Raw genomic sequence first — 57,671 nt, 5'->3', positions numbered from 1 at the left:
ATCGGTAGGCAAAACATTGACTCGAACTTTTGTATTATCTTGATTGAATCTCTCCAAAATCTAACCTCCTGGTCTAATATGACAATTTATTCACTTTTAGTAATAGTGAATTTAACTAAACTACTCTTAATATAATTTAAAGAATACAAAATTGGTTGATGCTTTTCGTCATAATGTACTACTTTAAGTAACATAAGCCCTTCGTGAGGTGAAGCATTAAGCACTTCTGAGATATGAGGTTCGTAACTAATTGCTTCTAAATCCATTTCTGCATGCATGATTACATGATTTGTAGATGCTTTAATAGCTTCTAACATTGAACCACTACTCTGTTGATAATCTGTGCAAGTTAGATAAGTTTTTGCTATTTTGTCTAAACAATATACGACCGGCTTATGATTAGCAGTCCTTAGTCTCTCAATAATTGTTATAGGTTCTTTTGTTTCTATACCTAAATGTTCAGCATCTAAAATAGTTGCAGGTTGCTCGTCAAGATTCAGATATTCTGTTCCTGCTTCATAACCTGCTTCTTTAATCATAGTCCCTATACTAATAATTTTATTTAACGGGTAATAGAAAGGGGGCTTGATTTTTACGCTAGTCCCCTCTTCAAAATTATCCGTTACTACTTGTTCAGTAATCAACTCATCTATACCATCGTAAACATCATCTGTTTTAACATTTAATGCTCTCGCAATTGACAAATTACTAGGTAATTTACTTCCATTAGTAAGTTCACCATCTTTAATTAAATTTAAAATGTATTGTTTTACTCTATAGATTGCACTCATTTCCGACATTTTTACACCTCGTCATTTTCTAAATCAACTAAAATTTGTCTAGGTTTACTTCCTTTTTGTGGACCAATAACTTGGTTACGTTCCAAATCATCCATGAGCCTTGAAGCTCGATTATAACCGATTCTAAATTGTCGTTGTAATAAAGAAGTACTAGCTTTTTGCTTTTCTATTACAAATAAATAAGCTTCATCATATAAAGCGTCCTCACTCTTCATTTCTGATTTATCTACAGGTGCATCTGGTTCCATTTCTTTAACATAATTTGCTTTCTGTTGCTCTACAACATAATTAACAACGTCTTGCACTTCTTGATCGCTTAAAAAAGCACCTTGAATTCGGGTTGTGGTAGATTCTCCGTTACCAACATATAGCATATCACCTTTACCAAGTAACTTTTCAGCTCCACCAGCACCAATTATTGTTCTAGAGTCAGTTTGAGAACTTACAGCGAACGCAATTCTTGATGGAATGTTATTTTTAATAATACCAGTAATAACATCAACTGAAGGTCTTTGAGTAGCTACAATTAAGTGTATACCCGCAGCTCTAGCCATTTGAGTAATACGTTGGATAGCATTTTCTACTTCTTTACCTGCAACCATCATTAAATCAGCCAATTCATCCACTATTACGACGATATATGGTAACTCAGATTGTTTTTCATCAAGTTCCTCATTCTGTTTGCGTATATATTGGTTATATCCTTCAATATTTCGTGTCGATGAATGTTGAAACAAATCATAACGACGTTCCATTTCTGAAACAATTTTTTCTAAAGCTTGAGACGCTTTATGTGGATTTGTTACAACCGGTATAAGTAAATGAGGAATACCATTGTAAACATTTAACTCTACCATTTTAGGATCGATTAACATAAGTTTAACTTCGTGCGGTTTTGTATTGAGCAATATACTCGTTATAATACCGTTAATACAAACTGATTTACCGCTTCCTGTTGAACCAGCAACGAGTAAGTGAGGCATTTCATTTAATTGAATTGATATTGGATCACCAGAAATATCTCTACCAATGCCGACTTCTAATTTATACTTAGATGGGAACTTATCTTCTAAAACTTCTTTTAGAGTGACAAGTGAGATTTTATCATTAGGAACCTCAATTCCTACCGCAGAGCGACCTGGAATAGGTGCTTCTATTCGTACATCTTTCGCAGCCAAAGCTAATGCAATGTCATTATGGAGATTGACTATTTTACTTACTTTAACACCTTGTGCTGGTTGAATTTCATATTGTGTCACTGCAGGACCGATTTTAATTTGTGTTACTTTAGCATTAACACCAAAGTTTTTTAGTGTGGATTCTAAAACCTGACCTTTACGTTGGACTTCAGCTTTTGAAGTAGTTTTTTGTTTGGTAGGCTGTTTTAATAAAGATAAAGGTGGCACCGTATACTCAATATTGGCTTCTTCACCAGCTTCAGATATTGAGCCTTCAGCCTTACTTTGTTGTTGATTGTTTTCAGCAGTTGTAGATGGCTGATTATTATTTATTGATTGATTTTTGGTACTTGGTAATGATTGTTGAAATTGTTCATTATCCAAAACACGTTTTTGACGTTGGTTAGTAGTATTTTGTCTTTTATCTTCTTGCTCATTATGACCATATATTGGAATATCGTTTGACTGGGAAATCTCTGGAAAATCACTAACATCTTTAATGACATTATTATTTTGACGTGATTTTTTTTGTTTTTTCCGTTCAATTTTTTCCTCTTTTAATTGAGCTTTTTCTTCTTTTTTAATCTTATTTTGTTCTCTTTTTTGCTTTATTGACTCAGATGCATGATTACTTGATGACTTGAGGTTGTCGAATAAACTTTTTGTAACATCTCTATGTCTTAAATTAAGTAATAAAATGAAACTCGAAGCTAGTAACAGGATAGTTATTATTATTACACCTACAATAGATATGAGAGGTATAAATAGTTTAAGTAAATAAAAACCTATTAAGCCGCCCCCAAAATTTGGAAAATGTGTTTGTTCATAAGCTTTATAAACAAAGGACAGTACAGGCTCTCTTTGTGAAGTAATATTATGTGAAAAATGAAAATACAATTGCGTTATAAATAACAAAGCTAATTGTAAAACTATTGCACCGATACTACGTCGAGTTCTAGGTATTTGCTTAGAGTATGTTATAAAGATTGTTGCAATAAGTACTAAAATATAAGTTAAGTATCGACTCATTCCAAAAAGATAATTAAAAAAGCTATCAATCATTCTACCAATGATTCCTAATTGAAAAGCGCCTAGTATAATAAGAATTACTACAATTATTGAGAATATATATCTTAAAGGCGTTTCATTTTGCTTTTTTTTATTCGTTTTTTTATTACCCTTTCTCTTCGTCGATGTTCTTTTTTTTGCTTGTGGCAATACCTACACCTTCTTTTTTAATCTCTCATCATTACTATATTTAGAGTATTCATCCCATTTGAATATATAATTTATATGTATTTTTAATAAGATGAAAGAGGCAAGAACAACTTAGATTATTTAGATTCACTCTCATATTTACCAAACTCTAAGATATTAGAAACTGATAAATATTTAAAAGAAAAACTAATTGTTGAACAAAGTCATTAAACATGATTTTGCTTTGCTAAATTGTCCCAACCTCTTTAAATATTATTCTATTAAGATTAGATTTCCGATATGACTGGAATAATCATTGGACGGCGTTTTGTACTCTCAAATAGTAACTTACTGATTTGATCTCTCATATTTTGCTTGATTTCTGACCATTCTATTCGTTTTTCTTGAAGACCTTCCTCTACAATTTTACGTACTTTTTCTTCAGCCTCTTTCAAAAGTTCTTCACTTTCTCTAACATAGACGAAGCCTCTTGATTGAATTTCAGGTCCTGCAGCAATACGTCGATTTTTAGGGTCTAATGTCACAACCGCAATAAAAATACCGTCTTCGGCTAATAGATGTCGATCTCTTAATACGATATTACCTACGTCACCAACGCCAATCCCATCAATAAGTATATTACCTGATTGAACTTTTTCATTTAAAATCATATCTTTACCGTTATAACTAATCACGTCGCCTTTTTCAACTAAGAAAATTTTCTCAGGTGCTACACCTGTTTCTGCTGCTAATTTGGCATGTGCAATCTGCATTTTAAATTCACCTTGAACAGGTACAAAATATTCAGGTTTCATGATATTTAACATCATTTTCAATTCTTCCATACAACCATGACTTGACGCATGAATTTTCTTGTTGTTTGGAATTATATGTGCTCCAGCACGCACTAACTCATTTAATGTATCTGCAATAATAACTTCCATATTAGCTGAAGCAGTAATTGCTAGGAATATTGAATCCCCTTCTTCTATGTTCATAATTTTATGCTTCTTGCGAGCCATTTGACTTAATGCTTCTACTGGTTCACCTTGCATACCTGTAGCAATAATAATCACTTCATTTTTAGGGTAATTTTCCACTTCATTAATAGGTATTAATAAATCTTTTGGTATATCAAAGTATCCCATTTTACGTGCTATGTTAAACGAACTTTCAAGTGAACGACCTAAAAATGACACTTTACGATTAAGTTGACTTGCAATGTTAAGCACTTGTTGAATACGAACGAAGTTTGAAGCATAGCATGATACAATAAGTCTACCTTTAACCTTGGCAAAAGCATCATACATGTGATGTTCAATAATATTTTCAGGCGTGTTATATCCTGGCTTTTCAGCTTCTGTTGAATCACTGATTAATGCGAACACACCCTCATCACCAATTTCTGCCATGCGTTTCAAATCTGGAGCATAATGTCCATGCAAACTTTGATCAAACTTAAACTCTCCAGTATAAACTATAGAACCATAAGAAGTATGAATACATACGCCTAAGCTATCGGGAATGCTATGTGTTGTATTAAAGAAACTAACGTTAACATTTTTAAATCTCATAATTGAATCATGGTTTACAGTATAGTAACGTACTTTCTTTTTAATATTTCGGGCCTTCATTGCTTCTTTAACAAGTGCAATTGTCAATTTAGAACCATAAACTGGTGCATCTATTTGTTCTAACACATAGCTTACTGCGCCTATAGCATGTTCATGACCGTGTGTAAGAAATATTCCTTTTAATCTTTCTTTGTTTTCAATGACATATTGAATGTCAGGAATAACAATATCTACCCCAAGCATTTCATCTTCTGGGAACATTAATCCTGCATCCAACATAAACATTTCATCGTCTACTTCAACGATGTACATATTTTTAGCGATTTCGCCTACTCCACCGAGTGGAATAATACGAATATCTTTATTTTTTTTCTTTATTAAACTCAAAATGTTACCTCCTATAAATAGTGACCCGTCCATATACAAACTCACTATTTATTATAAGTTAAAACGACCTTGATGTACACTATTATTGCACTGTTATACCATTTGATTATTGAGAGTATATTTTTTAAAATTAATGTTTTTATCATATTTAATAAAACAATTGTCGCATTTACATACTAAATATTACTTTTACTTATTAAATGATTTTAATTGAATGTAAGTTTTTAAGTCACCCTATAACATCACTAACAAAATACATTTATCCCACTGAATAGTCATATTAATAATAAAAAAACTGCTCGCAAAGCATTTAGCTTTGTTGGCAGTTTTTTACAGAACACATACATTAGGTTCATATATTGATACATTTTAATTTTTAGATTGTTCTAATACTTTATGTGACGCATTAACGCGACCTTGTTTATCGATTTCAGTAATTTTCACTTCAATTGTATCTCCAATTTTAAGAACATCTTCTACTTTATTAATTCTTTCTTGTGAAATTTGAGAAATGTGTAATAATGCGTCTTTGCCAGGGAACAATTCAACGAAAGCACCATACTTTTCAATACGTTTTACTTTAGCATGATATACTTGTCCAACTTCTGCTTCGCGTGTAATATCTTCGATAATTTCTTTTGCACGATTAATCATCGCTTGATCTACAGCCCCTATAAAGATTGTACCATCTTGCTCAATATCTAATTTAACTCCAGTTTCGTCGATGATTTCATTGATTTTCTTACCACCTGGTCCAATCACGTCTCGAATTTTATCTGGGTTAATACTCATAGTTACCACTTTTGGTGCATAAGCACTTAATTCTTCGCGTGGTTGTTCAATCGTGTGAAGCATATGATCCATAATAGCTAATCGTCCTTGACGCGCTTGTTCTAGTGCTTCTTCGATAACTTCTCGAGTTAAACCATCAATTTTAATATCCATTTGAATCGCAGTAATACCGTCTTTAGTACCTGCTACTTTGAAGTCCATATCACCTAATGCATCTTCCATACCTTGAATATCAGTTAAAATTGTATAGCTATCGTCACGCGTTACTAATCCCATTGCAATCCCTGCGACTGGCGCTTTAATTGGTACACCGGCATCCATTAATGCTAATGTTGAACCACAAATCGATGCTTGAGATGATGAACCGTTAGACTCTAGTACTTCACTTACAATACGAATTGTGTAAGGGAAATCTTGAGTATCAGGTATAATGTATCGTAATGCTCTTTCACCAAGCGCACCATGGCCAATCTCACGTCTACCAGGTGCACGTACAGGGCCAGTTTCTCCTACAGAGAAATTAGGAAAGTTATAATGATGCATAAATCGTTTCTCTACCTCAGGTCCTAAACCATCAATTAATTGATAATCTCCAAGTGCGCCTAAAGTTAAAACTGAAAGTGCTTGTGTCTGACCACGAGTAAATAAACCTGACCCATGAGCTCTTGGCAACAAACCAACTTCTGATTCAAGAGGTCTTATTTCATCTACTTTACGTCCATCAGGTCGTATTTTTTCATCAGCAATTAGACGTCTTACTTCTTCTTTAATTAAGTCATTTAGAATTGCATAAACTTCTTTAACAAGCGTTTCATTTTCTGGATCTTCTTCATCTAGAAAATGACCAACAACTTCTTCTTTCAGAACATCTAAGTTTTCATCTCGTTGTTGCTTATCGAAAGTTAAAACCGTCTCTTTAAGTCCTTTATCTTCAGTTAGACGTTTTACTTTTTCAACTAAATCTTCGTCTCTTTCCACCGGTACAAATTCTTGTTTGATCGGTTGAATGTGGTCGATGATTTCTTGTTGGAATGCAACAAGTCGTTTGATTTCCTCGTGTCCGAAGAAAATAGCCTCAAGCATCTCACTCTCAGTAATTTCACTTGCGCCTGCTTCAACCATGTTTACCGCATCTTTATGACCAGCAACTTCTAAATCTAATCTAGAAATTTCTTTATCAGCGACGGAAGGATTAATGACATATTTGCCATCGATATAACCTACATTGACACCTGCGATGGGACCTTGGAATGGAATATCTGAAACACTTAACGCCATCGAAGAACCAATCATTGCTGCCATTTCTGGTGAGCAATCTGGATCAGCACTTAAGACAATATTCATGATTTGTACGTCATGTCTATATCCCTTTGGAAACAGTGGACGAATAGGTCTATCAATGAGACGAGCTGTTAACGTTGCTTCATCACCAGGGCGACCTTCTCTTTTTTTGAATCCTCCTGGTATTTTACCAGCAGCATACATTTTTTCTTCGTAATTTACAGTTAATGGGAAAAAATCGCCATCTCTAGGTTCTTTAGAAGCAGTTGCAGTTGATAGGACAACTGTATCTCCATAACGCACTAAAACAGCACCATTAGCTTGCTTTGCTAATTGTCCTGTCTCAATAGTTAAAGAACGCCCAGCCCATTCAGTTTTAAAAACTTTCTTCTCTTGAGACATTATGAATCTCCTCTCTTAATTCTAATATTTATATCATATCATTTATTTAACTGATTTTATATTTTTTATTATGTATCATAATAAAAAAAGGAAAGTACCATCCATGGTGCTTTCCTAGTTCTATATTAAGATTAACGACGAATACCTAATGATTTAATTAATTCACGGTAACGTTGAATATCTTTACTACGTAAGTAGTTTAGTAAGTGACGACGACGACCTACCATTTTCAATAAACCACGACGTGAATGGTGGTCTTTCTTGTGTTCACGTAAATGCTCATTTAATGCAGTAATTTCTGCAGTTAATACAGCGATTTGAACTTCTGGTGAACCAGTATCAGTTTCGTGCACACGATATTCTTTAATTAATTCATCTTTACGTTGTTGTGAAATTGCCATTATCAATTTCCTCCTTAATTATATTTAACTCCTTAATCTGAGTGAGGCGTCGGAGAATCGACCTACTAAGAAAAAGGTATATCTAGAGAATAAGAATAATCTTGTATCTCTGTCAACTTTATATATTATATGATATATCATCATCGAAATCAATAGATAATAAATGTTTAGCCTTCGCTTTATCTTCATTCATTTGTTTAACTAGTGGATCGATACCATCAAATTTAACTTCTGGTCTTAAAAAGTGATGCCAATACACAGTCACACGTTCACCGTAAATATTTTCATTAAAATCAAATATATTCACTTCAATAACTAACTCAGCCCTAGCTGGATCGTGAAATGTAGGTTTAACTCCAACGTTAGCTACACCACGATGTAATTTACTCTCAGGACCAATTTCCATACTCACCGCGTAAACACCTTTTTTTGGTAGTACATAATCATCACTGGGTTGCACATTAGCTGTTGGAAAACCAATTGTTCTTCCACGTTTTTCACCTTGTACTACAGTTCCTTTAATTCTATATATATACCCCAATTCGTCATTTGCTTTCTGTAAATGACCATCTGTAAGCGCTTGGCGTATTGCAGTTGTAGAAATTTTTTCAGAATCCATCTCTTGTTTTCCTACAATAGTCGTATTAAAAGCTTTAGATTCCTGAAGTACCGTCATATTTCCTTTTCCAAATTTACCAAAAGTAAAATCAAACCCTGCAATCACTTCTTTAACATGGTTATTAATAATGTATTTTTTTATGAAATCGTCAGATGTCACACTAGCAAACCTTGATGAAAAATTGATAACGATACAATAGTCTATACCGTGTTCTGCTATCATTTCTAACTTATCTGAAAGTGGTGTAAGGTAGGTTGTACGTTTACGCTCAGGGTTTAATACGACTGAGGGGTGTGGATCAAACGTCATAACAGCTTTTTTAAGTTGATGCTCTTTTGCCTTTTCATCAAGCACTTGAAACACCTTATCGTGACCTCTATGCATACCATCGAAGAAACCAAAAGCCATAGCAACATTTTCAGTTATGAATTGATTACTTTGTATGGGATGAGTAACTTCTATCACTTTCATAATATTATTTCTCCTTTAATTAAAAACTTTTTTAGGTTTTATTTCATAAGGTTTGTCTGGATGAACTATATATATTGCTAAAACTTTTTGAGTACTATTATCGACAAATATAAAAGGTTCTTTAACATCTTGACTTAACACTTTTTTATGAAATTTTTGACCATTACAGATTTTCTTTTTAAAATTTGAATCTTTCACTTGGAATGATTTCAAACCTTTCAAGCCATATTCTATAGGAAACAATTCGTTATGTAATGAATCATGCTCATGTAATTCTTTAATTTGATCAATAGTTAAACTACTTTCTAATTGAAAACCGCCTGAAGCTATTCTAGTTAGACGTGACATATGAGCTGGAAAACCAAGTTTAAGTCCAATATCTGTAGCTAAAGTTCTAATATAAGTTCCTTTACCACATGTTACTTCAACTTCAAAATGACATGTCTGCTCCTGAAAAGTAACTTCAGATATTCTATGTATATCTTTAATAAATACTTGCCGTTTAGGGCGTTCGACAGTTTCATTATTTCTCGCATATTCATATAATTTTCTTCCATTTACTTTAACAGAAGAATACATAGGCGGAATTTGTTGAATATGCCCCTCAAATTGCTGCAACACTTGGTCAATCGTATCTTCATTGATATCATTCTTATCAACAGCTCTAGTTTCTAAAATATCTCCGGTTTGGTCTTCAGTAGTCGTACTCATTCCTAACGTTACCGTAGCGTGATAAGTTTTTCCCATTTCCATGATATAATCACTGACTTTTGTCGCATCACCTAAACAAATTGGTAACACACCATTTACTTCAGGGTCTAATGTTCCTGTATGACCAATTTTTTTCATTTTTAAAATTTTACGTAATTTAAAAACGACGTCATGACTTGTTAAACCTCGTTCCTTAAATACCGGTAGTATGCCATTATACATGTTGTCACACCTTTAACTTTTAATAACGTTTATTATTATAACACGATATTTTAATTCTTTAATTAGCGTTTTACATAAAAATAGTAGGCAATATCAAAAATATGCTTTATGAATGACTGTGCCTACTATAAAATATATTATTTATCATTTTTGTGTAAATCTTGAATCATGCGTTCTATTTTATTACCGTATTCGATAGATTCATCATATTCGAATGTTAACTCAGGTATAATTCTTAGGCGCATTCGAGAACCAAGTTCAGATTTTATAAATCCAGTTGCTTTATGCAAAGCTTTAAATGTATTATCAACTTCTTTATCATTCCCTAACACTGTTAAATATACTTTTGCTTGTGAAAGGTCATTTGTTAATTCAACATCAGTAATTGTTAAAAAACCAACTCTAGGATCTTTAACTTTATTATTAACAATATCCATGATTTCTTGTTTCATTTGTTCTCCTACACGTTCTGCTCTTATATTATTCATCATCTCACCTCTCTTCATTTTTACTTTACTCACAAATAACTGTGAAATATTAGAGTTAATGATTAACTTTTGATGTTCATTTTATTAAATTATCAACAATGAATCAATAAAATAATATTAAATGAGAGACCATAACTAAAGTATTGATAGCACAACATTATGCTTTTCCAAATCAAAATTTATATCTTCACTTTGATTGTTGGTTAAGCAAAGTATGTCATACTCTACTTTAAGATATTAGGTTTATGAAATATCTTAAAGTAGTTAACTTAGCATATAGCCTCTCCATAAGTTTCAAAATTATCTTTGAATTTCTACCATTTCAAACGCTTCAATAATGTCTCCTTCTTTGAGATCATTATATTTTTCAATTGTAATACCACATTCATAGCCTTGAGCTACCTCTTTAGCATCATCTTTGAAACGTTTTAATGTATCAAGTTCACCTTCAAATAACACGATACCATCTCTAATTACGCGTACACCCGCGTTACGAGTGATTTTACCTTCAGTCACATAACTACCAGCAATTGTACCAACTTTAGAAACTTTAAATGTTTGACGCACTTCAGCTTGTCCGATGACTTGCTCTTCAAATTCTGGGTCAAGTAAACCTTTCATAGCTGATTCTATCTCTTCAATAACGTTATAAATAACTCTGTGTAATCGCATATCTACATTTTCAGCTTCAGCCGCGCGTTTCGCACCAGCATCTGGGCGTACATTAAAACCAATAATAATACCATTTGATGCATTAGCTAAAGTAACATCTGATTCATTGATAGCACCAACAGCTGTATGAATAATTCGTACATTCACACCTTCAACATCTATTTTCATTAGTGATGCAGCCAATGCTTCAACCGAACCTTGTACATCACCTTTAATGATGACATTTAAATCTTTCATTTCACCTTGTTTCATTTGCTCAAATAAATTGTCTAATGAAACATTTTTACTTTCTTGACGTTGCTGTATGACACTTGCCTCATGACGTGCTTCACCAATTCGACGTGCTTGTTTTTCATCACCAAATACAACAAAACGATCACCTGCAAGTGGAACATCGTTAATACCAGTAATTTCTACAGGCGTTGAAGGACCGGCAGATTTGATTCTTTTTCCTAAATCATTAACCATTGCACGTATACGTCCATAAGTATTACCTACAACAATTGCATCTCCAACGTTTAAAGTACCATTTTGAACAAGTAAAGATGCAGCTGGACCTCGTGATTTATCTAATTCAGCCTCAATCACAGTACCTACAGCTTGTTTATTAGGATTAGCTTTAAGTTCTTGTACCTCCGCTACTAAGCCAATCATTTCTAATAAATCATCAATACCGTCTCCACTCAATGCAGATAGTGGTACAAAGATTGTGTCACCGCCCCAGTCTTCTGGAATTAATCCATACTCAGTGAGTTCTTGCATAACACGATCAGGGTTAGCAGTTGGTTTATCAATTTTGTTTACTGCAACAATCGTTGGTACTTCTGCTTCTTTAGCGTGATTTATAGCTTCAATTGTTTGAGGCATCACACCATCATCAGCAGCCACAACTAAAATTGTAATATCAGTAACTTGAGCACCACGTGCACGCATAGTCGTAAATGCAGCATGTCCAGGAGTATCTAAGAACGTAATTTTTTTACCTGAATTTTCAATTTGATAAGCACCAATATGTTGAGTGATTCCGCCAGCTTCTCCTTCGGTAACTTTAGTATTACGAATAGAATCTAATAAAGTCGTTTTACCATGGTCCACGTGACCCATGATTGTAACAACTGCTGGACGTTCAATTGCATCAGAATCATCCGTCTTATCATCAAAATAAATTGATAAATCTTCTTCATCAACGACTACTTCTTTCTCTATTTCAACGCCATAGTCGTCTGCAATTAATTCTAATGTTTCTTCATCCAATGATTGGTTAATATTAGCCATAATACCTAATAAGAACAATTTTTTAATAATACCAGCTGATTCTACATTTAGCTTTTCAGCTAACTCACCGACAGTTATGCCTTCTTGATAAGTGATTTTAGAGGGCATTTCTTTTGTTTCTGCTACCTCATTTTGAGGTTTATTATTTTTATTATTCTTTTTATTTTTATTGTTTTTTTGATTCTTATTAGTTTTATTGTTTTTATTTTGCTGTTTTCCTTTGTTGTTTTGTTCTTTTTTCTTCGTTGATTTACTATTATTCTTACTTTGTTGTTTTTCTTTATCGTTAGAATTTTGTTTATTATTAGATTTTTGGTGATTATTTTGAGTATTTTGTTTATTAGTGTCTTTCGCTTGAGAGGCTTTAAATTTTTTATCTAATGCTTTGATTTGTTCTTCTTCTAAAGCTTGCATATGATTTGACACTTCAACATTCATACTTTTTAACTCATCTATAATCTCTTTACTCTTTAGATTTAACTCTTTCGCATATTCGTAAATTCTTTTTTTACTCATATAATCACTCCTTACCATATTCATCTATCATTGATAACAATTTTTTTGCAAAACCATTATCTGTTATACCAATATTAACTCTATCGCTTTTACCTATTGCTAACCCTAATTCATTTCTAGTACCAAACACTCTTAATGGCACTTGGTAACTATTACATTTATCATTCATCTGTTTTAGAGTATTACTAGATGCATCGCTAGCTAATATGACAAGTTTTATTTGCTTCTTTTTAAGCTCGTTTAATATGACCGATTCACCACTTTTGATTTTACCAGCTCTCATAGCTAAACCAAGTAAATTAAAAATTTTCATTTTAGTCATTATTTTGGAATCTCTTCTCTATAAATCAGTCTTATTATTTCTTTATAAACAGGGTCAAGTGTATCTTTAGCAGCATTAAAATATTTTTCTAAAACTTCTTTTTGTTGAGCCTTTTCAACTAAAGCTACATCTTTAGACACATATGCACCGCGCCCTTGTTTTTTTCCTGTCGCATCTGCAAAGATTTCGCCTTCTTTATTAATAACCACTCGAATCATATCTTTTTTGGGACGCATTTCATTAGATATAATACATTTTCTCATTGGAATTTTTTTCTTTCTCATTAATTTATCACTCCAACCTATGATTCTGTGTCATTATCTTCTTCTGTTTTAGCTGTTTTTTCTTCATCAGTTTCAGCAGCTAATTCTGTACTAGTTAAGTTTGTCTCTTCCAAGTTAACATTATCAAACTCAACATCTTCGTCACCCGAATTAACAATTTCATCTGCAACTTCTTCTGTTTCAATAACAGGATAAATTCCAGCTTCTCGAGCATCAGATTCTGATTTAATATCTATCTTCCAACTTGTTAATTTAGCAGCTAAACGTGCGTTTTGTCCTCGTTTACCTATAGCTAAGGATAATTGGTAATCAGGAACTACCACTACAGTTGATTGATTCTCTTCATCAACAATTACTTCTAAAACTTGTGATGGACTTAAAGCATTACGAACAAATACTTTCGGATCTTCATCCCATTGGACGATATCGATTTTTTCGCCACCAAGTTCTTCAACAACCGCTTCTACTCGTGCTCCTTTAGAACCGACACATGCTCCAACAGCATCTATATCAGGATTATCAGAATACACGCTAATTTTAGAACGATCTCCAGCTTCACGCGCTACTGATTTAACAATAACAGTACCATCATAAATTTCTGGAACTTCTTGTTCGAATAAACGTTTTAATAATCCAGGATGACTTCTTGATACATAAATTTGTGGACCTTTTGTAGTCTGTTCAACTTTATTTACATATACCTTGATACGTTCATTAGGAATATATTTCTCATTAGGACTTCTTTCAGCTTCTGACAGCACAGCTTCAATTCTTCCTAAATTCACATATACATAGCGATGGTCTACACGGTCAATCACACCTGTTAGAATATCTTCTTCTTTATCGATAAATTCATCATATAGAATTTCTCTTTCTGCGTCTCTAAGTCGTTGCATCACAGCTTGCTTAGCTGCTTGAGCTCCTACACGTCCGAAGTCTTTCGGTGTAACATCTTGTTCATAAATATCTCCTACTTCATAGGCAGGATTTTTGACTAAAGCAGTACTTAAATCAACTTCATCTCTATCATCAAACACTTCTTCAACGACTTCTTTACGTGCAATCACTCTAAATGAACCTTCGTCCATATTTAATTCTACTCTTACATTTCTAGCACTATCATAGTTTTTCTTGTACGCAGTAATTAAAGCTGCTTCAATTGCATCAATTAAAACTTCTCTAGGAATTTTCTTTTCCTTTTCTAAATATTCAGTAGCTAATAATAATTCATTACTTGACACGTTTTTTTCCTCCTCATCACGTTAAATCATTACAGCGTGACGTGCTTTTGCGATTTTATTCCTTGGAATTTCAATTTCTTTTGTTTTTGCCTTTTCTTTAACTTCCATATTAATTGATTCATCATTTACAGATTTTAAAATACCTAACCATTCTTTATCTCCTTCAATTGGTGCATAAAGAGATACAAAAATGGGCTGATTGATAGCATTATAAAAATCTTTCTCTTTTTTTATTGGTCTTTCTGCCCCTGGCGATGCAACATCAAGATAATACATTTCAGGTATTGGATCATTTTCATCCATAACTTCACTAATTTTTTCTGAAGCTAAAGTGCAATCATTAAGATCTACGCCACCTTCTTTATCAATAGAAATCCTTAAAAAATGGTCTTTACCTTCTTTAACATACTCAATGTCTACTAATTCAAAGTCCAAATCATTTAAAACTGGTTGAATCAATGCTTCAACTTGCTCAGTAATTTTACTCATACAGGCCTCCTTTTTTGGCAAATAGAAAAGAGCGGGTTTATGCCCACTCTTCTGCCTGAGTTAATCATTTTTTTACACATATTTAGTATATCATAAGTCTAATAAGTAAACAAACTGATATAGGTTTACTAATAAAGATGACTGAACGTATATGATATCAATTTAGTAATAAGAAATGCTTACATATCAAATATCGACAATTGTGCCTTGTCAGGTAAATCTGGCAATGAGCCTAATTCGTCTAAATAGTCAATAACCTTTTGAGATAAGCCGGCTTTTTTATTTAAATCTTCTTTTGATAAAAATGGTCCCTCTTCTCTCGCTTCAACAATTCTTTGTGCAACGTTTTCTCCAAGTCCTGGCACTGAAATGAATGGAGGAATCAATGTATCCCCTTCAATAATGAAGTCAAAAGCCTGACTTTTTTCTAAACTAATCGGTTGCAATCGAAAACCTCGATGCGCCATTTCATTTATTATTTCTAATACAGTTAATACATCTTTCTCTTTTTTTCCTAAATCCATATATCGTGAATACATATCTTTAACTGTATTACGAATACTCGTTTTATCTTTAATCATCGTTATAAGATCAAAATCGGAAGCTCTTATAGTAAAATATGCTGCATAATAATATAATGGATGATGTACTTTAAAGTATGCAATTCTTACAGCCATTAGTACATAAGCCGCAGCATGCGCTTTAGGGAACATATATTTAATTTTACGACAAGAATCTAAATACCAATCTGGTACGTTATTCTCCTTCATCGCTTCAACCATTTCATCTGTTAAACCGCGACCTTTACGTACAAATTCCATCGTTTTAAAAGCCATTGACGGTTCAAGTCCAGCATACATTAGATATACCATGATATCATCACGACAGCCTATCACACTAGATAAATCACATATCCCTTGACGAATTAACTCTTGAGCATTACCTAACCAAACGTCCGTTCCGTGAGATAAACCTGAAATTTGAACTAATTCTGAGAATGTCGTTGGCTTAGTATCTTCAAGCATTTGACGTACAAATCCAGTACCAAATTCTGGCACACCAAATGTACCTGTCTTACATAATATTTCGTCTTCTGTAACACCTAAACTCTCAGGGCCACTAAATATTTGCATTGTTTCTTTATCATCTACTGGTATAGTTTTCGGGTCAATTCCTGATAAGTCTTGTAACATACGAATCATCGTTGGATCATCATGTCCTAATATATCTAATTTTAAGACATTATCGTGTATTGAATGGAAGTCAAAATGGGTTGTCATCCACGCTGCACTTTGGTCGTCTGCTGGAAATTGAATCGGAGTAAAATCATAAATATCCATGTAATCCGGTACAACAATAATTCCCCCAGGATGTTGACCAGTCGTACGTTTAACCCCTGTACAACCTTTAACCAACCGATCAATTTCAGCACCACGTTTGTGAATACCTTGATCATTTAAGTAACCTTTAACGAAACCAAAAGCTGTTTTTTCAGCAACAGTACCTATTGTTCCAGCACGAAATACTTTATCTTCACCAAACAATACTTTTGTGTAATTATGCGCGTTAGGTTGGTATTCACCACTAAAGTTCAAGTCAATATCTGGAACTTTATCTCCTTTAAATCCAAGGAATGTCTCAAAGGGGATATCTTGCCCTTCTTTAATTAATTCATTACCACAAGTGGGACATTTTTTATCTGGTAAATCGAATCCAGATCCAACCGAACCATCATCAAAGAACTCACTTGTCTTACAATGTGAACAAATGTAATGTGGTGGAAGCGGATTAACTTCTGTAATTTCGGTCATTGTTGCTACGAAACTAGAACCTACTGAACCTCGCGATCCAACTAAATAACCATCATCTAGCGATTTTTTCACCAAACGTTGAGATATGAGATAAATAACAGAAAAGCCATTACCAATAATACTATCTAATTCTTTTTCAAGTCGATCTATAACAATTTGTGGTAGATCTTCACCATATAGTTTTTTCGCATTAGAATAACTCAACTCACGAATTTCTTCATTAGCTCCATCCATTCTCGGCGTAAATAGTTTATCTTTTATAGGTACCACTTTTTCAATTTTATTAGCGAGCTCATTTGTATTTGTCACAACGATTTCATATGCTTTTTCTTCACCTAAGAAGTGAAAATCATCTAACATTTCATCAGTGGTTCTAAAGTGAGCTTCTGGTAATGTTGAACGATTTAATGGATTTCCTGGTTGGGATGCAATTAAAATTTTTCTGGCTATAGCATCATGTTCAAATAGATAATGCGCATTACCAGTAGCAATCACTGGGATATTGGCACTTTTACCAGCATCTATTAATCGCTTGTAAATTTGTGTTAACGTTTCATTATCTCGTATTAATTCTCTATCCATTAAATCTTGATAAAGCGCAGGCGGTTGAACTTCTATAAAATCATAGAACTTTGCTATTTTTTCTACTTCCGACTGATCCTTCTGCATTACTGCTGTGAATAATTCACCCTCATCACAAGCTGTACCAATCAAGATCCCTTCTCGATATTCATTTAAAAGAGAACGTGGAATTCTTGGCGTACGGTAATAATACTTAACTAATGAAGCACTAACTATTTTAAATAAATTTTTAAGACCTTCTTGATTTTGAACAATGAGTGTAACGTGAGATGGACGAGCTCTTTTATATGCATCTTCATTAGTTAATTTTTTATTAATTTCTAGATGGTTGTTCACACCTAGTTCTTTCATTTGTTGAACCATTTTTATAAAAATATAAGCTGTTGCTTCTGTATCATAAATCGCTCTATGATGTTGCGTTAATTCGACACCATATTTTTTGGCAAGGAAATTCAAACCATGTTTCCCATATTCGGTATTAATTGTACGTGAAAGCTCAAGTGTATCAATGACACCGTTTGTAGAAGGTCCAAAGCCTAACCTTTCATACCCTGTGTCAATAAATCCCATATCAAATGAAGCATTATGAGCTACAAATATCGCATCTCCAACCCACTCTTTAAATTCAGTTAACACTTCTTCAATTTCAGGAGCATCAGTTAACATATCATCCGTGATATGTGTAAGATTGATAATGGTTTCAGATAATCTTTCGTGTGGATTACTAAAACGTTCAAACTTATCTATAATTTCACCATTATGCACTTTTACTGCAGCTAATTCAATAATTTTATCATATTGATTAGAAAGACCTGTTGTCTCTACGTCAAACACCACATATGTTGCATCTTTTAAATTACGGTCTGTTGGTTTATAAGCTATAGGAACACCATCGTCTACTAGCATACCTTCCATACCATAAATCATCTTAATACCATGTTTTTCGGCAGCATTGTGTGCATCGGGAAAAGCTTGTACTACGTTGTGATCTGTTACTGCTAAGGCTCGGTGTCCCCATTTAGCAGCTTGTTCAACATATGCACTAATATTAGGAATACCATCCATTTGACTCATAGACGTATGTAAATGAAACTCTACACGCTTATTTTCTGCTTTATCTTGTTTAGGTGTCTTTTTAATTTCTTCAATATCTGACATCATCATGACAAGATCTCTAACAAAAGTATCTTCTTCAATACGACCTTGAGCTCTAACCCATTTACCAACACTAAGTGCCTTAAAGTGCTCCAAGTCATCTTTATTTTTTCTTGTAAACATTTTTAATACAAGTGAATCTGTGTAATCAGTAACTTTAAGCTCAACTATATGACGTCCACTCTTAAGTTCTTTTAGGTTAATATCAAATATAACACCCTCAATAGCTACTTTGAATTCTTCTTCAATAATTGATTCAATTGGTTTTATATTTTCAATCTGAATTGGTTTTCCAATCTGACATTTTTCCACTGTACTTTCATTATTATCTTGTTGTTTCGCTTTTTCTGCTTTCATTTTTTCTAATTTTTCAGTTGCTTCTCTTGCACTTTGTTCATCTTCTTGTTGAATATGTGCTTCTAAAGATGCAAGGTCATCATCGTGATTTGTTGTATCTGTTTCAAAAACGACTTTATCAATTTCAAAGCCACACTGTCTAAATGCTTTAATCAAACTACCATTACATGCCTTATCAAAATGATTTCTCTCAATGTCATTTGAAACTAAGACTTTTAAAACATTTCCACTCATAATGAGTTTTTTTTGTTTCAATTGACCTTTCACTTTTGGCGACAATCGTGTTTGATCAATACAATGTCCGAAATATTTTAAAGCAAACTCATCTTGATTGTTGGTATCTTTAATTGAAAAATCAATTGCTACTGTAGCTATTTCTTTAAATTCTTCTTCAATTGCATGTGTAAAAAGAAGATAATCTTCATGAGATAAAAAATGTGGGAGTGATATTTGGAAAGTCCATGTTCTGTTTTTATTTGAAACATCTATACGCGTGAGTTCACCTTGTTCAAGAATATCTTGTTCTAGTTGATTTGATATTTTTATTTGATCGGCAAGCACTTTAAACTTTTCTCGATTTGTCATTGCCAAAATAATAACCACCTTAATTAATACTAAATTTAAAACTATTAAACATCATTGGATATATTACAACTGTTCATAAAGTTACTTAATAAATTCGTTTCATATTATACTACTGATTGGACGTATTTTCATGAAAAACAAATAGTAAATAATACAATAAAGAAGAGCAGGTTAGATTTAAGATTATGTTTCATCATCTTTCCTGCTCTTTATTAATATCAATTTAACTATCAACAATTATATTACAACTTACTTAATATTCTTAAATAAATCTTGTAAGTAAGTCTCTAATTCATCAATTTGCACTTCTTCGCTTAAACCGTTAAAGCGTTGTTTTACTTCAACAATACCTTCTTCAGCTCTTTTACCAACAACAACTCGTACCGGTAACCCTATTAGGTCTGAATCATTAAATTTAACACCAGCACGTTCTTTTCGGTCATCATATAAAATATCGTATGAATCCATTAATTTTTGATAAAGTTGATCACCTAAAGTACGTTGATCTTCCTTTTTAGGATTGATAGTGATTAGATGGATATCGAAAGGCGTTACTGATTTTGGCCAAATAATCCCATTCTCGTCATTGTTTTGTTCAACAATTGCACTTAATGTTCTTGATACTCCAATACCATAACATCCCATAATGAGTGGTTGTGCTTTTCCCTGATTATCTAGAAAAGTTGCATTCATTGATTCAGAATATTTTGTTCCTAATTTGAAAACTTGTCCTACTTCAATGCCTTCAGCAAATTGTGCTACTCCCGAGCCATCACTTAACATCTCACCTTGTGTAATGAATCTAAAGTCACCGTATTCTGTTACGTCAAAGTCTCTACCAATATTGACATTTATATAGTGATAATGATCTTCATTAGCTCCTACAACAAAGTTATTTAAATCTTGTAAGTAATTATCGGCATAAATTTTAATATCTTTTTCAAAAATAGGACCAATAGACCCCGGATTGGCATCCACAAGATTAACAATTTCATCCTGTGTAGCCATTTCAACATGTTCCGTGCCGAAATATGCTTTTAATTTCACTTCATTTAATTCATGATGTCCACGAACTAGTAACATAATAAATTCGCCATCTATTTTAAAAATCATCGTTTTTACAATTTCATCTAATGGTCTCTCTAAATAGTCTGCAACTTCTTGAGCTGTTTTAACATTTGGCGTCTCAACTTTAGTCAATTCTGCAAGTTCAGAATGTTTATGAGAAGGATGATAAACAACTTCGGCCTTTTCAATATTAGCTGCGTAGTCACTCTCATTACTATAAACTATTGTATCTTCCCCAATTTCACTCAATGCCATAAACTCGTGTGTATGACTTCCCCCTATTGCACCTGAATCTGCCACAACCGGTCTTGCATTGATGCCTACACGTTTGAATATGCGACTATATGCTTGATACATATCTTGATAAGTTGCATCTAATGAAGCTTCATCTGAATGGAAAGAATATGCATCTTTCATAAGAAATTCGCGTCCTCTTAATAATCCAAAGCGTGGCCTTTTCTCATCTCTATATTTGGATTGAATTTGAAATAAAGTAAGGGGTAACTGTTTATATGATTTTAATTCATCTCTTACTAAAGAAGTGACTACTTCCTCATGAGTAGGTCCTAATGCAAATTCACGTCCGTTTCTGTCTTTTAAACGCATTAGTTCTGGACCATATGCACTCCAACGACCTGATTCTTCCCATAATTCTGCTTGTTGTAAAGCTGGCATAAGAATTTCTACAGCATCTATACTTTCCATTTCTTCACGTATGATTTTAGATATATTATTTAGGACACGTGTAGCTAGTGGTAAGTAACTATATATACCACTTGTACTCTGTTTAATTAACCCTGCTTTTAATAATAAACGATGGCTTAATGCTTCCGCCTCTGCAGGGACTTCTCTCATCGTTGGTATAAATACTTTAGATTGTTTCATTCTCTTTTTCCTCCCTATTTATAAGAAATACCGTTGTATATCATTCCAAGTGACTAAAATCATAATAATAACCACAAAAAGTGCGCCTACAGCAATAATTCCTGTTTCCGCTTTTTTATTCACTGGTTTTCTAAAAATAGCCTCATATAGTACAAATAATATGCGACCACCATCAAGCGCTGGAATAGGTAACAAATTCATTATTCCTAAGTTAACACTTAATAAAGCGGTGTATCCTACTAAATTAATAATTCCAGATTTAACAACAGAATCAACACTGTGATAAATACCAACAGGGCCATTTAACATATCAAATGAAAATTCTCCTGTAAATATACTGGCTAACATACCAACAACAGCTGTAAAAATAAGCTTACCTTTGTCGAAAAAGTTATAAATACCGTAGCTTATTGGTTTAAAAACGCTGTGTTCTGTAGTAGGAGCAAAACCAATTTGATAAGTTGTTTGAGTTTTAGTTTTAGTTATCTTTCTTTCTACTTTTTTAGGTTGGAGATCTACAGACTTGGTTTGGCCATCCCTTTTAATTTTTACAGTTGTTTTAGCCGTTCTATTTTGGTCAAGAACATGTTTGATATCATCAAAATTTTTAATTTTATGATTACCTACCTGAACTATTTTATCACCTTTGTGCAATCCAGCTTCATCAGCCGGAGACTTCTTCACAACTTCTCCTATGACATTGGTTGGCGTACCTTGGTAGTATGCTAATCCAATAAATAGTACTAAAGCTAAAATAAAATTAAATAATGGACCTGCAAACAATGTTAAAAACTTAGGCAATGGTTTCTTATGTGCAAACTGTCTATCTCTTGGAGCAATTTGTACAAGGCTTCCATTTTCGACAAAAAATGCCTTTTTCGCTATAGTGAAGTGATGCCTTTCGTCATCATAAGAAGTAATACCTTCAATATATAGGTCATCTTTAAAATCACATTTCTTAACTTCTATAGCTTCAATTTGTTGAAATTTATGTTGATCATCTAGAATTATATGTGTGATTTCATCTTGGTTATTTAACTTTATTTTTACGTTCATACCTGGTTGAACTGGGGGTTCTTCAAGACCATCACCAGCCATTCTTACATAACCACCCACCGGTAATAGACGAATTGTATATAATGTTTCATCTTTACGAAAACTAAAAATTTTAGGGCCCATACCAATCGCAAATTCAGGACACATAATTCCTGCTCGCTTAGCAAAAAACATGTGTCCATATTCGTGAACAGTTACGAGGACACCAAATACGATGATAAATGAAATAATCGTAATTAAAATGCTCATGTTCTACACCTCTAATGAATTTATGTTTAATTAAAAAATCATCTAAGTAATTAAATCGAAGATAATATTAAATATTATAATATGTTAATACTTAATATCATATTATTTTGTGTTATTGTATCTTAACAATTTATCAATAAGTGCTGAAAAGGAGTTAAGAGATATTCATCACTCATCAACATCTCAATAACTCCTTCATTATAACATCTATTCCATTTTACAATTCATAAATTTAAGTTTGTATCAGTAAAATATTTAATAGCGGTAATACAAACATGAAGCTATCAAATCTATCTAATATACCGCCATGCCCTGGTAGTATACGTCCCGAATCTTTAACACCAAAATGACGTTTAAACCCAGATTCTACTAAATCACCTAATTGACCAAACATACTTAACACAATTGTGACTAATAATAAAAGCCAAATATTCATATGTAAATCTACAAACATTTGCATCACTAATGGTACTAAAATGCTACATAAAATACCACCAAAGAAACCTTCAATTGTTTTATTAGGGCTAATAACTGGCCATAACTTATGTTTACCCATAAGGCGACCAAAAATATAAGCACCCGTATCTGTTAGCCAAACGATTAAAAATGCAAATAAAATATATCTCAAGCCCTCAGAACGTGTCTCATAAAAATACATGAAACCAATTCCTACATAAGCTACAGACATCAAACAAAATGCAGCATCCATAAAACTAAATCTGTTTTTAGATAGCACTGTATAACTTAAAACTATGAAACTCATAGCAATTAAACCTTTAAGTTGGATAACTTGAACCCATTCACCTGCATCTTGAGGTAACATGATAATAATTAGGGCTAAAGCACTAATCAGACCAGGTATAGATAAAAATTTAATCATATTCATATTAAGTAATTCTTTTAAGGCTATCAAAGCTAGTAAAAATGCGAAAAGCATTAATATTAAGCCACCCTTGAGCAAGATAGGCAAGAATATTAATAAAGCTATAATCGCGGTTAATGTTCTTACTTTCATTTTTTACTCCTCACTTAATCCTCCAAAACGTCTTTGGCGTGATTGATATATTTTCAAACACTCTCTTAACTCTTTTTCATCAAAATCTGGCCATAGCTTTTCATTAAAAATAAATTCACTATATGAAGCTTGCCATATTAAGAAATTGCTTATCCTTTGTTCTCCTGAAGTGCGTATTAATAAGTCTGGATCTGGATAACTATGCGTCATTAAATGACGTTTTATTAACGCCTCATCAATCACATCAGATCCTTGTCCGTTTAATTGTAATTCGTTATATATTGTTTTCATACTCTGAATAATCTCAGCTCGTCCACCATAATTTATAGCAAACACAAGAGTTAACCCAGTATTGTTCTGAGTTTTAGCTTTAGCAAAATCAATAGCATTAATTGTCGATTGTGGTAAACCTTCATAAAACCCTATTGTTTCAATTTTAACATTCTTTTCAATTAATTCTGGTAGAAATGTTTTAAGGAAATTCACAGGAAGATTCATAATATAATTAACTTCACTTTCAGGTCTAGACCAATTCTCTGTTGAAAATGCGTATAGTGTTAAGTACTTAATACCTAAATCACTCGCTTCGCGAGTAATTTTTTTGATTGTTTGCATACCTTCATAATGTCCTTTAATTCTAGGCATTTTACGTTTTTTTGCCCAACGTCCATTTCCATCCATGATAATAGCCACATGTTCAGGTATATTATGTATGTCTAAATCATTATTATGTTTTGTCTCAGTTTTGTTTTTATTTTTCAGCTTTTTAAACATGGTCTTTCCTCCGAGCCTGATCGTCTCTGTTTATAATATTAGTTAATTAAACAATCATCTATCATTTTATCATACTCATTTATTCCATTGAATAAGCAAATAAAAAAACTGTACCAAAGTCTTAGTTGGTACAGTTTAGACTATGAAGATATTCAATGTCTGACAGATGTTTCATTTTAGATAATATACTAATATGAATGTGTTTGCGATAATAAAATACCTATACTGACATAATATCTTTTTCTTTGTCGGCAACCAATTGATCTATATCTTTAATCGAATTATCTGTAGCTTTTTGTACATCATCAGTTTGACTTCTTAAGTCGTCTTCAGTAATGTCACCATTTTTTTCGTCTTTTTTAAGCTGATCATTAATATCACGACGAATATTTCTAATTGAGACTTTAGCATCTTCACCAATTTTTTTAACTTCTTTAACTAATTCTTTTCGTCTTTCTTCAGTTAAAGCTGGTACAGAGATACGAATAACCTCACCATCACTCGTTGGATTAACCCCAAGATTAGCCGCGATAATTGCTTTTTCAATATCAGCAACTGATGTCTTATCATATGGTGAAATAACTAATAGACGTGCTTCAGGCACATTGATACTTGCTAATTGTTGCACTGGTGTAGGTGCACCATAGTAGTCAACTGTAACACCATTAAGTAAATTGGAGTTTGCTCTACCAGCACTAATGTTAGCAAGTTCACGAGATAAGTTATCAATTGATTTTTGCATTCTAGACTTTGTATCTTTGATTATGTCACTCATTTTTTACACCTCAAAATTATTTTGTAATTAATGTTCCGATTTTTTCACCCATTACAGCACGCTTAATATTACCTTCTTCCATAATAGAGAAAACATTTAATGGAATGTTATTATCCATGCAGAACGATGAAGCTGTTGAATCCATCACTTGTAAACCTTCTTGAAGCATTTGAATATGTGTCAAATGTTCATATTTAATTGCATTTGCATCAACTTTTGGATCAGCTGAATAAACACCATCTACATTATTTTTACCCATTAAAATTACATCTGCTTCTACTTCAGCCGCACGTAAAGCAGCAGTTGTGTCAGTTGAGAAGTAAGGATTACCAATTCCAGCGGCAAATATAACAACACGTTTTTTCTCCAAATGTCTAATTGCACGTCGACGAATATATGGTTCAGCAACTTGTTTCATTTCAATAGAAGTTAAAACACGTGTATCACAATCTAATTGTTCTAAACTGTCTTGTAATGCTAAAGCATTCATTACAGTAGCAAGCATCCCCATGTAATCAGCCGTACCACGATCCATGCCTAGGTCGCTACCAGTTTTGCCTCTCCAAATATTTCCACCGCCGACAATGACAGCAATTTCACAATCCATTTTGGCAACTTCAGCAACTTGCTGTGCAACGCTTTTGATAATGATAGGATTTATGCCGAATCCTTTATCACCTGCTAAAGCTTCACCACTCAATTTTAATACTACACGTTTATATTTAGAAGTTTGTGCCATTTTCTTATCCTCTCTATCGTAAAAATATGTAAATATATAAGTAAAGAAGACACGAATGTCTCCTTTTAGCTATCTTAACAATAGACTTATAAAAAGGAAACGTGTGAGGTGTCTTCTTCCTTGTTAAACTTTATGACAGATTATTTCATTTGTCCTTTAACTTCTTCAGCAAAGTTTTCTTCACGTTTTTCCATACCTTCTCCAACTTCATAACGAACGAAATCAGTAAGTTTACCACCTTTAGCTTTTAAGAAAGCTTCAACAGTTTCGTCTGGATTTTTAACGAAGTTTTGATCTACAGCACAAATTTCTTGTAAATATTTACGTAAACGACCTTCAACCATTTTTTCAACGATTTTTTCTGGTTTACCTTCGTTTAATGCTTGTTGTTTTAATACTTCTCTTTCATGATTGATTTCTTCTTCGCTTACTTGTTCAGAAGAAACATATTTAGGGTTGATTGCCGCAATGTGCATTGCTACGTCTTTAGCAGCTTCTTCATCAGTAGTACCTTCAACTACGGTTAACACACCAATACGTCCACCCATGTGTAAATATGCACCAAATGCATCATTATCAGTTTTTGTTCTGATAGAGAAACGACGGATGCTTAATTTTTCACCAATTGTTGAGATAGCTTCTTTCATTCTTTCATCAACAGTTTTACCGCTAGATAATTTAGATTCCATCAAAGCGTCTACTGTTTCTACCTTGCTATCTAAAATATGGTTAGCAATTTCTTTAACTAATTCTTGGAAACCTTCGTTACGTGCTACGAAGTCTGTTTCTGAATTAATTTCAACGATTGCAGCTTCATTACCTTTTACTTCAACGTGTACAAGACCTTCTGCTGCGATACGGTCAGCTTTTTTAGCTGCTTTTGCAATACCTTTTTCACGTAAGTAGTCAATCGCTTTATCGATGTCACCATCAGTTTCAGTTAGCGCTTTTTTACAATCCATCATTCCTGCGCCAGTTTTTTCACGTAATTCTTTAACAAGTTTTGCTGAAATTGCCATTCATTATTCCTCCAATATAAATAGTAATTATTGATATACCTAGATTTTAGCATTATTTTAGGTTATATTTCCATTACAGTATTATGATTTAATTTTATTTTTAAAAAAAGGTGATAAGCATTAGTATCTTATCACCCATTTAAACTATCTCTTAGTTTGATTCAACAGAAGTGTTTTCTTCAGTTGTTTCTGCTTGTTCAGATTCTTCTTTGTCATCTAAATTGATGTTTTGTTCTGCAGCTACTTCTTCATTAGATACACCTTGTTGACCTTCTAAGATAGCGTCTGCCATTTTACCAGTTAATAATTTAACGGCACGAATAGCATCATCGTTTGCTGGGATAACGTAATCAATTTCATCAGGATCACAGTTAGTGTCAACAATACCTACGATAGGAATATTTAGTTTGCGAGCTTCAGCAATAGCGTTGCGCTCTTTACGAGGATCAACAACGAATAATGCTTGAGGCATTGATTTCATATCGCGAATACCGCCTAAGAACTTAATTAAACGGTCGTATTCTTTTTTAAGTTCAACAACTTCTTTTTTAGGTAATACTTCAAATAATCCGTCTTCTTCCATTTTTTCAATTTCAGAAATACGTTTAATTCGTTTTGAGATTGTTTTGTAGTTAGTTAAAATCCCACCTAACCATCTTTGGTTAACGTAGAATTGACCAGCACGCTCTGCCTCAGCTTTAACTGATTCTTGCGCTTGTTTTTTTGTACCTACGAATAAGACTTTTCCGCCTTCTTCAGAGATTTGTTTAACAAAGTTGTATGCTTCTTCAACTTTTTTCACTGTTTTTTGTAAATCAATGATATAAATACCATTTCTTTCAGTGAAGATATATTTTTTCATTTTTGGGTTCCAACGGCGTGTTTGGTGACCGAAGTGAACACCGGCTTCAAGTAATTGTTTCATAGAAATTACTGCCATTTTAAATTCCTCCTAGTGGTTATTTACCTCCATAATCAACTGATATAAAGACAAATATTTAATTTGCACCCTTTATATTTAAATTGATTATGTGCGTATTGGCTTTATAGTCGTCAATTAATATATCATATTTAATACATAAAAGCAATAACATGATTTGTATTATTGAATTTCTGTTTGAATAACAATAAAGATGGAGATTATTTAATAACATTCTTAATTTCTCTAAACATTTTATAGTCGATAATTAACATATAAAATAATAGGTTTCTGAAAAAGTAAAAATCAGTCCATTCATTATTCACAGATTAATCTTAATTTACTAATATTTCAAAAAAACATTTCATATTCAACTTTTACTTATTTTTTTCAAGCTCATCAAGGAATTTATCTTTTTTCACTTTAATAAATGTCCCTTTCATTCCAAGAGAACGTGATTCTATGACACCCGCACTTTCAAGTTTGCGTAAAGCATTCACTATGACTGATCGTGTAATGCCCACTCTGTCAGCTACTTTTGAAGCTATAAGTAAACCTTCTGTACCACCAAGTTCTTCAAATATATGTTCGATTGCTTCTTTTTCTGAGTATGAAAGTGAGTTGATTGCCATTGTTATAGCAGCTTTATCTCTAGCTTCTTTTTCGACTTCATTATGTTTTTCTCGTAATATTTCCATTCCTATTACAGTGGCTGCATATTCTCCTAATACTAAGTCATTTTCATTGAAGTCGTCTTGAACTCGACCTAAGACTAGCGTACCAAGTCTTTCGCCACCACCTAAAATTGGAAAAATAGTTGTTCTACTATTTAAAAATACCTCTCTATTCTCTGGTGGAAATACAGTTAATTCATTATCAATATCGATATTTGATTCTGTTTGTTTAACATTCATCAACTCTTCAGTATATTCGCGCGGTATATGTCGATCTTCTAACATATCTTTAATACGTTCACTTTTTAATAATTCATTCAAACAAGATCCTAAGATTTTACCTCTTCTCGACACAATAAATACATTAGTAACTGTAACATTACTAATTGTTTGAGCAACATCTTTAAAATCTACTGCAATGCCTTTATGTTTTTGTAATAAAGTGTTTAATTCTCTTGTTTTAGATAATAAGCTCATATTTTTTCTCCTTCTATATATATTTATAAAATAAATGCACTTAAATCTTTATTTGTTGAGATTGATTTTAATTTGTCATCTACATATTGTGGGGTAATATCCACAACAGCATTCGGCATGCTTGGTGCTTCAAATGATAAATCTTCAAGCATTTTTTCTAGAATAGTGTGTAATCTACGAGCACCAATATTATCAGTATCTTGATTAACTTGATATGCAATTTCAGCTAATCTTTGAATGGCATCTTCTGAGAAGTTAACTGTAACTTCTTCAGTTTGAAGCAATGCTTCATATTGTTTGACAAGCGATAATTTTGGTTCTGTCAGAATTCTCACGAAATCTTCTACTGAAAGGCTTTCTAATTCCACTCTAATTGGAAATCGACCTTGTAATTCAGGAATTAAATCACTAGGTTTTGATACGTGGAATGCACCAGCACCTATAAATAGCATATGTTCAGTATTTACAGTACCATATTTTGTCTGAATCATGCTACCTTCAAGTATAGGAAGAATATCTCGTTGTACGCCTTGTCTTGACACATCTTGACCGCTATTTTGATTGTTAGTAGCAACCTTGTCTATTTCATCAATAAATATGATACCCATTTGTTCTGCAAGCTCTAAGGCTTGTTGATTCGCAGTTTCTTGGTCGATTAATTCGTCAGCAAAATCATCAGCTAAGATTTTTCTAGCTGTCTCAACCGAAACTTCTCTTTCGACTTTTTTCTTGGGCATCAATTGATTCATCATATCTTGAATCTGTTGATTTTGATTAGTCCCTAACATTCCCATTGATGCAGGATCTTGTTCTACTTTTATTCTTACTTTTTCATTTTCAAGTTTGCCCTGTTCAAGTTGTTTTTTTATTTCAGAACGTTTCGTTTTAATTTCCTCAGTTGGCGGTTCTTCCTCTTCATCTTGATTTTGACCGAAGTTTGGAATTGCTCCACCGAATAAATTTTCCAAAGGATTGTTACCTTGTGCTGCCTTCTTTTTTAAACTCGGAACAAGTAATTTAACTAATTTGTCGTTTGCTTTCTTAGTTGCCTCATCTTTAACTAATGACTTTTTCTCGTCTTTTACTAAACGTACAGCAACATCAACTAAATCTCTAACCATGCTTTCAACATCTCTACCAACGTAACCGACTTCTGTAAATTTAGTTGCCTCGACTTTAATAAACGGTGCTCCAACAATTTTTGCCATGCGTCGAGCTATTTCAGTTTTACCAACTCCCGTTGGACCAATCATTAAAATATTTTTAGGCGCAATCTCTTGTTTCTCTTCTTCTTTTAAAAGACTTCTACGATAACGATTTCTTAATGCAATAGCCACCTTACGTTTTGCATCATTTTGTCCTACAATATACTCATTCAATTTAGATACGATGTCTTTTGGGGTTAACTTAATTCCATTTGTATCCATATTTAACATTCCTCCATATTGCTACTTTGTTTTATGAGATTCATTTCCTTAATTTGAGCAATGCTGTTTTTAAAGCGTTTCTACAATTATATTGTCATTTGTAAACACACAAATATCAGCTGCAACTTTTAAACTTTCGTATGCCATTTCACTAGCAGAAAGTTGTGTTGCATGTCTTTTTAAAGCTCGACCTGCGCTAAGTGCGTAGTTACCACCTGACCCAATGGCAATTAAATCATCATCAGGTGCAATAACTTCACCTGTACCACTAACAATAAGTATGGCATCTTTATCCATTACGATAAGCATCGCCTCTAGTTGTCGTAATTGTTTATCTCCACGCCATTCTTGTGCTAGTTCAACAGCTGCGCGCTCTAAATTACCACTAAATTGCTGAAGTTTTGTTTCAAATTTTTCGAAAAGTGTGAAGGCATCAGCAACACTACCAGCAAAACCAGCCAATACTTTTCCTTCGTATAAACGTCTCACTTTTCTCGCAGTTTGTTTCATAATAACTTGTTGGCCTAATGTGACTTGACCATCACCAGCCATAGCTGCTTCACCATTATGGCGTACAGCGTAAATTGTTGTAGCGTGTAAAGAATTATCCATAAATTACTCTCCTTTTTTTGCTCGAGGATGTGCGTTTAAATACACCTTTCTCAATTGTTGATTCGAAACATGTGTATAACGTCCAGTGGTCGATAAATTGACGTGACCAAGTAAAGACTGTACAGTCCTTAAATCAGCACCTTGATTTAATAAATGTGTAGCAAAAGTATGTCTTAATTTATGAGGATGTATGTCATTGACCCCAGCGGTTCTTTTAACGACATCATTAAGTACATACCTTACTCCTCTTTCGGTGATAGGATCACCTTTCATATTTACAATTAAATAATCATGATTAGCTAATTGTTTAGGTTGAAATTCTTCTAAGTATCTTTCTATACTCTGTCTACAGAACTCTCCAAAAGGTATAAACCTTTCCTTATTTCCTTTACCTAAGACTTTTACACCAGGTAAGTTCATATCTATATCTTTTAATTTAATATTTATTAATTCAGACACACGTATTCCTGTTGCATATAACAATTCAATAATAACTTTGTCCCGTATGCCTTTTTTATTATCATGCTCTACAGTTTGAAAAAGTGCTTCCATTTCTTCTTCATAAAAGAATTGAGGTAAATACTTCTCTTTTTTAGGATGCACTAGTTGAACAAAGGGATTAATAATTGAATTATTTTGAGTCATCCAAAATTCATAGAAGGTACGTAACGTTGATATCTTTCTTGATACCGTAGTTCTTTTTAGTTGATTAGAATATAAAAAAGCCAAATAGTTTCTAGCATCTTTATATTCAAAAGTCTCAAGTTGTAAATGTTCTCTTTCTAAAAAGTTGTTAAATTGAACTAAGTCATCATGATAAGATTTTAACGTATACTCTGAAAAGTTTCTTTCAACCTTTAACATGTATAAAAATGTTTCTTGGATTTTATCCAAAATCAATCTCCTCCATCATATTGCATTGTAGCATATGTGTAAAAACGCATACAGTAATTTGATAATCAATTCAAAATCTTTAGAGAATTAATTCCATACTTTATATAAATTAGTCATAATTTTCTCTAACTCACTTGTTTTACTTAATTTACGTTAGTTTTAAACAATATTCATCACAAAAAAACCAGGTAGTTATCAACTACCTAGTTAACCTATTTGTAAATTACAGCGTTTGTTTGTAATTATCTAAATACTCTAACGCTCTTTTGGCTTGTGTTTCATATCTTTCTTTTTTATCTTTAATACGTTTTTCAAGAGATGGTAAAAGACCAAAATTGGCATTCATAGGTTGAAAGTTCTTCTCATTTTTTGCATGCGATATGTAGTAAGCCATACTACCTATCATTGTCTCCCTAGGGAAAATAACTTCCCCTTTACCTAAAATTTTATGCGCAAGATTAATACCTGCAACTAATCCACTAGCAGCACTTTCAACATAACCTTCAACGCCAGTCATTTGTCCAGCAAAATATAAATTATCATGTCCTTTTAATTCATATTTTTCGTTTAAAACATCAGGTGAATTAATAAAGGTATTTCGGTGCATCACACCATATCTTACAATATCAACATTTTCTAATCCTGGTATTAAACGAATGACTTCTTTTTGCGCACCCCATTTTAAATGTGTTTGAAAGCCAACAATATTATATAATGTTCCAGCTGCATCATCTTGTCTTAATTGAACAACTGCATAAGGACGTTTCCCAGTCTTAGGATCTTCAAGTCCAACAGGTTTCATCGGACCAAATAATAAAGTTTTTCGTCCTCTTTCAGCCATGACTTCAAATGGCATACAGCCTTCAAAATATTTTTCTTTTTCAAACTCGTTGACTGTTGCAACTTCAGCTTCTAATACTGCATCATAAAAACGATTAAATTCTTCTTCAGTCATAGGACAGTTAAGATACGCTGCTTCACCTTTATCATAACGTGATTTTAAATATACTTTATCCATATTAATTGAATCTTTTTCTATTATTGGTGCGGCAGCATCGTAAAAATACAATTGATCTTTACCAGTAATATCAACAATTTCTTGTGCTAAATGCTCAGTAGTTAAAGGACCAGTTGCTATAATCGTATAACCTTCTGGTATATGATTAACTTCTTCATTTAATACAGTGATGTTTGGGTGGTTTCTTAAGGTATCTGTAATATAGCCAGCAAAATCATGTCTGTCCACTGCTAAAGCACCACCAGCTGGCACACGTGCTTTATCTGCTGATGTGATAATTAACGAGTCTAAATGTCTCATTTCCTCTTTAAGTACACCGACAGCATTTGTAAGTGCATTACCTCTCAATGAATTTGAACAAACCAATTCAGCAAATTTATCTGTATGGTGCGCTGGAGTCTGTTTAACTGGACGCATCTCAATTAAATTCACTTTAATTCCACGTTGAGCTAATTGATATGCAGCTTCAGAGCCAGCTAAACCAGCTCCTACAACATTTACTTTTTGAGTCATTTTGCCCCTCCTAAAATTACTCATCTATTTTTGAACTTCTTCTTCATAATCACAGTTGGAGCACACAACTTGACTACTTTTACCTTTTTTCTTATTCACAAGGTAATGATGACACTTAGGACAATCTCTTCCAACAGGCTTATCCCAAGAAATAAAATCACATTCCGGATATCTAGAACAACCATAGAAAATTCTATTTTTCTTTGATTTACGTTCTACGACATCTCCTTCATTACATTTTGGACACGTGACACCAATCGTTTTGACAATTGCTTTTGTGTTACGACAGTCTGGAAAGTTTGAACATGCCATAAACTTACCATATCTTCCCATTTTAATTACCATTGGAGAACCACAGACTTCACAATCTTCACCTGCTGGCTCGTCTTTAATCTCAATCTTTTCCATTTCAGATTCGGCGCGCTCAACATCTTGTTTAAAACTGTTGTAGAAATCTCCTATTACTTTACGCCAATTCATGTCACCTTCAGCAATTTTATCAAGTAATGTTTCCATGTTTACAGTGAATTCTACATCAATAATTTCTGGGAAGTATTCTTTAACTTGCTCATAAACAATTTCTCCTAATTCAGTTGGAATGAAGCGTTTACTTTCTAACTTGACGTAGTTCCGCTTTTGAATCGTATCAATAGTAGGAGCATATGTTGAAGGTCTTCCAATTTTAAGTTCCTCGAGTGTTTTAACTAAACGTGCCTCGGTATAACGAGGAGGAGGTTGTGTAAAGTGTTGTGCCGGTTCAATCTTTGTCGCAGTCACCTTATCTCCTTTATCAAGTTGAGGAAGCTTATTTTCTTTATCATTCTCTTTATCATCTTTTGCCTCTACATATAGTGTCATAAAACCTTTAAATTTAATAGTTTGACCATTAGCTCTAAATTTAATGTCGTTTTGAGTTACATCTAAAGCTACCGTATCCAAAATAGCTGGAGCCATCTGACTTGCTACAAATCTCTCCCAAATTAATTTGTATAGACGGTGTTGATCTCTAGTAAGAAAAGCTTTCATATCATCAGGCGTTCGCATTGTACTAGTAGGTCTAATAGCTTCGTGAGCATCTTGATCACCTTGTTTACCCGATGATTTACGCTGAGACACGTACTGTTCACCATATTTATCAGTAATATATTGCTGCGCTTCTGATTTTGCAGAAGTTGAAATACGAGTAGAATCAGTACGCATATACGTGATTAAACCTACTGTACCTTGACGCTTTAAGTCAATACCTTCATATAATTGTTGCGCTAGCATCATTGTCTTACGTGCTTTAAAATTTAATTTACGTGCAGCTTCTTGTTGTAAGGTTGATGTAGTAAATGGATGAGCAGGATAACGCGTTTTTTCTTTACGATTCACATTTGTGATTTCAAATTGATCACCATTTAATGCTTCAGTAATCTTTTGAACATCGTCTTTGTTATTTAGCTTATAAGGTTTATTTTTATAGTGTAGAAATTTAGCTGTAAACTTAGATTTCTTGTATCTAAATTCACCTTCAATAGACCAATACTCTTCAGGTTTAAAATTACGAATTTCATTTTCACGGTCAATGACTAAACGTAAAGCAACTGACTGAACTCTCCCAGCAGACAGCCCTTTTTTAACTTTCTTCCATAATACTGGAGAAATATTATAACCAACGAGTCTATCTAAAATACGACGTGCTTGTTGCGCGTCAACTAAATCCATTTCAATACCACGAGGATGCTTAAAACTATCTTTAACAGCATCTTTTGTAATTTCATTAAATACTACTCTATTTTCTTTGCTATCTTCTAATTCTAAAATTTTTGATAAATGCCAAGCAATCGCTTCACCTTCACGGTCAGGGTCACTAGCTAAAAATATCTTTTTGGCTTTTTTCGCATGTTTTTTTAAATCTTTAACTACAGGACCTTTGCCACGAATTGTAATATATTTTGGTTCATAGTTATCTTCAGTGTCGACACCCATTTGACTTCTTGGTAAGTCACGAACATGTCCCATTGAAGCAATAACTTTATATCTTTTGCCTAAATATTTTTCAATGGTTTTAGCTTTTGCAGGCGATTCAACAATGACTAAATTATCTGCCAAAGTTTATTCCCCCTTGCAAATTTAATTACTAAAGATAAATGATAAACGGTTATTTTTGTATTTGTCAACGTTTTAATTTTTAATTTCCAATTTTGTAAGAATTGTTATTATTTTTGATTCATTAAACTTTAACTAAATTAAAGGATATAAATAATTAATTCAGAAAGTAAATCTATCATTTACATAAATAGATAATCAATTAAGATACTACTTTCATCTATAACAACTTGAGCACCTTCATTTATCCTTCGTAAATTGCCTTTAGTCATTTTGTTGAACATTGAACCAGGTAGAACATAAACATTTCTATTTTGCTCTAAAGCACAATCAATAGTAATTTGACTACCACTTCTTTCTTCAGCCTCAGTTATAAGAACCCCTCTAGACAGACCACTTATAAGTCTGTTTCTTTCAGGAAATTTATACTTATTTATGGGAGAAAATGGTGGATATTCACTTATCACTAAGCCATTTCTTTCAACTTTAGTTCTTAAATTTAAGGTTGCTTTAGGATAATGATAACAATGTCCAAATCCAAGTACGCCAATAGTTGGTAAAAAGTATTTAAGTGCGGTTTGATGTGCTACACTATCTGCGCCACGCGCTAATCCAGAAACAATCGCCATATTTAATTGTCTAAATGAAGGAAAAAGATAGTTTAAAGATTGACTTGTATATTGTGTGGCATTACGTGAGCCAATTACAGCTAGAGAGTGAGAATGATTAAAGAACTGTGGATTTCCTTTGTAGAATATCACATAAGGATAATCATACATTTCTTTGCAAAGAGAAGGGTAGTTATCATCGAAGTATGTCGTAAAACTAACATTTGCTTTTTTCATTTCTTTAATAATGTCCATCAGCTTTAATTTTTTGAAACGTTCATATTTGTTCCATAGTCTTTCAGAATTACGCTCTGTAAGCCACCTTTTTATCATGTCATGTTGATGAAATACGTTTTCTGATAGAAAGCCGGGATATTTACGTGTAAGATGATGAAGTTGTGCTGTAGTGAAATTTGCCCAATATAGTTTTAACATCGTATGTTGTATCAATTATCATTACTCCTTTGTTTATATTATACCTTCAAATCCAAATTTTTTAGTTTACTGTTTAAAGACATTTAATTTTTAAATATCATGTATTTGTAAGGAGTAATTTAATGATAAGGGTTTAACGTGTCATAGTATAATGTAAAATTGTCGAATTTCATGTTTCTACTATTATATATATCAATGTATCAAAAAAGATAACTAATTTTTAAAATAAAACCATACTGATACTTAATCCGTTATTTTGATTTTTATTTAAATCAACCTACCTGGTTCCTCACCAAATTCTCTGCACTAGAATTTTCTGTTCCCATATTTATATTTTCAATTGAAATATCTATCAAAAATTAAACTATTCTTCTATTTAAGTATTCAACAAATGATGATACACCTATATGGGATGGAATACTTACCAACATATGTATATATCTTTGCTTCAATTATTTTACAATTTTCCACTCACATCATTGACACAAGGGGTTTCCTATCCCTTATTTCTTTTCCATATATCACTAGCCTACTATATCTGGGCTCAAAAACAATGTGCTACTTACAATTTCATTATGTATGTGCTAAACTGTTTGTGTCGGATGACATTAAAAAGCATCTCTTCGTGTTGAATATTTTGGTTGGCTGACCGATGTATATTCTAGCATGTAGAGATGCTTTTTTTAGATAAAGATAAAACTTTTGTGAATCATACGCATAACGTATGGTGTTCTTTATACAAAAAAACAACGAACCTGAACAAGGTTTAATGTTCAAGGTTCGTTGAAATCAATACTAATATATATTATTTTTTAATAGTTAATAACTCTTCATAAATGCCTGCTTTTTTAGCTGCATCAATAAGGGTTGTTCCTATTTCAGAAGGTGTATCTGCAGTTTCAACACCACAATCGTTTAATGTTTTAATCTTTTCAGATGCTGTACCCTTACCTCCTGAAATAATAGCTCCAGCATGACCCATACGTTTACCTGGAGGCGCTGTCTGACCGCCGATAAAACCTACTACAGGTTTGTTCATATTTTCTTTAATCCATTGTGCCGCTTCTTCTTCTGCAGTACCACCAATTTCTCCAATCATTACTACGGCTTTAGTTTCAGAATCTTCATTGAATGCCTTTAAAACATCAATAAAGTTAGTCCCATTTACTGGATCACCGCCGATACCTACAGCAGTTGTTTGACCGATACCTTCTTCAGTTAATTGATGCACTGCCTCATACGTTAATGTACCAGAACGAGACACGACACCAACATGACCTTTTTTATGGATATATCCCGGCATAATACCAATTTTACACTCATCGGCAGTTATCACACCAGGACAGTTTGGTCCGACTAAACGTGTTTTACGACCTTGTAAATATCTTTTTACTTTAACCATATCAACAACAGGTATATGTTCAGTAATACAAATAACCATGTCTAAATCGGCATCAGCTGCTTCAATAATTGAATCAGCAGCGAATGGTGCTGGTACGTATACAACAGATACATTAGCTCCTGTTTCATTTTTAGCTTCTTCAACAGTGTTATATACTGGAACACCTTCTACAACTTGTCCACCTTTACCAGGCGTTACCCCTGCGACAATTTGTGTCCCATAATCAAGCATTTGTTTTGTATGGAAAAGGGCAGTAGACCCTGTGATACCTTGTACCATTACTTTCGTATTTTTATCAATAAATACACTCATCTTAGTGCTCCCATCCTTTCCTTATGCTTCTTTAACAAGTTTAACAATTTTTTGAGCACCTTCAGCCATAGTTGCCGCTGGCTCAATAGCTAAACCTGATTCGTTTAATATTGCTTTACCACGTTCTACATTAGTTCCTTCTAAACGAACAACTAATGGTAATGTTAGTTCAACTTCTTTAACCGCTGCTACAATACCTTCGGCAATAACATCACATTTCATAATTCCACCAAAAATATTTACAAAGATACCTTTAACATTGTCATCACCTAAAATAATTTTAAATGCTTCAGTTACCTTTTCTTTTGTAGCACCGCCACCTACATCTAAGAAGTTGGCTGGATTTCCACCAAAATGATTAATTGTATCCATTGTTGCCATGGCTAAACCTGCGCCATTAACCATACAACCAATATCTCCATCTAAAGCGATGTATGATAAATCATATTTAGAAGCTTCTATTTCCTTAGGATCTTCTTCTTCTAAATCTCGTAATTCTAAAATATCTTTATGTCTAAATAATGCATTATCATCAAAATTTAATTTAGCATCTAAAGCCAATACTTGACCGTCTCCAGTTGTAACAAGTGGATTGATTTCAACAATAGAACAATCTTTTTCGATAAAGACATTATATAGTGCGAGTAAAAATTTAGTTGCTTTTCCAACTGATTCTTTTGGAATGTTAATATTAAAAGCGATACGTCGCGCTTGGTAAGGTGATAATCCTACTACTGGATCAATTGTTTCTTTGAAAATCTTTTCAGGTGTTTGAGCTGCAACCTCTTCAATTTCAGTTCCACCTTCTTCTGATGCCATCAAAGTCACTTTATCAGTAGCACGATCAATAACAAAACCAACATAATATTCTTTTTGGATATCGCATCCTTCTTCAATATATAAACGTTTAACCTCTTTGCCCTCTGGCCCAGTTTGATGTGTGACCAATTGTTTACCTAGCAGTTCATTTGCGTATGTTTCGACTTCAGATAATGATTTAGCAATTTTCACGCCGCCTGCTTTACCTCTACCCCCAGCGTGAATTTGCGCTTTAACCACATATACGTCTGAATTTAATTCTTTCGCTTTTTCCACTGCTTCTTCAGCAGTAAATGCTACTCGTCCCTCTGGAACTGCAACGCCCATTGAACGAAATATTTCTTTCCCTTGATACTCGTGGATATTCATCTTCCATCCTCCTGTTTCTTAGGTTAAGTTGCCCTTTAATTATAAAAAATGTAAGCGCTATTGTAAACTGATTGACAGTATTTATTGCAATTTAAGCAAAATTCAAATTATTTCATCATTGATTTAATCGGTTCAAATGATTGACGATGTTCATTGATAAAGCCCACTCGATCAATAGCCTCTAAATGTTGCTTAGTTCCATAACCAGCATTTTTATCAAAACCATAGTCTGGAAACTGTTTAGATAGTTGTCTCATATATTGATCACGATATTCTTTAGCCATGATACTTGCTGCTGCGATAGATACACTTTTAGCATCACCTTTAATAATTGAAGTTTGTGGGATATCAATATCTAGTGTCATTGCGTCTATTAATAAATGCGTAGGTGTAACATCTAAGTGATTTATAGCACGTAGCATTGCTAATTGAGTTGCCCGATAAATGTTCAATTCATCTATTTCAACTGAGGACGCTATGCCATATGTATATTGATAGACATTTTCTTTTAAATTTTGATTAAGTCGTGCTCTATTTTTGGGAGATACTTTTTTAGAGTCATCTAAACCAATATAATGATGATTCTTCTCTAAGATGACTGCACAAGCCACAACTGGTCCAGCCAAGGGCCCACGCCCTACCTCATCAATTCCACAAATTAATGCATCCCTATTAGATGACATAATATTGTTTTCGTATTGATTCATGGATAAATAGTGCTCTTCTAATGCTTGTTGCTTAAGAATATTTTTTTCCCTAGACTTAATCGCATTTATAACACCTTTACGTGAATCATTATTTGCTTCATGTTTATGTAACTCTTCCAACGTTTCAATTTGAGATAGTTTTTCTTTAATTTCTTTAATTGTTAGAGACATACTATCATTCACTCTTCATTTCTTTTAAAATATCAAAACAATAAGTTCCAATTTTGGCATTTCTCATATCATTGATAATCAACTCAATGACAGATTCATAATCTACTTCATTTCCTTTTTGTAACAATCCTCTTCTTCTTCCAATCGCATCAAACCAATCGAGTATCTCAGCGTCTTCATGTGTATCAATATTATAATGTTTCTTTAAAGCGGAAACATCATGCTTAATCATAAAATTCAAACCATAAATAGCTACCTCATCTAAATGCACAATACTATCCTTAATCGCACCAGTTAAACTTAATTTTTTACCGACCTCTTCATCTTCGAATTTAGGCCATAAAATACCTGGTGTATCAAGTAATTGAAGAGACTTCCCAACTTTAATCCATTGTTGCTGTTTTGTTACTCCTGGTTTATTTCCAGTTTCGGCGATACTACGTTTTGCTAACTTATTTATTAGTGTTGATTTTCCAACATTAGGAATGCCTACAATCATAGCTCTTATCGCTCTAGGTTTTAAACCTTTAGCTTTTTCACGATCAAATTTTTCTTGAGTTGCTTTTATAGCTTCAACTTCAACATTTTTAAGATTCTTGCCATGTTTTGCATCTACAGCCACCGGATAAAAACCTTCATCTTTAAAATAAGTTTCCCACTTTTCTAATTCTTTTAAATTCGTCATATCTTTTTTATTTAAAATTACTACTCGAGGTTTTTGTTTAATGACATCATCAATCATAGGGTTTCTCGAACTGTATGGAATACGTGCATCGACGAGTTCAAAAACTACATCTACCTTTTTCAGTTGTTCACTAACTTGTCTTTTGGCTTTAGCCATATGACCTGGATACCATTGTATCGCCATGCGTCATCATCCTATTCTTATTATTTTCTTAAACTTTTATCTATAACTTCATAATTATACTTTATAATAGCTAACCCAACCACTTTAAGTTTAACATGTGCATCATTTAGGATAAAAACCATTCTTCAATTCATAACAAATCTACGATGACCATTTGTAAACTTATTCAAAACTATTAAAATCAATTAACTTTATTAAATTACATTAAATTTAATGTAAATAGATTTAAATAATGCCACTAATACTTTCATTCATTGCCACAATAACCTACAATTTGACTAAACTAAAAAATTTTCAGCTCAATATGATGCGTTTTAGGAGAAATAAATGAGAAGAAAAGCATGTTTCATTATATTATTAATTACATTATCATTAATTGGTCATAGTTATATTATTTTTCGTTTCCATCATGATGGTATTCTTTCAACTGGCCCAAATGATGGTATGGAACAGATGATTCCTATTCAAATGTATCTTTATCATCAATGGACTCAAGGAAACTTATTTTATTCAACACATTTGGGTCTTGGTGGAGATTTTTTCACTGACTTAAGTTATTATTTTTCAACAAATTTAATATTTATTTTGAATGTCCCTATCATCAAATTATGTGAAATATTCTTTTCATTGAACACTAATCAAATTCTTCTTTGGATGTACAATGCGCTAATTGTTTCAATTATTAAAGCAACTATTGCTCTGTTTTGCACTTATTTATTTAGTTATTATATTTCTAAAAATAAAATAATCAGTTTATTGATTTCATTTATTTTTGTTATGTCACCTTTGTACTTTAGATTTACAATTTACTGGCCATTCTTTAGTGATACTTTCATTTGGTTACCACTCTTATTATTAGGGATTGAACGTTTATTAAGGGATTTTAAAGTAGGTTTATTTATACTAACTGTAAGTCTAATTCTAATTAATAACTTTTATTTTGCATATTATTTCCTCATTATTGGTATAGGTTATACCTTGATTAGAATTATTTACAGACATCCTAAAGATAGTTTAACTCGTTGGCAAGCTTCTCTTACAATTATATGTAGTGCGCTACTCGCTTTAGGAAATAGTATGTTTGTGTTCTTTCATGGTGTTCAAAGTTTTCTTAATAATCGTCGACAATCATTTACAGGACAAGTAAATTGGATTGAACATTTAAGTAAAGACACTAATATATTTTTCGATAATTACTTGATTGTTGTGTTATTTTTATCTATTCAAGCTCTTTTGACAATCAAATTATATAAACATTTTTATTATAAATTATTTGCATTGTTATTATTGGCAACAATTATTTTTGCATTTCTCCCATTTGTTGACCAACTATTTAATGGGTTTTCAGCACCTCAAAAACGATGGCATTTTATCTTAGCCTTTAATAGTTCAATTTTAATTGGGTTATTTGTAAAGTATTTTAAAACAATTCGTCCAAAGACCTATATTTATACTAATCTGATAGCTCAAAGTGTCATCTACATAAGTTCAATTAGCTACCATACTTTTTTACCTTGGATCTCTTTAGTTCCAGTTGTGTCAGTGATTGGGCTATTAATTTTATTAATAAAAGAGAAAAAAGTACGTTATTATCTTACTTACATTTATAGTATTTCGATCGCTGCTCTCAGCCTTATGATTACTTTCGTATTCATAAAAAATCAAATTTTCTTTCAAGATCATATTAATCGTGCGAACAAGCGATACATTAATTCAAGTTTATATAGCTCGGCTATGCAAAGATCTTTAGTAAAAGAAATGAATCAAACTAAGAATGACGATCAACGAATAAATTGGCGTGTCGATGAACAAGATAATACCCCTATGTATCAAAATTTTAAAGGACTTAGTATTTACTCTAGTATATTTCATCACAATATTCTCGATTTCTATTACGATGCGTTAAAAATTAATTTAGCTGAAGAATCTGTCAGTCGATACCAGTCTACGAATGCTCGCCAAAATATCGAGAGTCTGTTTTCAGTAAAATATTTAATGATGAAAGACTATCAAAATTTTATTCCATCTTATTTTAAAAAAGTTAAGTCACGCGGACAATATATTATTTATAAAAATCAACTTCTACTACCAAGTGTAAAAGTAACACAAAACATTTATAATCATAAAAGTTTAAAAAAGCCTATAGATAGGGAGCATGCAATGATTAATGGTGCTATTGTGACATCCAAAGGTGAATCATACCACTCAAAAGTTAAAAATTTATTAGACCAAACACGTGTGTCAACACAAAATATAACACGATATTCAAACAATGAACTAACCGTTAATAAAGAGAGCGGAATAATCAAATTACATTTACCTAAAAATATAAGAGACAAATACAAAGATTTTTATCTCACTATGAATATTGAACGAGGTGAACCTGACAGTAATTACACAGTGAGCATCAATCAATATCATAATCATCGTCTATACAACGATTCTATATATCGCACGGGAATAAGCAAGGTGCTTTATCGATGTTTACCAGACAAAAATGGTGACATTACGATTCAATTATCACCAAATGGTAAGTTCAATTTGGAACTGTTAGAATTAAACGGTGAAAATTATGATACGCTAAAACAAGCACACCATCATGCTAACTTTAATATGTGTTATAAAGATATAAAAAACGGGGTAAAAGTTAACTTAGATCATCATTCTAAGGGACTTGCAGTTATTAATATTCCGTATCGTAAAGGTATGCGTGCATACGTGGATGACCGACAAGTCAATATCAAAAAGGTAAATTATATGATGACAGGTGTCCCAGTTAATAAAAATGATAAAACAATTGTGATTCAATATCGACCACCTTTTCTAAAAACGATGTTTTCTATCTCAATATTTAGTATAGTGTTGAGTATTGTATTCATTAGATTAAAGAATATAAGGAAAAGAAAGATGAGGACTCGCCATGATTAAAAATATATGGAATAAACCTATGAAACGTTTTACACTAATCGTTTTACTTAGTTGCATATTGTCATTTATTCTATATGGCCCTTTTCTCTATCAATTTATAACTAAAGGTATTGTATTTAGTGGTAGTGGAGATGGCTTCAGACAAATGATGCCTTTTCAAATGTATCTTTATGAACACTTTACATCATTAAAAGGGTTTTATGATGCTTCATTTGGGTTGGGAGGCGACTATGTAAAATCACTGGCATATTATTATTCACTCTCTCCATTGATGTGGATTAACTTCTCCATGATATGGATATTGGAACAAACTATCAATGTGAATCCTCATGACATCAGCTTTTGGCCAATAAACCAATTAATCATGGCATATGTGCGCACTGTAATCACATTTATTTTTTCATTTTATTTATTTAATTATTTGCGACTTAAACCTGCACCATTGTTTATAGCAACTATATTATATGGTATGTCTACTGTTGTTACATATTATAATTTTACTTGGTCATTTTACGGCAATCTTTTAATTATGTTACCTATGTCAATTTGGGCTATAGAAAGATTCTTTAAAGAACGTAAAATAGGATGGTTTATTTTCGCGATTGCTTATACGTTATTCTCAAACTTTTATTTTAGTTACTATGAAGCAATTGTCATTGGTTTCTATTTTATTTATCGAGTCGTTATTCCTCATGAGACAGATATCGTGAATCGTTGGCAGAAATTTTACATACTCGTATGTGCCACTTTGTTAAGTGTATTAGTAAGTATTTACGGACTATATACTGGTGTATCTTCTTTTTTAGATAATGACCGAGCGCAAAATCCTAATTTCAAAATTACTTTTTTCACAAATTTATTTGAAACCAATTATAATATTTTTGCTAATGGCTTTTACATTACAATTTCTTTTATTGCTATCATTGCATTATTTTGTTTTAAATTATATCAACACTATTATTATAAATTGTTCGCAATTGCAACTTGGATCTTACTCATCGGTTCTTTTTTTCAATGGTTTGATAGTGCATTTAACGGCTTTTCATTGCCCCAAAGACGTTGGGTTTACTTCTTAGCATTATCAACAAGTGTATTAATTGCATTGTTTATACAACATTTAAGTGAAATATCAATTAAAGAATATACCTTTGTTGCTATACCAGTATTCATATACGGTTTCGTATTTATCACACTGTCTGAAAGATCAGTAAAGTGGATGTTTGTTGCATTGATTTTAATCATAGTGTTGTTTATATTTATTAAATATAAATCGTTGTTAACCCGTACTTCAATGATGGTATTACTCGTTGTCTTATTTTTAGCTCAACAAGTCTTAATGACTAATGATTCTAGAAAAATTACTATCGAACCTTATCAAACGACTATCAAAACAATTAATGATTCAAGCTATAGAAGTCCTGTCCTAAATAAAAAAATTAAGTATATGCATCAAAGCTCTACAAATCCATTGAAAAGATTAGATTATTTTTCATACTATGCATTAAACTCACCTATGATATATCACTACAACGGAACATCATTGTATTCTAGTATTTTCAATGGAGATATATTGAAATACTATGACAAGACGTTACAAATTAATATGCCTGTAGATAAAAATAGTACTTATCGATATTTAAATAATCGTGCAAACTTAATGTCTCTTTGGGATGTTCAAGATCGATTACGACATCCTGATGATTTAAATATGCCTTATGGTTTTAAAAAGAAAGAACTTATAACTGATAAAAAAGATCAATGGATTCATTCTGTTAATACAATAAATTATCCTAGTGCACACGTTACTAATAAAATTTATGATCCAAAAACACTAAAATCTCCCCTTGATAGAGAGCAAGCTATGCTTAAAGGTGTCGTATTGAATCATAAATCCCAAGCCAATACTGATTTTAAACCTAATACTAATTTACTTTCTAATGCAAAACAAAACTTAAATCATGCGAATTGGATTGATAGTAAACATTTAAAAGTTAAACAGAATAATGGTGGCGTCACTCTCAATTTACCACGCAATATAGTTAAAAATTATAAAGATATGTATATTGAAATGGATGTTGAATTACTATCTCCTGACAAAGAACATAAAGTAGGAGTTAATGAATATTCACAAGAAAGAAACCGTTTATCATACAAATATCGTCGTTTTGTTTCGCCAGTGACGATGCGTGCTAAAGCTTCAAATCAACTTAACATCAAGATGTCAAAAGGAGTTTATCGTTTTAAAGTAAAAGGAATTTATGGTGAAAACTATCAAACATTAAAAAAAGCTTCTCAACAGCTCCAGCCAGTTAAAGTAAAAAAAGAAAGAAATGGTTTCACAATTATTAAAAAGAAAAAGGAACACGGTTATCTCGTCTTGCCAATGGTATATGCTAAAGGAATGCATGCAATGGCAAATGGAAAGCCTCTAAAGGTTCAACAAGGAAACGGTATTATGACTACTATTCCTGTAAAAGAGGGACAAACAAAGATAAAATTAAGTTATACCCCTCCTTATTTTTATTTATTAATCACTGTCAGTTGTATTGGAATCATTTTGAGCATTCTTTTCACTCATTACGTAAAAAGAAAATAAATTAATTATTAATGATTTTCATAACTAAATAATTTTAATAAAATAAAAAAGCTTTCAAACTCTGATAAAACAGAAGTTTGAAAGCTTTTTTTCATTGTGGCACATCTTAAGCAATATGTTGAAATTGGCAACTATAGTGCTTATAGACTGGCCTTTTATAAATTGTCGAATATACTGTTTAGCGAATTTCTTGAATTCTAGCAGCTTTACCACGTAAACTACGTAGGTAATATAATTTAGCACGACGTACTTTACCACGACGTTTAACTTCAATTTTTTCGATTTTAGGCGTGTGTAATGGGAAAGTTCTTTCCACACCTACACCAGAAGAAATTTTACGAACTGTGAAAGTTTCTGAAATTCCTCCACCACGGCGTTTAATTACAACACCTTCGAAAACTTGGATACGTTCGCGAGAACCTTCAACGATTCTTACGTGTACACGTAAAGTGTCTCCTGAACGGAAAGTGGGTAAATCAGTACGTAATTGTGATTTAGTTACTGCTTCGATTAACTTATGATTACTCATTATAAATTCTCTCCTTCAACCTATGTTCTTGCCTAGACAAAAGTATAGCAGCGGATCATAGTGATTATTAGTGTTTTTTCACACTTGAATTATAATAGCATAACGTTAATCATTTTTCAATTTCTTTTTATAGGTTTCTAAAATTTCTCTATCTTTTTCAGTTAATGGATATTGTTCTAATAAATCTGGTCGCTTTTCATAAGTACGAATGAGCTTTTGCTCATGTCTCCACTGATCAATGTGCGCATGATTGCCAGATAATAATACTTCAGGTACGCTCATATTTTTATATTCACGTGGACGTGTGTATTGAGGAAATTCTAACAATCCATCTGAAAATGAATCATCTTGATGTGATGCTTGATTACCTAAGACGCCTGGAATAAGCCTCACTATTGCATCCGTCATCGTCATTGCTGGTAACTCTCCACCAGTTAGGACATAATCACCCATTGATATTTCGTCAGTTACAAGATGCTTACGTATGCGCTCATCATATCCTTCATAGTGTCCGCAAATAAAGACAATATGTTTTGCTTCACTTAATTCTTGTGCAATCTCTTGAGTAAAGGGACGGCCTTGTGGACACATAAGTATCACTCGAGTATGTTCATTACGATTTATGTCTTCCATAGCATTAAAAACAGGTTCAGGCTTTAATACCATACCTTGGCCACCACCAAATGGGTAATCATCAACTTGATTATGCTTATTAACAGAATAATCTCGGAAATTGATAGTATTAACATTGATGATTCCCTTATCTTGCGCACGTTTTAGTATTGAGTGATTTAAAACACCTTCAAACATTTCAGGAAATAGCGTTAAATAATCTATCTTCATTAATCTAACAATCCTTCCATCGGTGTAATTTTAATCGTTTTATTTTCTATATCAATATCTTTCACAACATCTTCAATATAAGGAATGAGATACTCTTTTTCACCTTTCACAACCCAAACGTCATTAGCACCTGTTTCAAAAATATTAATCACCCGGCCAATTGGCGTATCATCATCTTTAAATACTGTACAACCAATAATATCCGAATAATAATATTCATGCTCTCCTAATTCTATATCTTGGTGATCACGTTCTTGATAAATATAATCACCTTTCAAATGTTCAATATCATTTATGTTGTTGATTCCTTCAAACCTTAACATGTGAAACCCTTTATGTATACGATAAGAATCGACCGTATAAACAATTTCAGTATTATTATGTTTTACAAGTAATTGTTCACCAGGTTGAAATCGTGTTTCAGTAAAATCAGAGTTGGATTTCACCTTTACTTCCCCTTTAATACCATGAGTATTGACTATTTGTCCAACCTCTACTTCCATATATGACCCTCCTTCTAAATAAAGTTTATTAAACTGAATCAAATATATATTAACACGTATGTATGTAACAAATAAATATGATTAAAAAAGGACGCCATATTGGCGTCCCACAAAAACATGAGCTAATTATTTAGCATTCTTTTGTTCATCAAATTTTTTCAAAATACCTTCTCTAGATAAGATATTGTGAACTGTATCAGTTGGTTTAGCACCGTCGTGTAACCATTTTAAAGCTAATTCTTCGTCGATTTTAACTTCTGGTGCATTAACGTGTGCTGGGTTGTAAGTACCTAATTGCTCAATGATACGACCATCACGTGGTGAACGTGCATCTGCAACTACGATACGATAGAATGGGTTTCTTTTAGAACCTAAACGAGTTAAACGAATTTTAACTGCCATTTAAATTACTCTCCTTTATGTGTTTATGATTTTATTTTCTACAAGAATAAATAATAACAGTTACACAAATTTTTGTAAAGACTTTTTTCTTTACCAAAAGTAGATTTACGAAGTAAATCGTACTTTTGGTTATGCATGAGCTTTAGCTCAAGCGTTCCACTGCTCTTTTACGAAGTAAATCGTACTTTTGGTTATGCATGTGCTTTAAATCAAGCGTTTCTGTTAATTTTGTTAACAATCCTTATTAAGGTTCAAAAAAATCAAGCATCGAAGACACTCTCAAGTTTCGATGCTTGATTTCATAAATTAAAACGGTAAGTTCATACCCTTTAACATATTTTGCATTTGGTTTCGTTTAGCTTTTTTACCTTTACCGCCACCAGTAAATTGTTTCATCATTTTCTTCATATCATTAAATTGTTTCATTAGTCGATTAACTTCTTGTAAAGATCGGCCTGATCCTTTTGCAATACGTTTTTTACGCGATACATTTAATGTTTCAGGGTTTGAACGCTCTTTAGGTGTCATAGATTGTATAATCGCTTTAATATGATCAATTTGTTTATCACTCATATTAAGCTTATCTAAACCTTTCATTTTATTCATACCAGGAATCATTTTCATTATATCATCTAAAGGACCTAAATTCTTAACTTGATCTAACTGTTCTAAGAAATCATCTAATGTAAATGATGACTCTCGCATCTTCTTCTCTAGATCTTTAGCCTTTTCTTGATCTACATCTTGTTGCGCTTTTTCAATGAGACTTAAAACATCACCCATACCTAAAATACGCGAAGCCATTCGTTCAGGGTGGAATAATTCTAAACCATCCAATTTCTCACTCATACCTACAAATTTAATAGGTTTTTGGGTAACGGAACGGATTGAAAGTGCTGCACCACCACGTGTATCACCATCTAATTTAGTCAATGTTACACCTGAAACATCTAATTGTTCATCAAATGATTGTGCCACATTCACAGCATCTTGACCTGTCATTGCATCAACAACAAGCATAATTTCATCTGGTTTAGAAATTTCTTTAACTTCTTGAAGCTCATTCATAAGTGTTTCATCAATATGCAAACGACCAGCTGTATCAATGATAACGAAATCTAGATGTTCTTCTTTAGCATGTTTTAAAGCATTTTCAACAATTTGTTGTGGTGATACTTGATCACCTTCACTATACACAGGGATATCAATTTGTTTACCTACTGTTTGTAATTGATCAATAGCAGCTGGACGATAAATATCTCCTGCCACAAGTAAAGGTTTCTTGTTATATTTTTTACGCATTAATAATGCCAACTTACCTGCTGTCGTCGTTTTACCTGCACCTTGTAAGCCTACCATCATAACAACAGTTGGTGGTTTGTTTGCCATCTTAATGGATGTATTTTCTCCACCCATTAAGCTAGTAAGTTCTTCTTGTACGATTTTAATAACCTGTTGGCCAGGTGTTAAAGATTGCATGACATCAGAACCTAGCGCACGTTCTGAAACAGTCTTAACAAATTCCTTAACAACTTTGAAGTTAACATCGGCTTCCAATAACGCTAATCTCACTTCACGCATCATCGTTTTAATGTCTGCTTCTGTTACTTTCCCTTTACCACGCATTTTTTGCATCGTGGCTTGTAAGCGATCGGATAATCCTTCAAATGCCATAACGTTTGCCCTCCTTTATTATAATGATCACTACTCTAATTCTTCTAATTGAGTGATATATTGTTTAAGCAACTCAGGTTGATTAAGTGATTGTTTCATTAAGTTATATAATTCACGACGTTTCTCGAATCTTTGGTATAGTCGTAATTTCGATTCATAATCTTCTACTAAATCGCCAGTTCTTCTTATATTATCATAAACTGCTTGTCTACTCACTTCAAATGTATCAGCAATTTCACTTAAAGAATAATCTTGTAAATAAAATAATTCGAGATAATTTTTCTGTTTATTTGTAAGCAAACTTTGATAAAAATCAAATAGATAATTCATACGCAATGTTTTAACTAAATCATTTTGTCCCATTTTAGTTACCTTCTTCAGATTCAACGGATGAATTTCTAGAGATTTCTTCAGGAATATCTTCATTTTGTTCTATCATATCAGCAAATAATCCATATACATAGCTTTCAGGACTAAACGGTTGTAAGTCATCCATTTTTTCACCTAAACCAACATATTTAACTGGAATGTGTAACTCATTTCGAATTGCTAATACAATACCCCCTTTAGCAGTACCGTCTAATTTAGTTAAAACTATACCTGAGACATTTGTAACTTCCTTAAATGAACGTGCTTGTGAAAGTGCATTTTGACCAGTTGTTGCATCTAAGCATAATAAAGCTTCATGGGGGGCATCAGGTATTGCTCGATTAATCACACGTTTCATTTTATCTAACTCTTGCATTAAATTAGATTTATTTTGCAAGCGTCCTGCAGTGTCACAAATTAAAATATCTACGTCTTTATTTTTTGCTGCATTAATCGCATCATATACTACTGCTGCAGGGTCAGAACCTTCGTTTTGACTCACAACTTCAACGCCAACACGTTCTCCCCAGACGTTTAATTGTTGAATTGCTCCAGCTCTAAAAGTATCACCAGCAGCTAACATTACTTTTTTACCTTCTTGTTGATAACGATAAGCTAATTTACCAATTGTTGTTGTTTTGCCGACACCATTCACACCAACCATCAGTATGACATTTAAACGTCCATCTTCAATATTCATTGCTTCAGAATGATCGTCCTCTTGATGATAGATTTCTACAATCTTCTCAACTATAACCTCTCTTAAGTCTTCTGTTTCTTGTATATTACGTCTTTGTGCTTCTGTACGTAGCTCATCAGTTAATTTCATAACAGTATTAAAACCAACGTCCGCAGTAATAAGCATTTCTTCCAGAGCTTCGAAGAAATCTTCGTCAACTTTTCTATATCGAGCAATTAAATTATTTAACTGTTCTTGGAAGTTTTGACGTGATTTTTCCAAACCGGCCTTGAATTTTGCTCCAATTTTTTGAGCTTCTATTTCTTCAAAATCTTCAATCGATATCAAGCCATCTTCGTCAAAATCAGCTTCACTTAATTTTTTAGGTTTCTTTTTGGGTTTAACTTGTTCATCAGAATCATTCGGATCCATTGAATCTGAATCACTGTTAACATTTGAATCTACAGATTCATCCAGGTCTTTTTGAATATCATCTTCATTTTTACTAGAAAATTTATCTTTCAGACGTTTAAAAAAACTCATGCTTGTTCCTCCTTCATAACCTCATCTATTGTATTTAGGTTGACGCTAACTAACTTAGAAACACCAGACTCTTGCATTGTTACACCATATAAACGATCAGAAAACTCCATCGTTCCCTTCCGGTGTGTAATTACAATGAATTGTGTTTCCGTAGATAATTCATTTAAATATTGAGCATATCGTATCACATTAGCTTCATCTAATGCCGCTTCTACTTCATCTAGTATAACAAAAGGTGCTGATCGAACTTTGAGAATGGCGAACAATAGCGCTATAGCACTTAAAGCACGTTCACCACCGCTTAATAATGAAAGATGTTGTAATTTCTTTCCTGGCGGTTGCACGATGATATCAACGCCAGCAGACAAATAGTCATCTTCAGTTAAACGAAGTTCTGCTTGTCCACCACCAAATAATTGCTTAAACACTGTCGTAAAATGATCTTGAACTGCATGAAATGTTGTTTTAAAACGTCCTTCTACTTCTTTATCCATTTCATGAATGATTTGTTCTAAGGTTTCTTTTGCTTCTCTTAAATCTGTTCGTTGCTCATTTAAAAATGTGTATCGCTCATTCAACTCTTCAAATTGTTCTATTGCATTTAAATTTACAGGACCTAATTCATCGATCGACATCTTCGTTAATTTTACTTTTTTACGCAAATTGTCAATAGTTTCATCAGAATCATATTCCATTCTTGCACGTTCTACTGTGAGTTGATACGTGTCATTTAAATGATCTATTGCATGATTAATTAATACATCTAGCTTTGATTGTTTTGCTTTAATATCTTGATAATGATTTTCTATAGAAAGTATATCTTGATGACATTTTTGAAGCTGACCTTCATTCATTTCGATTTTCTCATTAAAATCTTTACGTTGCTGTTTAATCTCACTAAGTTGTTGATTTAAATTTTGTCTTACATTTTCTTGTTGCTGAATTTGCTCTTTCAACTTTTCAAAAGCATCTTCACCCATCATTTCATCTGAATTAAACAATTTGATTTTTTCATTTACTTCAAGTTTTTGACGTTCTGAATCGCTAAGTTGTTTATCTAAATGTTCGTGTACTTGCTTTTGCGATTTAATTCTCTCTTTAACAACAGCTAAATCAGATTGTTTTTGATGTAGTTGCTGTTGTGTTTGATGTGTCGAAGCTTTTCCCTCTTTTGATAATTGTGTATATCTTTCAATATCATTTTCTAGTTGCTTCAATTGTTGTTGTATCTCAGTTAAATGATTTTGCTTTTCTTTTAAAGTTTCTTTACTTTTATCACTTTGATATCCATCATTTTTTTCAAATTCGAACTCTTCATGTTCATTTTTAAGATGTGCTTCTTGTGTTTTTAGTCTATCTAGTTCTAATTCGTGATGATGTACTTGTTCTTTTAAATTGTTGTACTGCTGACTTGCACTAAAATATTGTTCACTTAATTGTTCAGCTTGTGTTTTTTGTTCTTTAAACTGACGTTCAAATTCTGCTGTTTGTCGTTGATAATCTTCAAGTTGATTTCGCATTGTTGATAATTCATCTTTTTGTGACAATATACTTTTTGTTTTACGTGCTCCTCCTCCTGTCATGGAACCACCAGGATTTACAACATCACCTTCTAAAGTTACTATTCTTGTCCGATATCGAATGGCACGTGCAAGTTCATTTGCATGTTTTAAATTTTCTACAATGATGGTATTACCTAATAAATTTTCAATGATGTTTTGATATTTAGCAGATACATTTATAGCATCAGATGCAATATTAATAAATCCTTGTGAACTACGAGCTACATCTTTAATCTCAGCAGCTACATGTCTTGGTTGAATCACGTTTAATGGTAAAAAAGTAGCACGACCTAGACCTCTTTGCTTCAAGTACTGGATTGCTTGACGACCGTCTTTTTCATTATCAACAATAACGTGCTGTAACGATGCACCTAAGGCTGTTTCAATTGCTTGCGTCATTTCTGAAGGAACGTTAATTACTTCTGCAACCGCACCATGAATCCCTCTTAGTTCTTTATCTTTTGCTTTCAAAATGTGCTTTACACCATTAAAGAAATACGTGTAATCTTCCTCTTGAGTAGCTAAACTATCAATTCTTGATTTTAACTTTTCATTATAACGATAGGCTTGATATAGTTTATTTTCATATTCAGAAAGAAGTCTTTTAGAATCTGTCAACTGTCGTTCTAATTGTTGAATATTTTGTTCTACTTTTTGCATAGATTTCTTAGAACTTTGATATGCCTTGTTTGTTTGAGTAATATTTTGTTGAATGTCCTTAAGTTGATTGAAAGCCTCTACTAAACGCGAATCTAATCGTGATTTTTTTGCTTCATTTTCATTGATTGTATGTTCTAAAAATCTTATATCATTATTAACATCTGATTGTTCTGACATCAATGTATAATAACTATTTTTAATTTCTTCCAGTTTTTCGTCGTGTTGTTCATCAGATACATAAAGAAGTGACTCTAATTCTTGAACTTCCTTGTTTAATTGCTTTTGCTTATTTTTCAAATCGGCTAATAATTTTTCATTTTGAGCTTTTTCATTTTTAATAGAATCAATTTGTGATTCTAAATTATCTAATTCTTCCTCATATCTTGCATTTGTTTCTGATTGGTTTTTCTTTCGTTCTTCTAATACATTTAGCTTACCTGATAATTGCTCATAATTCTCAGTTGCTTTAACTAATTCATAATTTAACTTTTCAATGTCATAATCGTTTTGTTGGCGTTTACCTTTATATCGTTGTAGTAACTGATTGATTTGAGCTTGTTGACCTTCTTTCTCAGCCTGTTGACTCTTTAGGTGATTTAAACGCTCATCTAATCGTTGATTATCTTCGGTATAATGATCAATGTCAGATACTGTAACGATGACATCACTTTGCTCCATTTCTTTAGATAATTGCTTATATTCTTTAGCAATGGCCGCCTCTTCTTTTAACGGTTCCACTCGTCCCTCTAAATCATATAAGATATCTTCGACCCGATTAAGATTATCTTCAGTATGGTCAAGTTTTTGAATCGATTCAGCTTTACGCTTTTTATATTTAAGTACTCCAGCAGATTCTTCAATAATTTGTCGACGATTGATTGGTTTTGCATTCAATATTTCATCTACTCGTCCTTGAGAAATAATACTAAATGCTTCCTTTCCAAGTCCTGAATCGAGAAATAAATCTATAATATCCTTTAACCGTGCACGATCATTATTTAAATAATATTCACTCTCACCACTTCGATAGAGACGGCGTGTGACAACTAATTCCTCAGAATCAATTTGTAATTTTTGTGAATGATTATCTAATTTAAGTTTTACTTCAGCAAAATTTTGAGCTTTTCTATGTTCAGCACCTGAAAAAATGATATCTTCCATTTTAGCACCACGTAGTGATTTGGCAGATTGTTCACCTAGTACCCATTTAATTGCATCAGTAATATTACTTTTACCACTTCCATTAGGACCAACAATAGCTGTCACACCTTTATCAAATTGAACATTGGTATGGTCGGCAAAAGATTTAAATCCTATGGCATCAATTGATTTTAAATAAACCATTGTATTCTCCTTATCACAGTCGTGTTGAGTTGATAAGCTTGGGGCTATATTAACAATTATTCAAAATTATCAATATAGATTGAAGCTTTATATGATGATCAATCATAGATTATCATATTTTTATAATTATAATGATTTTTTATTTTTCATTAGTTTATACGCTTGTTCTGCTGCCTTTTGTTCGGATTCCTTCTTTGTCTTTCCTTTACCCTCTGCAACTGCTTTATTTTCTAAAATCACTTCCGATGTAAATAGTCTATGATGTGCGGGACCCTCTTCTTTAATTAATTGGTATGTCACATCTCCTTTATTTTGGCTATGCACATATTCTTGAAATTGTGTTTTAAAGTCTACGACACCAACGAGCTCGTCATCTTCTACATACGGAAAGATAACTTTTTCAGCAAATGTCCATACTGTGTCTAAACCTTGATCTAAATATAGTGCACCTACAAAAGCTTCAAAAGCATCTGAAATAAGGGAAGGTCTTGTTCTGCCTCCTGTCTTCTCTTCACCTTTACCTAATAAAATCAGTTCGTTTAATTTAATTTTATTCGCAAATATCACAAGTGAAGGTTCACAAACAATTGTTGCGCGCATCTTTGTCAAATTACCTTCTGGTAAATGAGGATGTCTGTCAAAAAGATAGCGTGAAACCGTCAATTCTAATACCGCATCACCTAAAAATTCTAAACGTTCGTTGTGTTCTAAACGATTCATATTAAAGTCATTAATAAAACTTGAATGAGAGAAAGCTTGTTGATATAAATCAATATTTTTAAAATGTAATCCTAACGACTTCATTTTATCAGTAAATTTTTGTTGAAAATCATGTACCATTTCTTTCTTTTTCTGGTTAGCCACAACCTAACCTCCTAACTATAAAGTTTAAAAGCTTAATTTAATTTTACGTGAAAACAGACTAAAACTAAAGAAAAAATCTGAGCCGACGAGAAGACGACTCAGATATTAATCATTTTATTTTTCAAGGCTGTTGATGTATTTAACAGCATCACCAACAGTGTTGATTTTTTCTGCTTCTTCATCAGGAATTTCAGTACCAAATTCGTCTTCTAATTCCATTACTAATTCAGCGATATCAAGTGAGTCAGCGCCTAAATCATCTTTGAATGATGCGTCTTCAGTTACCTTGTCAGCATCTACGCCTAAACGATCAACGATGATGTCTTTTACTTTATCGAAGTTTTCCACGTCGCTTCACCTCCTTTTAAAGAGTCTTTTGATAGACTATTTTATTTTCCCATTTTACTTTCTAAAATACAAGTAGAATTTTAGAAACACTTAATACATGTGTATTTAGTGTTTCTTAT

General features: G+C 32.7%; 46 protein-coding genes and 2 pseudogenes (1 of these 48 running past the window's edge). 2 read left to right on the top strand and 46 right to left on the bottom strand.

What is annotated here, in order from left to right:
- The 36 genes and pseudogenes from yfmF to ylqF all read right to left on the bottom strand — a co-directional run.
- A protein-coding gene (gene yfmF / locus HMPREF3241_RS07010; protein WP_002446308.1) for an EF-P 5-aminopentanol modification-associated protein YfmF crosses the window boundary here: on the bottom strand, nucleotides 1-57 show its 5' end (the start). Its footprint begins 1,215 nt before the window's first position; 57 of the gene's 1,272 nt are visible here — the first part of the coding sequence; the start codon lies at nucleotides 55-57; the stop codon falls past the left edge of the window.
- Nucleotides 58-86: 29 nt separating this feature from the next.
- Complete coding sequence (locus tag HMPREF3241_RS07005; protein ID WP_002446307.1) at nucleotides 87-800, bottom strand: GntR family transcriptional regulator; 714 nt, start codon at nucleotides 798-800, stop codon at nucleotides 87-89.
- 2 nt (nucleotides 801-802) lie between these two features.
- Entirely contained in the window at nucleotides 803-3,196 is a 2,394-nt protein-coding gene (locus HMPREF3241_RS07000; RefSeq protein ID WP_002446306.1) for a DNA translocase FtsK, read from the bottom strand.
- Nucleotides 3,197-3,462: 266 nt separating this feature from the next.
- Nucleotides 3,463-5,136 carry a ribonuclease J2 gene (gene rnjB, locus HMPREF3241_RS06995; protein WP_002457357.1) on the bottom strand — a complete coding sequence of 558 codons (1,674 nt, stop codon included), beginning with the start codon at nucleotides 5,134-5,136 and terminating at the stop codon, nucleotides 3,463-3,465.
- Between the two features lie 369 nt (nucleotides 5,137-5,505).
- Entirely contained in the window at nucleotides 5,506-7,611 is a 2,106-nt protein-coding gene (gene pnp, locus HMPREF3241_RS06990) for a polyribonucleotide nucleotidyltransferase (protein WP_002446305.1), read from the bottom strand.
- 131 nt (nucleotides 7,612-7,742) lie between these two features.
- Nucleotides 7,743-8,012, bottom strand: a complete 270-nt coding sequence (rpsO, locus tag HMPREF3241_RS06985; protein WP_002439528.1) for a 30S ribosomal protein S15 — start codon at nucleotides 8,010-8,012, stop codon at nucleotides 7,743-7,745.
- A 118-nt stretch (nucleotides 8,013-8,130) separates the two neighbouring features.
- A complete protein-coding gene (locus HMPREF3241_RS06980; protein ID WP_002446304.1) occupies nucleotides 8,131-9,102 on the bottom strand; it encodes a bifunctional riboflavin kinase/FAD synthetase in 972 nt (323 codons plus the stop codon).
- 15 nt (nucleotides 9,103-9,117) lie between these two features.
- Nucleotides 9,118-10,035, bottom strand: a complete 918-nt coding sequence (gene truB / locus HMPREF3241_RS06975) for a tRNA pseudouridine(55) synthase TruB (protein ID WP_002446303.1) — start codon at nucleotides 10,033-10,035, stop codon at nucleotides 9,118-9,120.
- A 137-nt stretch (nucleotides 10,036-10,172) separates the two neighbouring features.
- On the bottom strand, nucleotides 10,173-10,523 hold the full coding sequence (rbfA, locus tag HMPREF3241_RS06970) for a 30S ribosome-binding factor RbfA (RefSeq protein ID WP_002457359.1): 351 nt from the start codon (nucleotides 10,521-10,523) through the stop codon (nucleotides 10,173-10,175).
- A 300-nt stretch (nucleotides 10,524-10,823) separates the two neighbouring features.
- Nucleotides 10,824-12,986: a translation initiation factor IF-2 gene (infB, locus tag HMPREF3241_RS06965; protein ID WP_002495757.1), complete on the bottom strand. Its 2,163-nt coding sequence runs from the start codon at nucleotides 12,984-12,986 to the stop codon at nucleotides 10,824-10,826.
- A gap of 4 nt (nucleotides 12,987-12,990) precedes the next feature.
- A complete protein-coding gene (locus HMPREF3241_RS06960; protein ID WP_002446300.1) occupies nucleotides 12,991-13,308 on the bottom strand; it encodes a YlxQ family RNA-binding protein in 318 nt (105 codons plus the stop codon).
- Nucleotides 13,308-13,592 (bottom strand): RNase P modulator RnpM, encoded by a 285-nt coding sequence (rnpM, locus tag HMPREF3241_RS06955; RefSeq protein ID WP_002446299.1) that lies wholly within the window; start codon nucleotides 13,590-13,592, stop codon nucleotides 13,308-13,310. The genes HMPREF3241_RS06960 and rnpM overlap by 1 nt, the downstream gene beginning before the upstream one ends.
- Nucleotides 13,593-13,609: 17 nt before the next feature.
- Nucleotides 13,610-14,833: a transcription termination factor NusA gene (gene nusA / locus HMPREF3241_RS06950; protein WP_002446298.1), complete on the bottom strand. Its 1,224-nt coding sequence runs from the start codon at nucleotides 14,831-14,833 to the stop codon at nucleotides 13,610-13,612.
- 21 nt (nucleotides 14,834-14,854) lie between these two features.
- Nucleotides 14,855-15,322 (bottom strand): ribosome maturation factor RimP, encoded by a 468-nt coding sequence (gene rimP / locus HMPREF3241_RS06945; RefSeq protein WP_002446297.1) that lies wholly within the window; start codon nucleotides 15,320-15,322, stop codon nucleotides 14,855-14,857.
- A gap of 179 nt (nucleotides 15,323-15,501) precedes the next feature.
- Entirely contained in the window at nucleotides 15,502-19,812 is a 4,311-nt protein-coding gene (locus HMPREF3241_RS06940) for a PolC-type DNA polymerase III (RefSeq protein ID WP_141763181.1), read from the bottom strand.
- 249 nt (nucleotides 19,813-20,061) lie between these two features.
- Nucleotides 20,062-21,765, bottom strand: coding sequence for a proline--tRNA ligase (locus HMPREF3241_RS06935; protein ID WP_002446295.1), 1,704 nt, complete (start codon nucleotides 21,763-21,765; stop codon nucleotides 20,062-20,064).
- Nucleotides 21,766-21,783: 18 nt separating this feature from the next.
- Nucleotides 21,784-23,070, bottom strand: coding sequence for an RIP metalloprotease RseP (gene rseP, locus HMPREF3241_RS06930; RefSeq protein ID WP_002446294.1), 1,287 nt, complete (start codon nucleotides 23,068-23,070; stop codon nucleotides 21,784-21,786).
- Nucleotides 23,071-23,302: 232 nt separating this feature from the next.
- The gene (locus HMPREF3241_RS06925; protein ID WP_001829499.1) at nucleotides 23,303-24,085 is read right to left on the bottom strand and encodes a phosphatidate cytidylyltransferase; all 783 of its coding nucleotides are present in this window, start codon (nucleotides 24,083-24,085) and stop codon (nucleotides 23,303-23,305) included.
- A 3-nt stretch (nucleotides 24,086-24,088) separates the two neighbouring features.
- A complete protein-coding gene (locus HMPREF3241_RS06920; protein WP_002446293.1) occupies nucleotides 24,089-24,859 on the bottom strand; it encodes an isoprenyl transferase in 771 nt (256 codons plus the stop codon).
- Nucleotides 24,860-25,079: 220 nt separating this feature from the next.
- On the bottom strand, nucleotides 25,080-25,634 hold the full coding sequence (gene frr / locus HMPREF3241_RS06915; protein WP_002446292.1) for a ribosome recycling factor: 555 nt from the start codon (nucleotides 25,632-25,634) through the stop codon (nucleotides 25,080-25,082).
- Between the two features lie 16 nt (nucleotides 25,635-25,650).
- The gene (pyrH, locus tag HMPREF3241_RS06910; protein WP_002439511.1) at nucleotides 25,651-26,373 is read right to left on the bottom strand and encodes a UMP kinase; all 723 of its coding nucleotides are present in this window, start codon (nucleotides 26,371-26,373) and stop codon (nucleotides 25,651-25,653) included.
- A gap of 140 nt (nucleotides 26,374-26,513) precedes the next feature.
- Nucleotides 26,514-27,392, bottom strand: a complete 879-nt coding sequence (tsf, locus tag HMPREF3241_RS06905; protein WP_002446291.1) for a translation elongation factor Ts — start codon at nucleotides 27,390-27,392, stop codon at nucleotides 26,514-26,516.
- Between the two features lie 151 nt (nucleotides 27,393-27,543).
- Nucleotides 27,544-28,332, bottom strand: a complete 789-nt coding sequence (gene rpsB, locus HMPREF3241_RS06900) for a 30S ribosomal protein S2 (protein ID WP_001832557.1) — start codon at nucleotides 28,330-28,332, stop codon at nucleotides 27,544-27,546.
- Between the two features lie 356 nt (nucleotides 28,333-28,688).
- On the bottom strand, nucleotides 28,689-29,462 hold the full coding sequence (gene codY, locus HMPREF3241_RS06895; RefSeq protein ID WP_002446289.1) for a GTP-sensing pleiotropic transcriptional regulator CodY: 774 nt from the start codon (nucleotides 29,460-29,462) through the stop codon (nucleotides 28,689-28,691).
- Nucleotides 29,463-29,485: 23 nt separating this feature from the next.
- The gene (hslU, locus tag HMPREF3241_RS06890) at nucleotides 29,486-30,889 is read right to left on the bottom strand and encodes an ATP-dependent protease ATPase subunit HslU (protein ID WP_001829474.1); all 1,404 of its coding nucleotides are present in this window, start codon (nucleotides 30,887-30,889) and stop codon (nucleotides 29,486-29,488) included.
- A 69-nt stretch (nucleotides 30,890-30,958) separates the two neighbouring features.
- Entirely contained in the window at nucleotides 30,959-31,501 is a 543-nt protein-coding gene (gene hslV, locus HMPREF3241_RS06885) for an ATP-dependent protease subunit HslV (protein WP_002446288.1), read from the bottom strand.
- Nucleotides 31,502-31,504: 3 nt separating this feature from the next.
- On the bottom strand, nucleotides 31,505-32,365 hold the full coding sequence (xerC, locus tag HMPREF3241_RS06880; RefSeq protein WP_002446287.1) for a tyrosine recombinase XerC: 861 nt from the start codon (nucleotides 32,363-32,365) through the stop codon (nucleotides 31,505-31,507).
- Nucleotides 32,366-32,618: 253 nt separating this feature from the next.
- Nucleotides 32,619-33,926 (bottom strand): FADH(2)-oxidizing methylenetetrahydrofolate--tRNA-(uracil(54)-C(5))-methyltransferase TrmFO, encoded by a 1,308-nt coding sequence (trmFO, locus tag HMPREF3241_RS06875; RefSeq protein ID WP_002495759.1) that lies wholly within the window; start codon nucleotides 33,924-33,926, stop codon nucleotides 32,619-32,621.
- Between the two features lie 24 nt (nucleotides 33,927-33,950).
- Nucleotides 33,951-36,020, bottom strand: a complete 2,070-nt coding sequence (topA, locus tag HMPREF3241_RS06870) for a type I DNA topoisomerase (RefSeq protein ID WP_002446285.1) — start codon at nucleotides 36,018-36,020, stop codon at nucleotides 33,951-33,953.
- Nucleotides 36,021-36,199: 179 nt separating this feature from the next.
- Nucleotides 36,200-37,075 (bottom strand): DNA-processing protein DprA, encoded by an 876-nt coding sequence (dprA, locus tag HMPREF3241_RS06865; protein ID WP_002499693.1) that lies wholly within the window; start codon nucleotides 37,073-37,075, stop codon nucleotides 36,200-36,202.
- 324 nt (nucleotides 37,076-37,399) lie between these two features.
- Nucleotides 37,400-37,500 (bottom strand): annotated as a pseudogene (locus HMPREF3241_RS13370) (IS200/IS605 family transposase); the annotation flags it as partial.
- Nucleotides 37,501-37,557: 57 nt separating this feature from the next.
- Nucleotides 37,558-37,669 (bottom strand): annotated as a pseudogene (locus HMPREF3241_RS13365) (IS200/IS605 family transposase); the annotation flags it as partial.
- 196 nt (nucleotides 37,670-37,865) lie between these two features.
- Nucleotides 37,866-38,774 (bottom strand): succinate--CoA ligase subunit alpha, encoded by a 909-nt coding sequence (gene sucD, locus HMPREF3241_RS06860; RefSeq protein WP_002446283.1) that lies wholly within the window; start codon nucleotides 38,772-38,774, stop codon nucleotides 37,866-37,868.
- Between the two features lie 21 nt (nucleotides 38,775-38,795).
- Nucleotides 38,796-39,962: an ADP-forming succinate--CoA ligase subunit beta gene (sucC, locus tag HMPREF3241_RS06855; RefSeq protein WP_002439496.1), complete on the bottom strand. Its 1,167-nt coding sequence runs from the start codon at nucleotides 39,960-39,962 to the stop codon at nucleotides 38,796-38,798.
- A gap of 107 nt (nucleotides 39,963-40,069) precedes the next feature.
- Complete coding sequence (locus HMPREF3241_RS06850) at nucleotides 40,070-40,840, bottom strand: ribonuclease HII (protein ID WP_002475250.1); 771 nt, start codon at nucleotides 40,838-40,840, stop codon at nucleotides 40,070-40,072.
- Nucleotides 40,841-40,844: 4 nt separating this feature from the next.
- A complete protein-coding gene (gene ylqF / locus HMPREF3241_RS06845; protein WP_002457373.1) occupies nucleotides 40,845-41,708 on the bottom strand; it encodes a ribosome biogenesis GTPase YlqF in 864 nt (287 codons plus the stop codon).
- 327 nt (nucleotides 41,709-42,035) lie between these two features.
- On the opposite strand from ylqF, the gene HMPREF3241_RS06840 reads away from it, so the two are divergent.
- Nucleotides 42,036-44,636: a YfhO family protein gene (locus HMPREF3241_RS06840; protein WP_046044078.1), complete on the top strand. Its 2,601-nt coding sequence runs from the start codon at nucleotides 42,036-42,038 to the stop codon at nucleotides 44,634-44,636.
- Complete coding sequence (locus HMPREF3241_RS06835; RefSeq protein ID WP_070853562.1) at nucleotides 44,629-47,232, top strand: YfhO family protein; 2,604 nt, start codon at nucleotides 44,629-44,631, stop codon at nucleotides 47,230-47,232. The genes HMPREF3241_RS06840 and HMPREF3241_RS06835 overlap by 8 nt, the downstream gene beginning before the upstream one ends.
- 178 nt (nucleotides 47,233-47,410) lie before the next feature.
- On the opposite strand, the gene rplS is transcribed toward HMPREF3241_RS06835, so the two are convergent.
- The 10 genes from rplS to HMPREF3241_RS06785 all read right to left on the bottom strand — a co-directional run bounded on the left by rplS (nucleotide 47,411) and on the right by HMPREF3241_RS06785 (nucleotide 57,552).
- Entirely contained in the window at nucleotides 47,411-47,761 is a 351-nt protein-coding gene (gene rplS, locus HMPREF3241_RS06830) for a 50S ribosomal protein L19 (protein WP_002436293.1), read from the bottom strand.
- Between the two features lie 105 nt (nucleotides 47,762-47,866).
- Nucleotides 47,867-48,604, bottom strand: a complete 738-nt coding sequence (trmD, locus tag HMPREF3241_RS06825) for a tRNA (guanosine(37)-N1)-methyltransferase TrmD (protein ID WP_002457376.1) — start codon at nucleotides 48,602-48,604, stop codon at nucleotides 47,867-47,869.
- On the bottom strand, nucleotides 48,604-49,107 hold the full coding sequence (gene rimM, locus HMPREF3241_RS06820; protein ID WP_002487161.1) for a ribosome maturation factor RimM: 504 nt from the start codon (nucleotides 49,105-49,107) through the stop codon (nucleotides 48,604-48,606). Before rimM ends, trmD begins: the two co-directional genes overlap by 1 nt.
- A gap of 126 nt (nucleotides 49,108-49,233) precedes the next feature.
- A complete protein-coding gene (gene rpsP, locus HMPREF3241_RS06815) occupies nucleotides 49,234-49,509 on the bottom strand; it encodes a 30S ribosomal protein S16 (protein WP_002439483.1) in 276 nt (91 codons plus the stop codon).
- Between the two features lie 306 nt (nucleotides 49,510-49,815).
- Nucleotides 49,816-51,183: a signal recognition particle protein gene (gene ffh, locus HMPREF3241_RS06810; protein ID WP_002446275.1), complete on the bottom strand. Its 1,368-nt coding sequence runs from the start codon at nucleotides 51,181-51,183 to the stop codon at nucleotides 49,816-49,818.
- 30 nt (nucleotides 51,184-51,213) lie between these two features.
- Nucleotides 51,214-51,546, bottom strand: a complete 333-nt coding sequence (locus HMPREF3241_RS06805; protein ID WP_002457379.1) for a putative DNA-binding protein — start codon at nucleotides 51,544-51,546, stop codon at nucleotides 51,214-51,216.
- A gap of 1 nt (nucleotide 51,547) precedes the next feature.
- Nucleotides 51,548-52,774 (bottom strand): signal recognition particle-docking protein FtsY, encoded by a 1,227-nt coding sequence (ftsY, locus tag HMPREF3241_RS06800; RefSeq protein ID WP_002446273.1) that lies wholly within the window; start codon nucleotides 52,772-52,774, stop codon nucleotides 51,548-51,550.
- Entirely contained in the window at nucleotides 52,771-56,340 is a 3,570-nt protein-coding gene (gene smc / locus HMPREF3241_RS06795; protein ID WP_002446272.1) for a chromosome segregation protein SMC, read from the bottom strand. The genes ftsY and smc overlap by 4 nt, the downstream gene beginning before the upstream one ends.
- 126 nt (nucleotides 56,341-56,466) lie before the next feature.
- Nucleotides 56,467-57,204 carry a ribonuclease III gene (rnc, locus tag HMPREF3241_RS06790; protein WP_002446271.1) on the bottom strand — a complete coding sequence of 246 codons (738 nt, stop codon included), beginning with the start codon at nucleotides 57,202-57,204 and terminating at the stop codon, nucleotides 56,467-56,469.
- A 114-nt stretch (nucleotides 57,205-57,318) separates the two neighbouring features.
- The gene (locus HMPREF3241_RS06785) at nucleotides 57,319-57,552 is read right to left on the bottom strand and encodes an acyl carrier protein (protein WP_001830184.1); all 234 of its coding nucleotides are present in this window, start codon (nucleotides 57,550-57,552) and stop codon (nucleotides 57,319-57,321) included.
- Between the last annotated feature and the right edge of the window lie 119 nt (nucleotides 57,553-57,671).

The organism is Staphylococcus sp. HMSC34G04, from assembly GCF_001838765.1.
Taxonomy (GTDB): Bacteria; Bacillota; Bacilli; order Staphylococcales; family Staphylococcaceae; genus Staphylococcus; species Staphylococcus epidermidis.
This window is presented reverse-complemented; position numbering and strand designations above follow the sequence as displayed.

Bases quoted from the DNA above. Each gene is read 5' to 3' on its own strand.
- HMPREF3241_RS06935 (WP_002446295.1), bottom strand. From the start codon at position 21,765: ATGAAACAATCTAAAGTATTTATACCAACGATGAGAGAAGTCCCTGCA.
- infB (WP_002495757.1), bottom strand. From the start codon at position 12,986: ATGAGTAAAAAAAGAATTTACGAATATGCGAAAGAGTTAAATCTAAAG.
- rseP (WP_002446294.1), bottom strand. From the start codon at position 23,070: ATGAGCATTTTAATTACGATTATTTCATTTATCATCGTATTTGGTGTC.
- rbfA (WP_002457359.1), bottom strand. From the start codon at position 10,523: ATGAATAATATAAGAGCAGAACGTGTAGGAGAACAAATGAAACAAGAA.
- trmD (WP_002457376.1), bottom strand. From the start codon at position 48,604: ATGAAGATAGATTATTTAACGCTATTTCCTGAAATGTTTGAAGGTGTT.
- sucD (WP_002446283.1), bottom strand. From the start codon at position 38,774: ATGAGTGTATTTATTGATAAAAATACGAAAGTAATGGTACAAGGTATC.
- frr (WP_002446292.1), bottom strand. From the start codon at position 25,634: ATGAGTGACATAATCAAAGATACAAAGTCTAGAATGCAAAAATCAATT.
- tsf (WP_002446291.1), bottom strand. From the start codon at position 27,392: ATGGCAATTTCAGCAAAACTTGTTAAAGAATTACGTGAAAAAACTGGC.
- hslU (WP_001829474.1), bottom strand. From the start codon at position 30,889: ATGGATACAAATGGAATTAAGTTAACCCCAAAAGACATCGTATCTAAA.
- HMPREF3241_RS06920 (WP_002446293.1), bottom strand. From the start codon at position 24,859: ATGTTTAAAAAGCTGAAAAATAAAAACAAAACTGAGACAAAACATAAT.
- rimM (WP_002487161.1), bottom strand. From the start codon at position 49,107: ATGGAAGTAGAGGTTGGACAAATAGTCAATACTCATGGTATTAAAGGG.
- trmFO (WP_002495759.1), bottom strand. From the start codon at position 33,926: ATGACTCAAAAAGTAAATGTTGTAGGAGCTGGTTTAGCTGGCTCTGAA.
- pyrH (WP_002439511.1), bottom strand. From the start codon at position 26,373: ATGGCACAAACTTCTAAATATAAACGTGTAGTATTAAAATTGAGTGGT.
- rpsO (WP_002439528.1), bottom strand. From the start codon at position 8,012: ATGGCAATTTCACAACAACGTAAAGATGAATTAATTAAAGAATATCGT.
- HMPREF3241_RS06840 (WP_046044078.1), top strand. From the start codon at position 42,036: ATGAGAAGAAAAGCATGTTTCATTATATTATTAATTACATTATCATTA.
- HMPREF3241_RS06980 (WP_002446304.1), bottom strand. From the start codon at position 9,102: ATGAAAGTGATAGAAGTTACTCATCCCATACAAAGTAATCAATTCATA.
- rpsP (WP_002439483.1), bottom strand. From the start codon at position 49,509: ATGGCAGTTAAAATTCGTTTAACTCGTTTAGGTTCTAAAAGAAACCCA.
- ylqF (WP_002457373.1), bottom strand. From the start codon at position 41,708: ATGGCGATACAATGGTATCCAGGTCATATGGCTAAAGCCAAAAGACAA.
- HMPREF3241_RS06925 (WP_001829499.1), bottom strand. From the start codon at position 24,085: ATGAAAGTAAGAACATTAACCGCGATTATAGCTTTATTAATATTCTTG.
- codY (WP_002446289.1), bottom strand. From the start codon at position 29,462: ATGAGCTTATTATCTAAAACAAGAGAATTAAACACTTTATTACAAAAA.
- smc (WP_002446272.1), bottom strand. From the start codon at position 56,340: ATGGTTTATTTAAAATCAATTGATGCCATAGGATTTAAATCTTTTGCC.
- rplS (WP_002436293.1), bottom strand. From the start codon at position 47,761: ATGAGTAATCATAAGTTAATCGAAGCAGTAACTAAATCACAATTACGT.
- ffh (WP_002446275.1), bottom strand. From the start codon at position 51,183: ATGGCATTTGAAGGATTATCCGATCGCTTACAAGCCACGATGCAAAAA.
- HMPREF3241_RS06940 (WP_141763181.1), bottom strand. From the start codon at position 19,812: ATGACAAATCGAGAAAAGTTTAAAGTGCTTGCCGATCAAATAAAAATA.
- ftsY (WP_002446273.1), bottom strand. From the start codon at position 52,774: ATGAGTTTTTTTAAACGTCTGAAAGATAAATTTTCTAGTAAAAATGAA.
- HMPREF3241_RS07005 (WP_002446307.1), bottom strand. From the start codon at position 800: ATGTCGGAAATGAGTGCAATCTATAGAGTAAAACAATACATTTTAAAT.
- rpsB (WP_001832557.1), bottom strand. From the start codon at position 28,332: ATGGCAGTAATTTCTATGAAACAATTACTTGAAGCCGGTGTTCACTTC.
- truB (WP_002446303.1), bottom strand. From the start codon at position 10,035: ATGTATAATGGCATACTACCGGTATTTAAGGAACGAGGTTTAACAAGT.
- HMPREF3241_RS06850 (WP_002475250.1), bottom strand. From the start codon at position 40,840: ATGTCTCTAACAATTAAAGAAATTAAAGAAAAACTATCTCAAATTGAA.
- xerC (WP_002446287.1), bottom strand. From the start codon at position 32,365: ATGTTAAAGGTTGAAAGAAACTTTTCAGAGTATACGTTAAAATCTTAT.
- pnp (WP_002446305.1), bottom strand. From the start codon at position 7,611: ATGTCTCAAGAGAAGAAAGTTTTTAAAACTGAATGGGCTGGGCGTTCT.
- hslV (WP_002446288.1), bottom strand. From the start codon at position 31,501: ATGGATAATTCTTTACACGCTACAACAATTTACGCTGTACGCCATAAT.
- sucC (WP_002439496.1), bottom strand. From the start codon at position 39,962: ATGAATATCCACGAGTATCAAGGGAAAGAAATATTTCGTTCAATGGGC.
- HMPREF3241_RS06835 (WP_070853562.1), top strand. From the start codon at position 44,629: ATGATTAAAAATATATGGAATAAACCTATGAAACGTTTTACACTAATC.
- rimP (WP_002446297.1), bottom strand. From the start codon at position 15,322: ATGAGTAAAATTACTGAGCAAGTTGAAGCATTGATTCAACCAGTTTTA.
- HMPREF3241_RS06960 (WP_002446300.1), bottom strand. From the start codon at position 13,308: ATGACTAAAATGAAAATTTTTAATTTACTTGGTTTAGCTATGAGAGCT.
- rnpM (WP_002446299.1), bottom strand. From the start codon at position 13,592: ATGAGAAAGAAAAAAATTCCAATGAGAAAATGTATTATATCTAATGAA.
- HMPREF3241_RS06805 (WP_002457379.1), bottom strand. From the start codon at position 51,546: ATGGGACAAAATGATTTAGTTAAAACATTGCGTATGAATTATCTATTT.